This window comes from [Bacteroides] pectinophilus (genome assembly GCA_025146925.1).
Taxonomy (GTDB): Bacteria; Bacillota; Clostridia; order Lachnospirales; family Lachnospiraceae; genus Bacteroides_F; species Bacteroides_F pectinophilus.
Map to the genome: position 1 here is coordinate 361029 of CP102260.1, position 57671 is coordinate 418699.

Consider the following 57671-nt stretch of genomic DNA (forward strand, 5'->3'; position numbering starts at 1 on the left):
TGGAAGCATTGAGCAGACAGTTGACGGAATGAATGTCGGGCTTGACCAGATGGGTTCAGTCATGGATGGAATGTCAGATAAGATTGTACAGCTTGCCGGTAAGCTGAGCGATCTTACAGGGGATGACAAGTACAGGCTGCTTGCGCAGGCACTGGCACAGGATCCGGAGACATACGGCGAGTTTCTGTCATCACCTGTGCAGGTTGAGACACATCAGGTATATGCAACGGAGAATTACGGTTCTGCCGTGTCACCTTTCTATACAACACTTGCATTGTGGGTAGGAGGACTTCTCCTTACGGCACTTATAAAGGTGCATCCTGACAGCCCTGAACTTATTAACGGAGCAAAGCCGCATGAGCTTTTCTTTGGAAGATATCTGTTATTCTTCGTACTCGGTCAGGTCCAGGCAGTTATAACGGTACTTGGTGATGTGTATCTGCTTAAGATACAGTGCCTTGATAAGGGACTTTTCATGCTGGCAGCCTGCTTTACAAGCTTTGTATTTACATTGCTTATATATGCACTTACAGTGTCATTTGGCGATATTGGTAAGGCACTTGCGGTTGTAATGGTTGTTATACAGATTGCAGGTTCAAGCGGTACATACCCTATTGAGCTTCTGCCCGTATTCTTCCAGAAAGTATATATCTATTTTCCATTCCCATATGCGATTAATGCAATGAGGGAAACAATCAGCGGAAGATATGGCAGTGATTACTGGCAGTTTATGGGCGTGCTGCTGTTGTTTGTTGCGGCATCGCTTGCATTGGGGCTGTTTATAAGAAAGCCGTTTATGAAGCTTAATCATTATATGCATCATCGTATGCATGATACAGATATGATGTAAGGAGGCAGCATTTTGAGTAACGGGAATAAAGCGGATGAAGAGATATATGATAAGCTCTATGAGATGATACAGAGTGCCGTGCAAAGCGAGGTTCAGAGGACTCTTGCACAGCAGGGCAGTTCGCAGGGCAGTTCGGGAGCAGGCAATTCGGATACAGCGCATGCAGACCATGCAGACATATCGCAGCTTTCAGAGGCTGAGATAGCGGCAAGAATTGCGGCTATGGCCGAATCTTCAGATGACAGTGATGACGACAGCAATTATAGTAATGATATCGGCACAAAAGCTGTGACTGCGGTTTCACCGGTGAATACGGCGCCGGCGGATACGGTACATGAAGATGACGTGAAGAGCCGTCTCGTGGCATATTATGCGGCTATACATGAGAAGAACCGGAAGAGGATAAAGACGGGAATGATATGCATGTTTGTAATTCCGGTTGTATTTCTTATTCTGTTATTTACGATGCAGAGTTCCAAGATTGTGTATCTGGTGCTGTGGATTGCATCATTGTTTATACTGTGCGGATATCTGATAGCTGTAGAGTACAGCGATTATTCACTTCAGGAGAAGCTTGAGGCACTTGGCGTTGATGAGCATGGTGTTGACGGCTCGCTTATTGGGCCTGATGTGCTTGAGAAGGATATTCAGTCAATGAAGGAGAGGATGGGACTATGAAAAACATTTGCAATATTTTTCTGGCTGACTGGAAGAGAATCAGTAAAAATGTAGTTGCAGTCGTTGTGGTTATAGGTCTTGCTATTCTCCCGGCACTCTATGCATGGTTCAATATTCTGTCAAACTGGGATCCATACGGACAGGAGGCAACGTCCAGAATTAAGGTTGCTGTTGCATCTGCCGATAAGGGAGCAATGGTTGACGGAATCAGTATAAATATGGGGCAGAATATAATAGATGCATTACAGACGAACAACACGATAGGCTGGGTATTCGAGGATGACACAGAAGCAGCTGTTAACGGCGTATATGCCGGGGATTATTATGCGGCACTTATTATGCCGGAGGATTTCTCTGAGAAGATGACGAGCTTTCTCACTGAGGACATGAGCCACCCGCAGATTGAGTATTATACCAATCAGAAAAAGAATGCCATAGCCCCTAAGATTACGGATAAGGCTAAGACGGCCGTACAGCAGCAGGTTAATTCGACATTTATAAGTACTGTTGCCGAGAGCCTTGTCAAGGCGGCAGATGGTGTTGATGATGCGGCTAAGGAGCACGGAATTACGTCAGGTAACCAGACAGTTCTTGATGTTGTTACAACTAAGATGGAGCTTGTAAGCAGACAGCTTGAAGCATATGATACTATTCTTACGGCGCTTATAAGCGTTACGGATTCTGCTTCATCGGCGATAAATATGGCAGGTCAGGTATCGCCTGATATGTCACAGACGGTATTAGGCAATCAGAGGGCATTGGATGCAATGCAGGATATTCTTAAGATTACGTCAGCAGGCAATATAATTAACTCAGGTGTATCGGGTGACCTGGCAGACGGTCTTGGAAGAATATCAGGAACAATGGACAGCATCATAGGCATCTATGCTCAGGCTGACGGTAACATAGGCAGATTCTCATCGCTGATATCTTCAGCAAGAATTAATCTTCAGGATACGAAGAGTATTCTTAATGAACTTCAGGAAGAGATGGATGAGACGCTTACACAGCTTAATGATATAAGAGACAGCGGCAATTACGAGATGCTTTTAAGGCTTATAGGGCTTGATGCTGACAAGCTCGGCTCATTTATCTCATCACCGGTTGAGATAGAGACAGAGAAGATATATCCGGTTGAAAATTACGGCTCTGCAATGGCGTCTTTCTACACGGTACTTTCAATATGGGTAGGAGCACTTATACTTGTTGCGATTATACATGTCGGAGTCAGGCCACAGAAGGAGCATCCGCAGTTCAGCCATACGGAAGCATTTTTTGGAAGATATATAACCTTCTTCCTTATCGGTCAGGCACAGGCACTGCTGGTTACGCTCGGAGATTTGTATTACATAGGAATACAGTGCGTCAGTCCGTTTAAGTTCTGGCTTGCAGCGGCAATAACAAGCTTTGTATTCTCAATATTCATGTATTCGCTTACGGTTGCATTCGGCAATGTCGGCGAGGCACTGGCGGTTGTAATCATGGTAATACAGGTCGCAGGCGCTGGATGTACATTCCCTATAGAGGTCCTGCCGGAGGTATACCGGAAGATATACGAATATCTGCCGTTTACATATGCGATGAACGCCATGAAGGAGACGGTTGGCGGACAATATGGAATGGATTATTGGAAATATCTCGGAATACTTCTCATATTTGCAGTGATAGCAGTATTTATCGGACTGGTGGTTGCAATACCTTGCAAGAAGCTTAATGAGAAGATTGAACACAGCAAACATAAGTCTGGCGTTATGATATAACGCCGGGCTTTTTTTAATATTGCAATACAAACACAACCTTAATGATAAAAAATAGTCAATAAAGTTGTTGACAACTAATAGTAATTAGAATAAACTAACAATGCAGTAGAGATTAATGATAATCATTTACAATTAGATGTGAAGGGAGGAACATGATGATGCCCCTTACAATGGCTAACGAAGGTGAAGCTAATGTAATCAAGAGAATCGGCGGCAAGGAAGAGGTAAGATTATTCCTTGAGAAGCTCGGATTTGTTGTTGGCGGTACTGTTACAGTTGTATCCACGAATGACGGAAACATGATAGTGAATGTCAAAGATTCACGTGTTGCCATCGGTAAGGATATGGCTAACAAGATCATGGTCTAGACAGGAAGGAAAGATTATGAAGAAGCTGAATGAGATTCCGGTCGGACAGACAGTAGTTGTTAAGAAGATTACTGGTGAAGGTCCGGTCAAGAGAAGAATCATGGACATGGGAATCACAAAAGGTATCGAGATTTATGTAAGAAAAGTTGCACCTCTTGGTGATCCTATTGAGATTACAGTTCGCGGATATGAGCTGTCATTAAGAAAAGCTGACGCTACGATGATTGAAGTAGAGTAACAGCATTTTTTTTAAACTACAGGTTAGATTGGACTAATTAAATTAAGGCAAGCCCAACTTAAGGGCAGCGGAAAGGAATCAAGATGTCAATCAAAATTGCACTTGCAGGTAATCCTAACTGCGGTAAAACGACATTATTCAATGCACTGACAGGTTCTAATCAGTTCGTAGGTAACTGGCCTGGTGTTACAGTAGAAAAGAAGGAAGGTAAGCTCAAGGGACATAAGGATGTAACAATCACTGACTTACCCGGTATTTACTCACTTTCACCATATACTCTGGAGGAAGTGGTAGCAAGAAATTATCTTATAAATGAAAAGCCGGATGCAATAATTAATATTGTTGATGGTACTAATATTGAGAGAAACCTCTATCTTTCAACACAGATTATGGAACTTGGTATTCCTGTTATCATGGCTGTTAATATGACAGACCTTCTTGCTAAGAATGGAATTGAGCTTAATACTGCAAAGCTCTCAGAGAATCTCGGCTGTGAGGTTGTTGAGATATCAGCGCTTAAGGGAACAGGTATCAGGGAAGCTGCAGAAAAGGCTGTAAAGCTTGCAGAATCTAAGAAAGCTAATAAGATTGTACATAAATTTGACAGCAAGGCTGAGGCAGCTATCGAGGCTGTTGAAGCTAAGTTTGGTTCAGATGTTGCATCAGAGCAGAAGCGATTCTTCGCAATAAAGCTTCTTGAAAGCGATAACAAGATTAATCAGTTACTTACTAATGTACCTGATGTAAAGGCTGAGATTAACCAGCTTGAGAGTGACTTTGATGATGATGCAGAGAGTATCATTACTAATGAAAGATATACATACATTTCATCAATTATTGATGAGTGTGTTAAGAAGGCAAAGAGCAAGGATAAGTTAACAACATCAGATAAGATTGATAAGATTGTTACAAACAGAATTCTTGCACTTCCTATATTCGCAGTTGTAATGTTCCTTGTATATTACATTGCGATGGTAACTGTAGGTTCAGCCGCTACTGACTGGGCTAATGACGGACTCTTCGGCGATGGCTTCCATCTGTTTGGAATCGGTACTGCTGCTTATGAAGAAGTAGCTGATGAGTATGGCGATTCAGATGAGATTATTGCAGCATATGTAGAGAGCCTTGGAGACAGCGGTGAAGCAATTGCTGACGCTATTGACACAGAGGCTGATGATTATGATTCAGAAGCTGCTGTAAAGGCACTTACAACTCTCGAAGCTACTGTTAAGCCATCAACAACTGTTGATTACACAGTAGAAGACGAGGAGACACTTGAGACAACAGATGAGACAGCAGATGCAGCTGCCATTAAGGAAGCTATAGAACTTGCTATCGAGAATGGCGGTGCAGCTCCGGATCCTGCTGATTACGGTGTATGGGTTCCGGGTCTTCCTGTTCTTATCGGGGATGGACTTGATGCAATCGGATGTGCAGAATGGCTTGAAGGTCTTATTCTTGATGGTATCGTAGCCGGTGTTGGTGCAGTACTTGGTTTCGTACCTCAGATGTTAGTACTGTTCTTATTACTTGCAATCCTTGAGGCTTGCGGTTACATGGCGCGTATCGCATTCATTATGGATAGAATCTTCAGAAGATTCGGTCTTTCGGGTAAGTCATTCATCCCAATCCTTATCGGTACAGGATGTGGTGTTCCGGGTATCATGGCATCACGTACAATCGAGAACGAGAGAGACCGTCGTATGACGATTATGACAACAACATTTATCCCATGTGGTGCCAAGACACCATTCATCGCAATGATTGCAGGTGCTATCTTCGGTGGCTCGGCATGGGTTGCTACATCAGCTTACTTCATTGGTATGGCTGCAATTATTGTATCAGGTATCATTTTAAAGAAGACAAAGTTATTCATGGGAGATCCGGCACCATTCGTAATGGAGCTTCCTGCATATCATATTCCAACTGTTGGTAACGTACTCAGAAGCATGTGGGAGCGTGGCTGGTCATTCATCAAGAAGGCCGGAACAATCATTCTTCTTTCTACAATTATTGTATGGTTCACAACATACTTCGGATTTACAGATGAGGGCTTCCGTATGTTAGCTGAGGATGAGATTGACATGAGCATCCTTGCTAAGATTGGTGGAGCAGTTGCATGGATATTCACACCGCTTGGATGGGGTAACTGGCAGGCAGCCGTTGCATCAATTACAGGTCTTGTGGCTAAGGAAAATATCGTTGGTACAATGGGTATACTGTACGGCGGTGGAGACCTTTCACCATATGCAGCACTCGCACTTGCATTCTCTAAGCTGGCAGGTTTCTCATTCCTTACATTCAATCTTCTGTGCGCACCTTGCTTCGCTGCTATCGGTGCTATCAAGAGAGAGATGAACAGTGCTAAGTGGACATGGACAGCAATCGGTTACCAGTGTGGATTTGCATATGTCGTATCACTTTGTATTTATAATATCGGCATGCTTGTAACAGGCGGCGGATTCAGTTTTTGGACAATAGTTGCATTCTTACTTGTAGCAGGATTTATATATCTGTTATTCAGACCTGCCAGAAAGGGTGCACAGGCATAATTAAAGCGTAGGCTTTAGATTGGAGGCTGTTATGACTATAGGAACAATAGGTGTTTTAGCGGGACTTATAGCTGTTGTTGGCGTAATATTAGCCGGCATGATTTCAGACAGGAAGAAGGGTAAGTCATCATGTACAGGTAACTGCAGCAGCTGCGGCGGACACTGCAGCCACTGATAATGCCGGGAGTATTTTGGAGCATACACACAGAGGCGCTGTACAAAAGACGCACGGTTAATCTGTAGCTGTTATGCAGAAATGAGGAGTCACATGAAGAATAACCAGACACAGACGGAATGTCAGAATTATCACCGCACGCAGATGCAGAGGCAGATGGTAATAGACAGACTCAGAGAGAGAGGCTGCAGGATTACCAAGCAAAGGCTTCAGCTTCTTGACATAATCCTTGAGGAAGAATGCGCCTGCTGTAAGGAGATATATATTAAGGCTGCATCTGTAGACAACAGGATTGGTCTTGCTACAGTATACAGAATGATTAATCTTCTTGAAGAGATTGGAGCAATCAGCCGTAAGAACATGTATAAGATTGCATGTGAAAAGGGTGGAAGCTGTGACCGTGAGAATGTCTGTATGCTGGAGTTTGATGATGACACAAGCTGTGGGCTGTCAGCCAAGCAGTGGAACGAAGTCCTTGCAGAGGGCTTAAGAAGATGCGGTTACCTTAACGGTAAGCATATCAGAAATGTATCGGTATTTCAGTGTGAATGCTGATTATGCCGTGCCGTAAGGCAGGCAGCAGGCGTATAATGATAATGCGCCGGAATTGAATAATTGTACAGTAGAATGGGATATATTGAGTTAATAATCAGTATGTCCTATTCTTTTGATTATGGTAGTATTATAGTATGAAGCAACTGTATAAATAATGTAAGGTAAATGAGGCATAATTTTAATTTTTGTGATGAACAGGAGGAGGCGCTTATGTACCTTTTAAAAGAAGACTTCATGGAGTTCCCTATTGGAGATTTTCCATACGATAGGAATCATTCGGCAATGGGAGAATATCATTATATTAATTACCCGGGCTACAGGGGCAGGTGGCATGATCCGGTATGCAACCATACGTATAATGGACAGGGAGCATCGTGGACAATCACTGAGTATGACGGCAGACATTACATGGAGCAGCAGAGAATACGCAATGATAAGCCACACAGAACATTTCCGATGCTTACAAGTGGCGACAGATTCTGGAAGGACTACGAGCTTGAGGTGAAGCTCAGAATGTTCACAACTAAGTGGGGGAATGCAGGAATAGGCTTCTGCTGTCAGAATTCCGCCAATCTGCTTGTGCTTGTATTTGAAGAGGGCGAATTAAGACTTGAGTACAGACATAAGGAACAGGTAGAGATTATTGAGCGTGCTGCATTTGCATACAACTGCGATGACTATTATGTGATGAAAGCATCCATAAGCGGCGACCATGTGATATGCAGTGTCAACGGCAAGGCATATTTTGACGTACATACGGAATATGCATTACAGGGTGGCAAAGCGGCAATCACGGCAACGATACCGACGCAGTTTGAATATGTCAATGTTACTGTGACTGATGAGACGGCAGCACAGATTGACGCCGCAAGGAAAGCATACAGCGACTTGTGTGCGGAAGAACAGCAGAAGTACCCTAAGATGAAGCTGCTGAAGAAGATAGACTTAAGGAATTTTGGAACCGGCAGGCAGGTACGTTTTGGACATCTTCTCGGTAACGGTGAATATCAGATAGTTCTTGCCCAGTGCCAGAAGAGAGTTAACAGGGATGCGTACGGCACGATAAGCTGCCTCACGGCAATTGATCTTGACGGCAATGTCCTGTGGCGTTATGGTGAGCCGACTTCCAACACGGAGATAGGAACAATATCTGCAGATATGCCTATGCAGATTTACGATATAGACGGAGACGGATATGACGAGGTCATAACAGCCAAGAACTTTGAGATCTTTATACTTGACGGAAGAAACGGAAAGGTAAAGAAACATGCCAAAGCACCATATTCAACGGCAGAAGAAGACGGCACGATAATAGGTGTTCCTGATAAGATATATGCATTTGACAGAATTAATCCTGACGGAATAAGAATATGCAATTTCAGGGGACTTGATAAACCGCGGGATATCCTTATAAAGGACCGTTACTGCAGAGTGTATGCGCTTAATGATGACCTTGAGGTTATGTGGCATTATCAGAGCGATAAGAATACGGGACATTTTCCATTTGCAATAGATATTAACGGAGACGGACATGACGAGCTGCTTGTAGGTTATAATATGCTTGACTGCAATGGTAACAGGATATGGACGATGCCTGTAAAGGAAGACCATATCGACGAGATTGTTCCGGGAATGTTCGTGTCAGGACCTCACAAAGGGAAAAAGTATTTTGCGTGTGTTGCCGGCAAGGAAGGCTTCCTGATAAGCGACTGGGAAGGCAATCTCCTCAAAAAAGACGGAATAGGACATGCCCAGAGAGTCAGCACTGGTAACTACTGCCCTGACAAACCGGGGTACGAGATGGTTGTTGTTAACTTCTGGGGACATCAGGGAATAATATATTTTTATGACAGCGAGGGTAATCCGGTATGGGAGATGGAGAACGAGCTTAACGGCAACCTGCTTACACCGGTCAACTGGATTGGCAATGGCCGGGACTTCATTCTCCTTAATGCAGATGTAGAAAAGGGCGGTCTTATAGACGGCAACGGAGTACAGGTGGTTAAGTTCCCTGATGACGGACATCCGACGCTGTGTGCAGAGGCAATCAATATGTACGGTGATGCAAGGGATGAGATTGTTACATGGGATTACAATTCAATGTACATCTACACGCAGGATGATTCACCTGAGTTGAATGTATACGAACCGGTCAAATATCCGGATTATAATGCTTCTAACTATAGGGGCGAATATTCTTATCCTAAGGGATTCATGAAGGAACTTGGATAAGGAAGACCTGACAGTTAAGGCTGCACTGGAGCAGATGAGAGTCTGTTCCAATGCAGCTTTTTTGCATGAGAAATTTATCTTAGATACATTGAATTAATTGGTTGACAAGTCAACTAATTAAGGCTATTATATTCATGTTCTAATGATATATAGGCCATGACATGGCAGACATTGCAGCGAATAAGCAATAAATTTCACAGAGGTAATTCAGACACATGAATCAATACCGACAGAATGAAAAGGATGTCCCAAACTGCTTCAGCATAGGCAAGCTTGTGTCTGTGCTTCACAGGAGAGCGCAGGCATTTTATACAAGATATCTTAAGGAGTATGATATTTCACTTGCTGAATATCCGGTGCTTTTTATGCTGAGTACGCATGACGGCGTTACGCAGGATGAGATTGCGTGGGATCAGGGGATGGACAAGGCAGCGGTGGCGCGAGTCATAAAGTCACTGGAAGCCAAAGGAATGGTGACGAGGCGCAAGGATTCTTCTGACAGAAGATGCAATTATGTATTCCTTACAGAAAAGGGGCGCAGTACGCACGAACCGATATCGAAAGCCAAGGCATATTGGAATTCGGTAATAACAGAAGGTATGACAAAAGAAGAAAGTGACAGCCTTGCAAGGCTTCTTAAGGCAGCACTTGATAATGTATATGGGCATGAAGACGGAGAGTAGTGTGAAAAATCAGCTCTTTGTGCCTGCGGAATGGAGGATTGCTATGAATAATGAAATATCAACTAAGAACCCGCTTGGAGAAAATCCGGTTAATTCACTTTTGTATCAGTTTGCGGTTCCGAGTATAATTGCAATGCTTGTGAGTTCGCTTTATAACATAGTAGACCAGTTTTTTATTGGAAGAAGTGTGGGCGCACTCGGCAATGCGGCAACGAATATATCATTTCCGCTTTCAATATCATGTGTGGCGATTGCACTTTTGTTTGGTATAGGAGGTGCGTCTGCATTTAACATTGCAATGGGAATGGGTGAGAAAGAAAATGCGGTCAATTATCTTGCTAATTCGGCAGCCATGCTGTTCCTTGGCGGTGTGGCACTTACGGCTGTTACTCTGATATTTCTTGAGCCGCTGCTTAAGTTCTTTGGCTCGCCGGATAATGTTCTGGAATATGCCAAGGTGTACACAAGGATAGTTGCATTGGGATTTCCATTTCTTATATTCACATCAGGCGGAGGTCATCTTATAAGGGCTGACGGCAGACCGAAGATAAGCATGGTATGTAATCTCGCCGGAGCGCTTATTAATACGGTGCTTGATGCGCTGTTTGTATTTGTCCTGAATATGGGAATGGCAGGGGCTGCGTATGCCACGATTATCGGACAGATAGTGTCAGGACTGATGGCGGCGTGGTATCTTGCACATTGCAGGACGATTAAGATTAAGAAAGAAAATCTGCGTGTGCGCTGGAAATATATTTCAAGAGTGATGTCACTTGGAACTGCGCCGTGTGCTAATCAGCTTGCGATGATGGTTGTGCAGATTGTAATGAACAAATCACTCAAATACTACGGTTCGCTTTCAGTATACGGCGAATCCATACCAATCGCATGTGCGGGGATTATAACCAAGGTAAATCAGGTATTTATGTCATTTATAATAGGTATATCGCAGGGACTCCAGCCTATCACAAGCTTTAATTACGGAGCAGGCAGATATGGCAGGGTGAGGTCAGCATACCGTTCAGCAGTTGCATGCGGAGCGGTTCTTGCAGTGATAGCATTTATTCTGTTCCAGACGATACCGCATCAGATAATATCACTGTTCGGAACGGGTTCGGAAGAGTATTACAGATTTGCAGAGAATTATTTCCATATATTCCTGTTCTTTACATTTATCAACTTCATGCAGCCTATAAGCTCTAATTTCTTTACATCAATAGGCAAACCGGTAAAAGGAACATTCCTGTCGCTTACAAGGCAGATAATATTCCTTCTTCCGCTGCTTATTATAATTCCGCTGTTCATGGGAATAGACGGAATTATGTATTCGGGACCTGTTGCCGACGGGCTTGCAGGAGTTATCTCAATAGTAATGGTGTGTCTGGAATTCAGGAAGATGCCGGCCTGATGAATTGTTTAAAGCAAATAATTTATAGATGTAGTTTGGAGAATGAATAATGCTTACATATGTATTTGATGAATCTGGAGTACCACTTTATGAGCAGGCATACAGATGTATTAAAAATGATATTATCAGCGGAAATCTGCGCTCCGGAGAGAAGCTCCCGTCCAAGAGAACATTTGCGGATAATAACGGCATTAGCACCATCACGATTCAGAATGCTTATGACCAGCTTATAAGCGAAGGGTATGTATACACAATCCCAAAGAAGGGCTATTACGTTGCGGATATCGGTGCGCTGGCAAGAGGAATGGCAGCCGGTACAGGTGAACTGATAAATAATACATCACGAAGCACGTCCCGGAATACATTTCAGAATTCGGAAGCTAAAACACCGGATATCAGGATGCCAAAGCGTGATACCGGTTACCGCATAGATCTGTCGAGTAACAGAATGGGGGCTGACAGCTTTCCGTTTACTGTGTGGGCAAAGCTTTCAAGAGAGACGATATCGGCAAGGAGCAGGGAGCTTATGAAGGTGCCGCCAACATGCGGAATACATGAGCTTCGTGCTGCTATTGCGGCACATCTGCGGTCATTCCGCGGAATGGTTGTAGACCCGGATCAGATTATCGTAGGTGCCGGAACGGAGTATCTGTACGGACTTCTTGTGCAGCTTCTCGGAGCCGATAAGGGGTATTGTATAGAGAATCCCGGATACAAGAAGCTTGCAAAGATATATAAGCAGTACAATATCGAATGCAGATATGCGAGCATGGATGATAAGGGAATTACGGTTGAGGAGCTTACCAAGACAGGCGCTGACATAGCACATATATGTCCTAATCATCATTTCCCTACGGGGATTACAATGCCTGCCAGCAGGAGATATGAGATACTTGCCTGGGCTAATGATAAAAACGGACGTTATATAATAGAAGATGATTATGACAGCGAATTCAGGACGAATGGAAGACCTCTGCCAACGCTGTTCAGCATTGATGCCTGTGAAAAGGTAATCTACATGAATACATTTTCCAAGTCACTTACTCCGACAATCCGAATCAGTTATATGATACTTCCGCCTCATCTTGCCAATCGTTTCTACAGTGAGCTGTCTTTCTACGCCTGTACGGTCTCAACCTTTGAGCAGTATACACTTGCGGCATTTATAAGCAGAGGATATTTTGAAAAGCATATTAACAGAATGAGGCTTTATTACAGCAGACAGCGCAAACGACTGCTTGACAGCCTCCAGAATAGCCGCCTTAGCAGGATATGCAGTGTGAATGAAAATGAATCCGGGCTGCATTTCCTTATAAGACTTAACACAGCCATGCCGGAGCAGGAGATTGCACGCCGGCTGAAGAAGGCAGGCATACACCTCCAGTCCCTGTCGGAATACTTTCTGGTGCCGGATAAGAGTAAGGAGTACTATTACATTATAAGCTACTCGGATGTTGATGTGGACGACGTGCAGGAGGCATTTGATGAGATATACAGGTGTGTGGAGGAAGCGGATTAGCTGCAATAGGAGATTAGAAGGAGCTTAGACTGAAAAACAGCCTGCGTTTTGGGGGAACGTGATGTCCGCCCGGACAGCAGGCTGTTATTGTGTTTGTCATTATTCTTAGTAAAAATATCAGAAGCCTGATTACTGCACTCCGGCATTCTCCTGTGTGGCAAGCTTCTTCTCAACATATGAACGGATGTACTCATTATCATCAGGCATCTGGCATCCGATAATATATACACCATCATTGTTGGAACAACGGATTATGCGGCCGTCAAGCTCAGCATGGTCAGGCATGTCGAAGTTATGAATTGTAACTGCAATATCCTTACCTTTGCAACCGGCGAAGAATGCATCCTTGGCGAGAAGGGCAAAGCCGTTGGCACTGAGATTATCAAGCCTTCCGGTGAAGGTCTCGCCTGTGTCCTTAATCTTGATTGTGCAGATGTTGGAAATATCAATTCTCGGATACTTACGACGGTTAATAATATGTGGAGCAGAACTGATATGTATCGTATATGTTCCGCCGGTACGGTCTGAAACAATCTCAGCTGCATCCCAGCAATAGAGGACATTGCCTACGGTAACCTGCGCTGAACATTCAGCCTTAGCGTTAAGTGTAAGCTGCTCATCAAGAGTTATCTTAAGTGTGTCATCATCACGGCTTACAAGACTTCCGTGATATTCAGATGAAGCATCTGAGCCGGAACTCTTTGTATTAACGAGAATCTTCATTCCCGGCTGTACATCGCCGATTCCCATAAAGCCGCCTATTCCGAGCTCACACATAAGACCCTGGATAACATTCTCAATATTATTAATGTTACCGGCACTCTCGTCATACTTACTTACCATACGCTTGCTGATATCATCAGAATCGTTAATGCAGTTAGTCATTGTATCGACAATCTCAGATACATGCTGCATATTCTCAACAAGCTGGCCGTTGGAGGCCTCCACACCCTTGATCGCCGTATCAATAACCTGGATATGTTCACCAAGCTTTGAGGAGTCAGCAGTAATCTTGCGGACATTGTCGCCTGTCTGGGTGACTTTCTCAAGTGTAATCTGGATAAGTTTAAGCGTCTCTTCAATGGATCCGGTCATCTTGGCGGATATCTCATCAAGCCTTGTAAGGGCTTCCTGAATCTGGCCGGACGAATCCTTAGTCTCTGTACTGAGTGTTCGTATCTGCTCAGCTACAACGGCGAATCCACGGCCTGCTTCACCGGCACGTGCAGCCTCAATTGATGCATTAAGGGCAAGAAGATTAGTCTGGCTTGAGATGCTGTCGATAGTTCCCGTCTCCTGCTTAACCTTTTCAAATTCAGATGTAAATTCAGTAAGTACAGTCTCCACTTCGCTGGAAAGCCTGGACATTGTATTGGCAGTGCTGACAAGGCTCTCAAGGTCTGACGAACTTGTCCCGGCATGTTCGATAGATTCATTGGTAAGCGATACCATCTCATTAATCATGGTTACAACATTCTCAACCTGGGAATTAATATCAGTTGTCATATCCATTGAAGATGACGTACGGTCCTGCAGCTTTGAATTATTATCGGTAAGCTCGTTCATTCCGAGGAGAACGATATCAGAGCCGTGCTTATTCTCAGTCGCAAGCTCACGTACTACAGTGATTCCGTCCATGATTGTGTTACTTGCAGTCTTAACCTTCTCAACTGTTGTGATAACTCGGTTAAGATCTGCCTTGATGCTGTCTGTGAGGGCACCGTCTGATTCATTAAGGTGCTTTATTGACATTACATAACAGATGTAGCAGAGCACAATACATGATACCTGTAACTGATAATTCTTCATATCCGTGGCAGAATTGAATCCAAGTATAAGCCCCCTGTATATGGCACCTCCAATTATGCATAATGTATTGGCAATCCCGCAATGTATCATGAACTTACGGTCTTTATATAATACAAGAAGACTCGTAACAGGGAGAATATATGTAAATGCAATCGGTGACTCAGTAGTACACAGAACAAATGTATAAAATATTCCGTATCCGATTACTATATCACGTCTGTAAATGTCGGTTGCCTTGCCTTTTACCTTAAGAAGGACTTCTCCCGCAAAAAAAGGAATCCAGCATAGAAGAACAAATATCAGGTAATAATTGGCGGGATACAGTCCGCCGGCTGCATCGGAACCGTAATTGGCTGTGAGCAGAAGTGCAAATACAAGCCATATCCTCCGGGCTTTTATATTGGCTTTTGCTTTGAAAACATTCTCATCGTAGTTCATATGAATCACTCCTCTTGTCTTAGTAATGACTGAAAAATTCGGTCATTGAATGTATAACTTCAAAACTCTCATCCATAAAAGGTTCAAATACGCTGAATGCATGAGTAAGCTTTTGTTTTTTGGATAATTATCAAGTTTGTGTCTGATGCCGCCTTTTGTAAGGGCTTTTTCATAATCAAGAGTGTACTTCTGGAGATAGTCATTATGACTTGTAACCATATAGCACGGTGGCAGAGTCTTAATGATGTCATTATTCCCAGGGTTAACATAAGGTGCAAATCTGTTCTTCTTATAACCGCGGCCATACAGATAGTTAGGAAGAAACAGACCAATCTTATCAAATCTGTCAGTATAGAACATGCCGCTTATAAATCCGATTGCATTGAACTTAATTCCGGAAGGACGTACATGTGCGGCTCTTGCAATGTCACGTGAACCGTTGACGGCTGTTGCATATGTAAGAAGACAGGCACCGCCGCTGTCTGCGGAAGCATATATATGCTTACTGTCTCCGTTATCGGATTCGATTCTTGCGCTGATATAGTCAAATGCACGTTCAACGTCATCAAGCTGATTAAAAAAATTGCAGTCAGGAATAAGACGGTATTCAATGCTGTACACAATGTATCCCAATGCGGCAATATTAGCACAGAAACATCTGTTGAATTCCTTGCTGCCAAGCAGCAGTCCGCCGCCATGAATATTAATCATGACAGGAAGCACATCGTTATCTCTTCCGGCCGGGCGGTATATGTCAAGCCTGTGAGCACTGATGCCATCATTAATATACGGAATATCGGATTTGACTGTAATTCCGTCAGGCAGGGTGAGATTACGGTCACGCTCGATGCATGATCTGGCAAAATCATCACGCTGTTTGTAAAATATTTTTGTTATAAACTGGCTCATATGGACCTCTTTTTATAAGTGTAAATATGAAATATGCAAAAAATAGTACCCTTGCCCTATATAGTCTAATATTAGAATATTTTGTCGACGTTTTCAAGCAATATATATTTTTTTTAACAACAAAATAAACAATTAAATAAATGTATGTAAACGGATTTTTAGGTAATAATACCATAGTAAATAAAATAAACACATGCATGTATGGCAGAAAGGAATCGGACATGGTATTACAGGAAAAGGAACGTACGGTTATTCAGGATCTTCAGACACAGGAGCAGTGCTGCATTGAGAAGTACGGCAAGTATGCGCAGCAGGCAAAGGACCCGGAGCTGAAGGCACTGTTTCTGGAGCTTCAGGGCAAGGAACAGGAGCATTATGATTCACTTACACAGGTGCTTAACGGCAACGTGCCTGAGTGTGACTGCAATGATACAGCCGGAAGGGATTATCTTCCAAAGGCAGCATATACAGAAGATGATAATTCTGAGGATAAGAAAAATGATGCATTTCTTGCAACTGACTGCATAGCAACGGAAAAGCTTGTGTCAGGCGAATATAATACGGATGTGTTTGCATTCGGACAAAGCGGCGTTCGTAAGCTTCTTGCAGACATACAGATTGAGGAGCAGAATCACGCAGAGATGCTTTACAAATATAAGACAGTCAATAAGATGTCATAATATAGTAATCAGAGAGAAATCAGGCATCAATAAACAGATTCTGCTTATTGATGCCTGATTTTTTGGACGAATTTATATTTTATATGGGGGTTACAGAAACAGAAAGCGGCAGGGGCAATACATTGCAGAAGCAGGCGAAAAAGCAATATAAAAAGTATGCGTAATTTGTTGATATTTCTATTGATTTGTGTACACGTTTTTGATATTAATTAATAAGTACGGTTTTGATAAAAAAATGTGTTTAGCGGGAGGCGGCAATGGCAGATAAATCGCAGAATATTATAGAGCTTAAGCATATAAGCAAGATATATGATGATAATGGATTTAAGGCGGTGGATGATTTTAATCTTGAGGTGAAGAGAGGAGAGTTCGTGACATTTCTCGGGCCGTCAGGATGCGGTAAGACGACAACGCTCAGAATGATAGCAGGCTTTGAACTTCCATCAGACGGTGAGATTCTTCTGAATGGCGAGGATATATCGAAGCTTCCTGCCAACAAAAGACCTATTAATACGGTTTTCCAGAGATATGCGTTGTTTCCTCATATGAATATATATGACAATATCGCATTCGGACTTAAGCTTAAGAAGCTGCCTAAGGACGAGATACGAAAGAAGGTAAGACATGTCCTTGATATGGTTGACCTTGAAGGCTTTGAGAACCGAAAGATATCAACACTTTCCGGCGGACAGCAGCAGCGGATTGCGATTGCAAGGGCGCTTGTCAATGAGCCGGAGATTCTTATGCTTGATGAGCCTCTTGGAGCGCTTGACCTTAAGATGCGTCAGGAGATGCAGCTTGAGCTTAAGAATATGCATGACCAGCTCGGAATTACATTTATATATGTAACACATGACCAGGAAGAGGCACTTACGATGTCTGATAAGATTGTTGTAATGTCTGAGGGAATAATACAGCAGGTAGGTACACCGGAGGATATATATAATGAGCCGCAGAATGCATTTGTTGCGGACTTTATCGGCGAGAGTAACATTTTCAAGGGAATCATGACAAGTGATATGAAGGTAAGATTCTGTGGCGGAGAGTTCAAGGGCATGGATGATGTGCCTGAGGGAACGCTCGTTGATGTTGTTGTAAGACCTGAGGATGTTATAATCACGAAGCCTGAGGACGGAACTGTTGCCGGAGAGATTACTTCTGTGATATTCAAGGGTATGCACTATGAGGTTACCGTTGAGTCAGGAAAATATGAGATAGTTATAAGAACTACGAAGTGCTACTCGGCAGGTGAAAAGATAGGCATGTGCCTTGAGCCTGACGGAATACATGTAATGATAGCCGAGGATCACACAACAAGCTTTGAAACCATTATAAACAGCGATTATACGCTGAACTTTAATGATAAGCTTATAAGCTGTGATATAACAAAGATAATTCCTAAGACCTCGATGAAGGAGGGCATCCTTACTGACGAGAACGGCGAGACCGTGGATGTGTCGAATCTAAGGGTAATAGTGTCAATACAGCCGTATGATATTGAGATGAGTGATGATGCCGATGCGGGACTTGTATCCGGCAGGATTATCGACCTTATTTACAAGGGCGACCACTACAGCTATGTTGTAAGGACTGAGTACGGACATGACCTTATTGTTGATGACGAATATCTCTGGAATATGGGCGACCAGGTAGGACTTATAATGCCTGAGGATAAGATGAAGTTCCAGCTTAAGAAGTAGATAAATGTCTGTTGAATGGAGATGAAGAGATGAAAAATGTATTATCCAGAAGGAGTCTTGGAATTCCTTATGGCATATTCCTGCTGATATTTGTTGCGGCACCGCTTCTGGTGCTTGTGTATTATGCATTTACGGACGGCACGGGGCAGTTTACAATGGCTAATCTGCTTAACTTTTTTACTGACCCCAATACGCTTGGAACGCTGTGCTACAGCTTTGTGCTTGCGATAGTAACGACACTTGTGTGCCTGCTTATAGCTTATCCGGCTGCCTACATACTTACACAGAGCCACTTCAGGAGAACCGGTGTAATAATTATGTTATTTGTGCTTCCGATGTGGATTAACTTTACATTGAGAATAACCGCACTCAAAGAGATACTTTCGCTGGTTGAAGGCAATCTCGCATTCTATCCGTTCCTTAATACGGTAATAGGAATGACATATGATTTTCTGCCGTTTATGATACTGCCGCTGTATACAACACTGTCCAGGCTTGACAGAAATGTCATAGAGGCGGCATCAGACCTTGGTGCGGACAACTTCCAGACATTTACAAGGGTAATACTTCCGTTGTCGGTGCCGGGAATAGTCAGCGGTGTTTCGATGGTATTTCTTCCGGCAATGACGAATTATGTTGTGCTTGATATGCTCTACAACAGCACTTACATCATGGGCAGCCTTATCGGAAGCTACTTCGCGGCATATGACTGGCATAACGGATCAATGATAGCGCTTATACTTCTTATAATTATCTGTGTTGTCACGATTATTTCGGGTGACAGGGATACGGAAGGAAAGGACAGAGGAGGTGCAATCTTATGATTAAAAAGGGAATCAGCTCGGCGTTTATTGCGCTTGTACTTCTTTTTATGTATTTTCCGATTCTTATAATAGCAGTGTACAGCTTTACGGATGCAGCCAATATCGGGACGATAAGCTCATTCTCACTTCAGAATTATATTACGCTCTTTACGACTGAAGAGCTGAAAGATATGATACTTGGTTCGCTTCTGCTTGCAGTAGGAAGTGCGGCACTGGCAACGATACTTGGAACACTCGGAGCAATAGGGTCATTCTATTCAAAGAAGAGAACAAGAACAGCGATGTCGGTACTTAACCAGGTACCTGTTGTAAATGCTGACGTTGTTACGGGATTTTCACTGTGCATACTGCTCGTTGTAGTTCTCGGCGTGAGCAAGGATACATATGTGCCGCTCGTTGCAGGGCATGTGGTCTTAAGTGCTCCGTTTGTATATCTTGCTGTTATACCGAAGCTTAAGCAGATGGATCAGAGCCTGTATGAGGCGGCGCTTGACCTCGGTGCTTCTCCGGCATATGCATTGTGGCATGTAATAATTCCGCAGGCTGCATCGGGTATTGTGTCAGGCTTTGTAATGGCAATAACGCTTTCGCTGGATGATTATTTTGTTGCCACTTATACCAAACCGGCAACATTTGATACGATAAGCACGTATGTAGTCAATGCGACCAAGGGCTCACAGACACAGATAAAGACAGCACTCTGGGCGTTGTCTACGATTATTTTTATACTTGTTGTCATTCTTGAGGCTGCCGTGAACTTCGCACCTTCAGGAAACGGCAGAAGAGGCGGGGCAGGAGAGGAGACGGCAATCGATGAATAGAATGTTAAGGAAATGTGCATCGGTAATCCTTTCGACGGCATTTGCAGTGACTGCACTGGCAGGCACGGCACAGATGTGCCTTACACAGGCGCAGGCGGCGGATGATACTATAACGCTGCGTGTGTGCAATTGGGAAGAATATATTGATGAAGGCAGCTGGGATGAGACGATTGACCTTGAAAGCGGTGATATTAAGGGCGAGAATCCGATTGTAAAGGATTTTGAGGATTGGTATTACAGAACCTATGGTAAGAAGGTAAAGGTCGAATACAGCTGTGCGGGAACGAATGAGGAGCTGTACAATATGCTTACACTTGGCGACGAGTATGACCTTATCTGCCCGTCGGAATATATGATTATGAAGCTTATGGCAGAAGGCTGGCTTGAGCCGTTCTCAGATGATTTTTACGATAAGAATATTAAGGAGAATTATTATGCACGCGGAGTGTCGCCGTTTATCGAAGAGGTATTCAATGAGAATAAGATAGACGGAGAATCATGGAGCAGATATGCAGCCGGCTACATGTGGGGGATTACCGGCATTGTATATAATCCAAAGCTGGTTACACGTGATGAAGCTTCAACATGGCACATTATCGATAATGAAAAGTTCAGAAGACAGATTACCATTAAGGATAACGTAAGGGATACGATGTTTGCGGCGCTTGGTGCGCTTAAGTCAGACATCCTTACATCACCGCAGTTTGTGAATGCATCTGATTACAGTGAAAAGCTTGCAGAGGAGATGAATGACACTTCGGAGGAGACACTTCAGCAGGTGCAGGACTATCTCCAGCAGGTTAAGGATAATGTATATTCATTTGAGACTGACAGCGGTAAGTCAGACATGATAACAGGCAAAGTTGTTGCCGGATATCAGTGGTCAGGCGATGCCGTCTATACCATGCAGCAGGCAGCAGAGGATGGTGTGGAGCTTGATTTTGCCGCACCTGAGGAGTGTACGAATATGTATTTTGACGGCTGGGTAATGCTTAAGTCAGGAATTAAAGGCAATGCAGACAGAAAGCATGCGGCACAGAGCTTTATTAATTACATGTCGATGCCTGAAAGTGCAGTACGCAATATGTATTATATTGGATATACATCCGTTATATCGGGCGGTGACAGCAATATAGTGTACGATTATCTTAAGTGGAATTATGAGGCAGAGGATGGAGAAGAGGACACAATAGAATATCCGCTGGGATATTTTTTCTCAGGCAGCAATGCCGATACTGACTATATTCTCACAGTTCCGGCATCTCAGATAACGGGGGAGCTTTCAGCACAGTATCCGTCGCAGGAGGTCATGGACAGAAGTGCGGTAATGCAGTACTTTGACAGTGAACAGAATTCCCGTATAAACAGGATGTGGATAAATGTGCGCTGCTACAACATCAAAAATGTGCCGGGATGGGCATGGATACTGGCGGCAGCGGCTGTTGCAGTGCTGATTGCAATGTATGTCAGAAAAAAGCTTTCAAACCGTAATATTTAAAAATATTAATTTTTTGAAATTTATTATTGACATAATTAGGCGTTAGTGTTATTGTAAGGTTGTTCAAAATAATAGACATTGATAAGAGCAAAGAAGCTCACCGATTGGTGGTTCTTTGCTCTTTTTGTTTTCCATTATTTTGGATAAAATTCAAAACCGGTTTGTACATTTTTTAAGAATCAAAGGAATCAAAAAATCTAAAATGAGGTTGTGGCAGCGAAGAACGCATGCACAGGAATGGAGGACATTATGAGACTTAAGGATACAGGATTAACAGCACAGGATATTAAGGACAAAGTAAATAAGTACATGATTGAAACATATGAGAGATTTGATTTTCTTGCAGAGACAGCAAGCGGCATGTATATGTATGATGAAAACGGAACCCCATACCTTGACTTTTATGCAGGTATTGCCGTAAACAATGCAGGAAGCTGTAATCCTAAGGTTGTGGCAGCAGTTAAGGATCAGGTCGGAGACATAATGCATACATTTAACTATCCTTACACAATTCCGCAGGCACTTCTGGCTGAGAAGGTATGTACAACAATCGGAATGGATAAGATATTCTACCAGAACTCAGGTACAGAAGCCAACGAGGCAATGATTAAGATGGCAAGAAAGTATGGCGTTGAAAAGTATGGCCCTAAGAGATTCAATATCGTAACTGCAAAGATGGGCTTCCACGGAAGAACATTCGGTGCTATGTCAGCAACAGGCCAGCCTGACAACGGATGCCAGATTGGCTTTGGACCTATGACAGACGGCTTTACATATGCTGAATACAACAACCTCCAGTCATTTATTGATGCATGTACAGAGGATACAATAGCAATCATGGTCGAGCCTGTTCAGGGTGAGGGCGGCGTACATCCTGCAACAATGGAATTCATGACAGGTCTCAGAAAGTACTGCGATGAGCATGAGATGCTCCTCCTTATTGATGAGGTTCAGACAGGCTGGTGCAGGACAGGTGCCGTAATGTCATACATGAACTATGGCATCAAGCCTGATATCGTATCTATGGCAAAGGGACTTGGCGGCGGAATGCCAATCGGTGCTATCTGTGCAACTGCTGAGGTTGCCAAGGCATTTACACCGGGTTCACACGGAACAACATTCGGTGGTCATCCTGTAAGCTGTGCGGCAGCTCTTGCAGAGGTTAATGAGCTTATCGACAGAGACCTTGCAGGTAATGCCAAGAAGGTTGGTGATTACTTTGCAGGGAAGCTTGAGGAACTCCCACATGTTAAGGAAGTAAGACATCAGGGACTTCTCGTAGGTGTTGAGTTCGACGATACAATCTCAGGAGTTGAAGTTAAGCACGGATGCCTTGACAGAAAGCTTCTTATCACAGCAATCGGAGCGCATATAATCCGTATGATTCCACCACTTATTGTTAACGAGGAGCAGTGTGATCAGGCAGTTGCAATAATTAAGGAAACAGTAGAAGCATTATCAAAATAATAATGTATCTTATGTAACAGACAAGGGCGTCACTGAATAGATTCTGTTTGGTGCGCCCTTTTATTTACAGGAATGGAGAAGGTTATGGCACATCTTGTTATTACTATAGGATGCGAATATGGCGCGAAGGGTAATCAGATTGGCAGGAAGGTGGCAGATGACCTTGGAATCAGGTTCTACGACAGGGAAATGGTAGATGAGATTATCAGGGAAGTCGGAATACCCAAGGAGATAATGGAAAAGGTTGAAGAGGGTGTTACGATCGCCGGAAAAGGTGCTGAAGGTGATGTGAGGGGATCATTTTCAAAATATGCGGATCTGACAGAACGGGCAATTCATGTCCAGAAAACAATAATCAGAAAATTATCGGCACGTGAATCGTGCGTTATCATAGGACGTTCTGCTGACTACATTTTAAAGGAGCAGAAGCCGATATTAAGAATATTTATATATGCGCCGAATGATGTGCGCGTGAAGAATGTCATGGAGAGTCATAATCTCTCGGAAGACGATGCGAAGCTTCTTATACTTGAGAAGGATAAAAGATATCATAAGAGACATATGGCACTTACGGGAAGCAACCGTGGTGACAGACATAACAGGGATATTCTGATAAACAGTGACCTTCTTGGCGTTGACAAAACGGCACAGCTGATAGAAGAAGTGGCAAGGAAGGTATTTGAAAAGGATGCGCCGGAAAAGTAGAGCCACACACATGACAGATATGCAGAGATGCAGATATGCGCAGAATATGCGCAGAACAGGAGGCATTTATGAATCAGAAAAAATCAGAATTTGATAAAGTATTCAGCGCATGGGACATCCTTGTTATTGCATTCGGTGCCATGATCGGATGGGGCTGGGTAGTATCATCCGGAGGCTGGATTCAGAAAGGCGGAGTTATCGGTGCCGCACTTGGTTTTGCAATCGGCGGAATTATGATATTTTTTGTAGGACTTACATATGCGGAGCTTACGGCAGCAATGCCACAGTGCGGCGGCGAGCATGTATTCAGCTACAGGGCGATGGGGTCGACAGGGTCATTTATATGTACATGGGCCATAGTCCTTGGATATGTCGGAGTTGCATGCTTTGAAGCCTGCGCACTTCCTACAATACTTACATATCTGTGGCCGGGATTCCTCAAGGGATATCTGTATACGATAGCAGGCTTTGATGTATACGCATCATGGCTTATAGTCGGAATTGCTGTCGCATTTGTGATAATGCTCATTAATATTATGGGAGCCAAGACAGCGGCAATATTACAGACGATATTAACATGTATCATCGGAGGTTCGGGAATTCTGTTGATAGCTGCTTCTGTAATCAATGGTTCAGTGGATAACTTAAACGGCCAGATGTTCATCGGGAGCAATGCTTCTGCAAGCATAAAAGCAGTAATCGGTGTAGCGGTACTATCCCCATTCTACTTAATCGGCTTTGATGTTATCCCGCAGGCTGCTGAGGAGATTAACGTACCGCCTAAGAAGATTGGTAAAATGATGATTCTCTCAGTAGTGCTTGCAGTAGTTTTCTATGCATTTGTAATTGTTGCAGTCGGTCTTGTACTTGATGCCGACGCAATTAAGGCATCACAGGCAGGCTCGGGACTGGTTACGGCAGACGCAATGGCAGTTGCATTCAAGACACCAGTGATGGCAAAGGTAATAATTGTCGGTGGCATGTGCGGAATCGTAACTTCATGGAATTCATTCATGCTCGGAGGTTCAAGGGCAATGTACTCTATGGCTGAGTCTTATATGATTCCAAAGGTATTTGCAAAGCTTCATCCAAAGCACAAGACACCTGTTAACTCACTTATTCTTATCGGTGTGATTACAATGGCTGCACCGTTTGCAGGACGTGAGATGATGGTGTGGATATGTGATGCCGGCAATTTCGGATGCTGCCTGGCATACTGTATGGTTTCGATATCATTTCTCATTCTTCGTAAGAAGGAGCCGGATATGCCAAGACCATATAAGGTTCCTGCATACAAGTTTGTCGGAGGAATGGCAGTGCTGATGTCGGGACTTATGGTGCTTATGTATTGCATACCGGGAACAGGCGGAAGCCTTATACTTCCTGAGTGGGCAATGGTCGGTACATGGAGCGTTCTCGGAGTTGTATTTTTTGTAATATGTAAGAATAAATATAAGGATTCATTCGGTACTCTTGTCGAGCTTATATCTGATGAGGATGCTGCAACGCTCATGCCTGAATTTGACGAGCCTGAGCTTGATAAGGTAATTGATGAGGCTATAGACAGGGTGCTTGCAAGAAAATGTGCCTGAGAAATGGAGACTAATGTGAAAAATCAGAGATTTTTCACATAGCTATTTGTGCCGCAGGCGCCACAAATAGCATTTATCGCAGAGCCAAATCTGACATTTGGCTCGCGATTCCTCCGGCACTTTGTGCCTGCGGAATGGAGAATATTATGAACGAATTTGGATTTTCAATACCACAGAATATAACAGTAGGAAGAGGAACTCTCGGTAAGCTTGGAGAGGCGGCGAAGAAGCTTGGCGGCACGCATGCATTTATAATATCAGGCCCGCATCTTGATAAGATGGGACTTGTAGCCAGAGCAGAAGGGTATCTTGAGGATGCCGGTATTAAGGCGGATGCGTACACGGATATAGAGGCTAATCCGTCAGTGACAACAGTAGAAAAGGCAACAGAAGCTTTCAGGGCTTCAGGCGCAGACTTTATCGTGGCATTCGGGGGAGGCTCACCTATGGATGTAGCCAAGGCAGTCGGAGTTGTTGCAAAGTATGGCGGAAGCATCACTGATTATGAAGGTGCCCACAAGGTTCCGGGAAAGATTGTTCCGCTCATAGCGATTCCGACAACTGCGGGTACAGGCTCAGAGGTTACGGCATTCTCGGTAATAACCGACCACAGCAGGGATTATAAGCTTACGGTGTTCAGCTATGAACTCCTTCCGGCATATGCCATACTTGATGCACAGCTTCTTACAACGGCACCGGCAGGTGTAGCGGCTGCATGCGGAATAGATGCTTTCATACATGCGGAGGAGGCATACATATCAACTGCAGCATCGCCATTCTCAGATGCAATGGCAGAGAAGGCGATGGAGCTTATCGGCGGCAATATAAGACGTTTTGTTGCGAACAGGACTGATATAGAGGCAGCAGAGGCTATGCTTACCGGATCACTGTTTGCGGGAATTGCATTTTCATATGCGAGACTTGGCAACGTACATGCCATGAGCCATCCGGTAAGTGCTTTCTTTGATGTCCCGCACGGAGTAGCCAATGCGGTACTGCTTCCTGTGATTGCAGAGTATAATGCACTTGCAGATCACGGAAAATATATTAAAATATATAATTATATAAGTAAGATTCCGGCGTATGCGGATGAATTTGAGCCGGAGATGTTAGCAGATGCGATAAGAGAACTCTGTGCTTCGATAGGAATTCCTAAGAACCTTACGGAAGCTGTCAATAATGCATGTAAGAATGGCGAAATAAGCCGTGAGCAGATTGAGGAGAAGATTCCGGCGATGGCAGCGGATGCCATGAAAAGCGGCAATATTGCAGTCAATCCGAGAGCATCACGCCAGAGTGATATTGAGGCTTTATATATGAAAGCATTGTGATTGCATATTAAGTACCAGACAAGGAGGATTTGCGATGGATTATCTGTCACATAATGTATCAGTCAATTTGAAAAGAATACGTCAGTCCAAGGGTATGAGCCTTGATCAGGTGGCTGAGCAGACAGGTGTAAGCAAGAGTATGCTTGCACAGATTGAGAAGGGGACAGCTAATCCGTCGCTTGGTGTCCTCGGCAAGATAACGAGCGGACTCAGAATAGAATTCCAGGAGCTGATAGACCCGCCGAGGATAGACAACTGCCTTGTGTCTCCTGAGGAGATAATCCCGACCAAGGAGATGCTGGGACAGTATAAGGTGTGGACATGCTTCCCGTATGAGGACTCCCAGTCTGTCGAGGTGTACAGAATAGATGTCGAGCCGGGCGGAACATATACAAGCGGAAGCCATGGTGAGAAGACAAGGGAATACATAGCCGTTACGGACGGAGTTATTACGATAGAGTGCAACGGACATACCGAGCAGGTAAGCAAGGGACAGGTATATAAGTTTGAGACAGATCAGGCGCATGTATACCGCAATGACGGAGATAAGCCGGTAAGCTGTATGTGTTTTTTCCTTGATTACAGTAATATAAGATAAAACGCACAGCCATGATGCCTGCATCGGGGCAGATAAAAAGGTCTTTCACCCAGTTATGAGTAAACTCATGTGGGTGAAAGACCTTTTTGACCCCGGCATTATTTTAAATATTCATAAAGCGAATTGGAAAGCTGTTTTATATTCTTACCGCTGGTGTTGATTAACAGGTCATAATAGCTTTTATCGCCCCACTTCTGCTGGCTGCAGAATTCACAATACTGCGCACGTGAGCGGTCAACATCCTTCATCTTCTTACGGAGTTCTTTTTCAGTGAGGTGTTCGCCGGGTTCACTTCTTTCCATACATCTCTTAAGCTTGCTTTCAGTATCGGCATATACAAATATACGGAAAGGATTCATCTCACGCAGCACATAGTCTGCACAGCGTCCGACGATGATGCAGTCTGACTTCTCGGCAAGTTCGGTAAGAAGCTTGTACTGCTCAGAAAGAACTGACATATTCTGCTGGAATACAGGGTCAGGAGTAACAAGAAGACTCTGGCCTACATGGATTGGAAATGATATAAGAGGGCGCTTCTCAGATACCTGATGCACATACTCTTCAGATAACTGTGTTCGCTTGGAAATCTCAGTTATAATCTCCTTATCATAGTAAGCAATTCCTAATTTCTCTGAAAGGCGGCGGCCAAGTTCACGTCCTCCGCTTCCAAATTCACGTCCGATAGTAATAATACGATTCATCCATGGCTCCTTTCAAGGCTGGAGGATTACGCATGCTTAAAATGTCCCGTCACATACGTCACAGCTTTTCTTACATAATACACCATAAAGACAAGACTTTCCATAATTATCATGTATTTGATTACAAACTGCATGGCAGTCTTCTTAATACAAATTTAATACCGGACACAAGACATTAATGCACATTTTATGCTGTATATGTAATAATAGATGAAGTTTATGAAAGAGAGGCACTGTTATATGCGTCATTTGACAAAGCATTTTTCATCAGCGCAGATTATAATCATAGGGTTTGCAGGAGTTATTCTTCTTGGAAGTCTGCTGCTTATGCTGCCGTTTGCAACAAGGGACGGGCAGGGAGCCGGTTTTGCGGATGCACTGTTTACGGCAACTTCGGCAGTATGTGTTACGGGACTTATAGTCAGGGATACGGCAACTTACTGGTCAGAGTTCGGACAGGCGGTAATACTTGCGCTTATACAGATAGGAGGAATGGGAGTTATAACGGTAGCTGTCGCAGTTACTCTTATATCAGGAAAAAGGATAAGTCTTAAGCAGAGGAGTACAATGCAGGACGCAATATCGGCACCGCAGGTCGGAGGTATTGTGCGGCTTACCGGATTTATTGTAAAGGCTTCGGCCGCAATAGAGATTATAGCTGCATTGATTATGACACCATGTTTTGTCAGGGAATTTGGAATGGCAAAAGGCTTATGGTATGGTATATTCCATTCGGTATCAGCTTTCTGCAATGCGGGGTTTGACCTTATGGGAGTGCGGGAACAGTTCTCGTCGATAACGTATTATGTGGATAATCCGATAGTTAATATAACAGTGATACTGCTGATAATCGTCGGAGGTATAGGCTTTATTACGTGGGAAGATATAAAGAATAACAGACTGCATTTTGCATCATACAGGATGCAGAGCAAGGTCATACTTGTGGCAACGGCGTTATTGATTTTTATTCCGTCAGTATATTTCTTCTTTTGCGAATTCACGGACGGCTCAGTATGGCATCGTGTAATAAGTTCTGTTTTTCAGTCTGTGACGACAAGAACTGCAGGATTTAATACAGTAGATCTTACATCACTTAGTGATGATGGAGTGGCAGTGATGATCATACTCATGCTGACAGGGGGAGCACCGGGATCTACGGCCGGAGGCATGAAGATAACAACGCTTGCTGTTCTTGCAGGCACTATGATTTCCGTATTTGCAAGAAGAGAACACACACATTTCTTTGCCAGAAGGATTGATTCTGATATAATAAGAAATGCGGTGGCGGTATTTATGATGTACATAATATTATTTCTGCTTGGGGGACTTATAATAAGCAGAGTTGAAGCAATACCGCTTCTGACGTGCCTGTTTGAGACTGCGTCAGCGGTTGGAACGGTAGGACTTACGCTTGGCATCACGCCGGGGCTTGGGATGCTTTCAAGAACGATACTTGTGCTGCTTATGTATATCGGACGCGTCGGAGGGCTTACGCTTATCTTTGCAGCGGTTTCACCGAGAAAAGGAAATACGGCGAGACTTCCACAGGAAAAAATGACAGTAGGTTAAGGAGGCAGAATATGAAATCGGTATTATTGATAGGATTGGGAAGATTTGGAAGACACATTGCAAAAAAGCTTAATGAGATGGATCATCAGGTGATGGCAGTAGACAGTGACGAGGAGAGGGTGAATGACGTAATCTCATATGTTACTAATGCACAGATTGGCGACAGCACAAATGAGCAGTTTTTATCATCACTCGGAATACGTAATTTTGATACATGCATAGTAGCAATCGGAGATGATTTCCAGAGTTCGCTGGAGACAGCATCACTTCTTAAAGAACTTGGGGCAAAAAAGGTAATTGCAAGGGCAGCAACGGATGTGCAGGAAAAGTTTCTGCTCCGTAATGGGGCAGATGAGGTTGTATATCCCGAGAAACAGCTTGCATCATGGACTGCAATACGATGTACATCTGATATGATACTTGATTATACGGAGCTTGATGACGGATATTCTATATTTGAAATAGAAACACCTGAGAGCTGGATAAATAAGACTATAGTTGAAATTAATATCCGCAGGAAATACAATATAAATGTTCTTGCAATACGTGGAAACGGAAAACTTAATATGAATATTAATCCGGATACGCGTTTTATGGAAGGAAATTCAGTGCTTATACTGGGACAGCAGAAAGATGTTCAGAAATGTTTAAAAATATAATAAAAAGCATAGCAATACTTGCCGGGGCAACAGCTCTGGGAATGGTATTTTACAGAATCGGATTTTCAAGTGCCAATATAATCATGGTATACATACTGGGTGTGCTTATCACTTCTATAGCAACATCACACAGAGTTTACAGCCTTATATCTTCAATAGCCAGTGTATTTGTATTTAACTATCTTTTTACAGCACCGCGGTTCTCGCTGTCGGCATATGAGACAGGTTATCCGGTAACGTTTGTTGTAATGTTTATTACGGCATATGTCTCCGGAACATTCTCATTAAGGTACAAAGAGCAGGCCAGACAATCTGAGAAGCTTGCAGATACTACACGTATACTGTTTGATACTGATAAGCTGCTTACGGCTGCAAAGGGCAGGGATGCAATAATAAAAGCGGCTGCCGGGCAGATAAGCAGGCTGCTTGAAAGGAACATAGTAATTTATCTTAATGTTGACGGAAAGCTTTCAGAACCATACATGCTTAATGTATCGGACAGCAGCTGTGCCGGTAATGCCGGAGTGATGGATGAGAAAAATGTGGCCGAGTGGGTTCTTGCTAATAACCATTATGCCGGAGCTTCGACAGACAGATTTGCAGATTCTGTGTATGTATATTATGCGGTGAGGGTTAATGACAGAGTATATGGAGTTATAGGCATAGAGGCAAAGGACAAAATACTCGACAGTTCTTCACAGAGCATATTGTTATCAATCCTTGGTGAGTGCGCACTTGCACTTGAAAATGAGAAAAACCAGAGAGATAAGGAAGAAGCGGCAATCCTTGCAGAGAGCGAGCAGCTCAGGGCAAACCTGCTCAGATCGATATCACATGACCTGAGGACGCCGCTGACAACTATAGCCGGCAATGCCAGCAGCCTTTTAAGTAACGGAAAAAGCTTTGATGAACAGACAAGATATCAGATATATCAGGATATTTATAATGATTCCGTGTGGCTTAATAATCTCGTTGAGAATCTGCTTTATGCAACAAGGATAGAAGAAGGAAGAATGGTACTTAATACATCAACGGAGCTTCTCGCAGATGTTATTGATGACGCAGTAAGACATGTGAAGCAGCATTCCGGTGAGCACAGTATTTTTGTTGAGAGCGATGATGAGTACATACTTGTGACAGCCGATGCAAGACTTATTGTTCAGGTAATAATTAATATAGTTGATAATGCGGTAAGGTATACACCGCCGGGTTCTCATATAACGATACGTTCCTGCAGTGAGAATAATATGGCTGTGGTGTACATTGAGGACAATGGCAATGGTATATCTGATGAAGATAAAGAGCATGTTTTTGACAAGTTTTACAGTGGAACAAACAGGATTGCAGACAATCGCAGAAGTATAGGATTGGGATTGTATTTGTGCAAAGCGATTATTGAGGCACATGGAGGAACAATAACGGTAAGGGATAATAATCCTGCCGGTGCGGTGTTTGTATTTACATTGCCACTTGCTGACAATGCGTTTTAAAAGGCTGTTATTACATTTTAGAGGAATTCGGAGGAAACAATTATGAGCAGAGCCAACATAATGGTTGCAGAGGATGACGGACCTGTAAGAAATCTTATAACCGTGACGCTTAAAGCGCATGATTACGGCTATGTAACAGCCACTACCGGGGAAGGTGCAATAAATACTGCCGCATCTGTCAATCCTGATATTATTCTTCTTGATCTGGGGCTTCCCGATATAGATGGTGTTGAAGTTATAGAGCGTATAAGAACCTGGTCTAACGTGCCGATTATAGTTGTAAGTGCAAGAAGTGAGGATAGTGACAAGATAGACGCGCTTGATGCGGGTGCAGATGATTATCTGACAAAGCCGTTTTCTGTTGAGGAACTGCTTGCCAGACTGCGGGTTGTCGAAAGAAGGCTGGCACTTATGCAGAGCAGTTCGCTTACAGGAGCTGTATATGAGAATGGCGGGCTTGTGATTAATTATGCACAGCAGTGCGCATATCTTAACGATACAGAGCTGCATCTTACACCAATAGAGTATAAATTGTTGTGTCTTCTCGCACATAATACAGGAAAAGTCCTGACCCATAAATATATACTTCAGAACGTCTGGGGGAGCAATCTTGAGAGCGACATGGGCTCTCTGCGGGTATTTATGGCAATGCTCCGTAAAAAACTGAATTCGGGTCAGAACTCTCCTCAATATATACAGACACATGTGGGTATAGGATACAGAATGCAGAAGGTTGACTAAAGCTGCATGTCTGTAAGCCTGTAAGCCGTATCGTACTATACCATCACCCGATTCCGCCAAGCAGTATTCCGAGTATAAGAACGAGTATGCATACCGGGCAGTAGATATATCTGCATACCGGAAGGAATGCCTTTGTGAATGTCTGGCTGCGGCCTGTATTTATCTGTGATTCAACATATTGCTTACTGCATACCCAGAAGAACATGATTCCGGCAAGACCTGCACCCAGAGGGCAGATGTAGATTGAGAGAACATCCATCCAGTCAGATACTATGCCCTGAATACATATTGATACGATAAGAGCTATTACAGCTATGATACCACAGGAGGCCTTGCGTCCGAGGTGAAGCTTTTCCTGAATTGTCGCAATCGGTGCTTCGTATAAATTGATTAACGAAGACAGACCGGCTGAGAAGACGGCAACAAAGAAAATTACTGCTATGATATATCCGCCCGGCATTGACTTGAATAATGCGGGAAGATATATGAACATAAGTCCGGGACCGCCCTGATTAAGCTGTGCTCCGGTTGTAGCCATTGCAGGGATTATTACAAGTGCTGCAAGGAGCGCTGCAATTGTATCAAACAATGCAACTCTTCCGGCAGCGGCAGGTATATCATCATTGTCGGGAAGGTATGAGCCGTATATCAGCGTGCCGTTACCTGCGACCGACAGTGAGAAGAACGCCTGACCAAGAGCAAATATCCAGGTTGATGGGTCAGCCAGAGCCTTAGGGTCAACACGGAATATGTATCTGTAGCCGTCTATGGCACCCGGCTGGAATGCAACATATATGCCGAGAATTGCAAAAAGTATAAAGAATACCGGCATCATCACTTTGTTGGCTTTTTCAATGCCGCGCCCTATTCCGAACATAAGGATTACAATTCCGATTACAAGAGCGGCAATCTGCCATGTATTGTTGCCAAAGGCGCTTGCCATTGAACCGAAACGTGCACTGAATTCTCCGGCATCTGAAGGCGCGAGAGCGGTACCTGTGAATGCACCGACCATATATTTGAGAATCCAGCCCATGACGACAGTATATCCGATTGCCATGGCAAGAGCACCCGCTACAGGTATGTAGCCGAGCAGTTCACCAAGCTTCTTTCTGCCTTTTGTGCCGCATGCATATCCAAATGCGTCAACAGGACCCGACCTCGTGGCACGTCCGAAGCTCATCTCGCCGATTACGCCGGTGAAGCCTATAAGTGCAACAAATATAAAATACGGAATCAGATATGAGCCGCCGCCGTAAATGGATACTCTTGTCGGAAACATCCATATATTGCCCATTCCGACTGCTGAGCCGATACATGCGAGGATAAAGCCCCACCTGTTATTAAAAGAATCGCGCTTGTTCATTGTAAAATCCCCCGATATCCTGCCGGAGCATTGCATGACAGCTCCGGAACAATCTGTAGGCATCAAAGCCGGGTGGCTTTTGCCCCAACATTAATATACATGAATATTATTCTTATGTAAACGATTTAATATTGATGATATTGTAAATGTATGGCATAATTACAAAAAACAATCACAAAAAGCAGGAGGACATAATAATGTCAGAGATTCACAGCATAGATGCAGAAGATGATCAGTTTGCATACCGTTACGACACACAGCTTTTGATTGACCGCCGCGATGAGGATCTTGATGAGGATGCAATAGCTGACTATATAACAGAGCATTTTGAAGGCAACAGCCTTATAGCAGCAGGAGACGAGGATCTCGTCAAGATTCATTTCCATACCAACGAACCTTGGAAGATTCTTGAATACTGCAATACTGTAGGCGAGATATATGACATTGTTGTTGAGGATATGATTCGTCAGTCAGCAGGAATGCAGGGCTGATTGCCGGCAAGAGCACATACGGAAAAAATTGTCGAAATAATTAATTATTTGTGATAATGTAGTGAGCAGATGGTAATTAGCATCTGCTCATTTTTTATATGCAGGATTTGTGCCTGCGCACAAACCTGGGATGCCCTGAAAAACGGGCAGGAATGGAGACTGATATGGTTTATTTTGTTGGGGCGGGAAGCGGAGCTGTGGACCTGATTACTGTACGCGGAATGCGGCTTCTGCAGAAAGCGGATGTAATAATATATGCGGGCTCGCTTGTGAATCCGGAACTTCTTGAGTATGCTGACGGTAATTGCAGAATATATGACAGTGCGAAGATGACGCTGGATGAAGTGATAGAAGTTATTGAGGGTGCAGAATGTGAGGGGCTTATGACAGTACGTCTGCATACGGGGGAACCGAGCATATATGGCGCGGTGCGTGAGCAGATGGATATTCTGGATGAAAAAGGCATAAGCTACGAAAGCTGTCCCGGAGTAAGTGCGTGCTTTGGTGCAGCATCATCGCTCAATATGGAGTATACGCTGCCCGGAGTGTCACAGTCTCTTATCATAACGAGAATGGCGGGGAGAACCGGAGGCGTACCGGAGACGGAGAGTATTGAGAGTTTTGCGGCGCATAAGGCATCAATGGCAATATATCTTAGCACGGGAATGCTGGATGAACTGACAGAGAGACTTATAACAGGAGGATATACGTCTGATACGCCGGCGGCTCTTGTGTATAAGGCAACATGGAAAGATGAACAGGCATATGTATGCACGCTTGGAAGTCTCGCTGATACGGCAGGAAAATACAATATAACGAAGACAGCACTTGTTATTGTCGGTGAAGCTGTTACACACCGTAATTACATGAAGTCAAGGCTCTATGCACCTGATTTTGAGACGGAGTTCAGAAAAGCAAAAATGCATCGGGAGACAGAATAATGATAGCTTATGTGACATGGTTTACAGAGCAGGGAAGGCAGATTGCTGATAAAATATCAGGAATGCCATTACACATAACATATGGACAGTGCTGTGAAAGCTATGGCGGGCGTATTGTGCCAGGCAGACTTGCAATAAGGGCGCGAGAAGGGCGCACAATGCACGAATGGCTTTCGGAGGCATTTGCAAAGGGGCTTCCTGTAATAATCATAGGTGCCGCAGGGATTGCGGTGCGCACAATAGCACCGTTTGTGACAAACAAGATTGCGGACAGTCCTGTCATAGTAATAGATGATGCGGGAAGATACGTGATTCCGGTGCTTGCCGGACATCTTGGAGGTGCCAATGAGCTGGCTTCCAATATTGCAGCCCGGCTCACAGATACAGACTGCAAAGCACAGCCTGTAATTACAACATCAACAGATGTTAATAATGCATTTGCAATAGATGTATTTGCAAGACGTAACGGCCTGAGAGTATGCAATGCGGACGGAATACGAAAGGTATCCGGAAGGGCTGTCAGCGGCAGTACTATAATAATAGCAATTGACAGACAAAGTGGTGGATGCATGGAAGAGTGTACTATTGAGGATAGTGCAGAAAACGGCGGCGCAGTTATTCCGGACATGGTCAGGATTACAGACTGGGAGAAAGGAAGCTCTGCCGGTCATGTGGATGTCCTGATTACCAATGATGCAGATGAGGAAAAGGTCAGCCTGTATAAGCAGAAAGCCGGCCTGATACTTGCACCTAAGACAGATGTGCTTGGAATCGGATGTAAGAAGAACAAAGAATATGATGACATACGGCGCAGAATTGAAGAAGCCTGTGCTGTGGGGCTTATCAGAGAGGATAACATCTGTGCACTGGCTTCTATAGATATAAAAGCTGATGAAGCCGGGCTGCTGGAGGCTGCGCAGGTAATGAGGGTGCCTTTTGTTGTATTTACGGCGGAAGAACTCAGAAAAGTGCCGGGAGATTACACTCCGTCGCAATTCGTTGAGAATACCACGGGGGTTGATAATGTGTGTGAGCGTGCTGCAGTTGCCGCATCAGGCGGAGGCAGGCTGGCAGTAAGGAAACAGGCCGGGAATGGCATTACACTGGCAGTGGCAAAAAGAAGAAGCATTAAGCTGGTGTTCTGAGATTTGTGCCTGCAGAATGGAGTATAGTGTGAAAAATCTCTGATTTTTCACACGCAAGATTTGTGCTTACGCACAAACTTGATATGCGCAAAATTCAGCGCGGGAATGGAGTATATTATGAATAATATATATGTTGTCGGGATGGGACCCGGAGAAGAATCAATGATGACACAACAGGCGATAGATGCGCTTGAGGCAAGCGATGTTATTATAGGATATACTGTATATCTTAATCTGCTGGGAGAGCGCTTTGCGGATAAAGAGCTGCTCTCAACACCTATGAAAAAGGAACGTGAGCGCTGCATCATGTGCTTTGAAAAGGCTCACGAAGGGAAAAAAGTTGCAATGATATGCAGCGGTGATGCAGGGGTATATGGGATGGCATCACTTATGCTTGAGCTTGGAAAGAATTATCCTGACTGTGATATAACGGTAATACCCGGAATTACGGCAGCAAGCAGCGGGGCAGCCGTACTTGGCGCACCGATTAACCACGATTTCTGTGTGATAAGCTTAAGTGATCTGCTCACCCCGTGGGAGCTCATAGAGAGGCGGCTTGCGGCTGCGGCAAGAGGAGACTTTGCAATAGTGCTGTATAATCCTTCAAGCCGCAAACGTGCGGATTATCTCAAACGCGCCTGCACAATCCTGATGGAACATGGAGTGACGGCTGACAGGGCATGCGGCTATGTGGAGAATATAGGACGGGAGAACACAAAAGCCGTGACACTTACGCTCGGAGAGCTTATGAATACATCTGTAAATATGTTCACAACTGTATTTATCGGCAACTCGCAGTCAGAGATAATTGACGGCAGGCTGGTAACAAAAAGAGGCTACGACATAGAAGGCATACATAATAATATCAGCAGTGATAAGCAGCAGTAAGGGGATTGATAATGGCTAAGGTTTTGATATATTCAGGAACAACGGAAGGACGCATGCTTGCACAGCAGTTGGCACAGGCAGGCATAGAATGTGATGTACATGTGGCAACTGAGTACGGACAGATAGTAATGCCGCAGCTTGATAGGGTTAATGTGCATGTTGGAAGACTTGATGCCAATGAGATGTATGAGGCGGCACGCAATGGTTATGCAGCAGTTGTTGATGCCACACATCCGTTTGCAACAGAAGTATCTGCCAATATACGCAAAAGCCTTGAGACGCTGGATGTACCGTATATAAGGCTTGCAAGAAAAATGAACATCGTTACGGATACGACGCAGGAGAATGAAGGCGGTAATACAGGCAATCGTAACAGCGGTAACGGCCATGTCAGATATTTTGCGGATTATGAAAGCTGTGCCGCTGCGCTTGAGTCCACAGATGGCAATATCCTTCTGACAACTGGAAGCAAGGAGCTTGGGATATTCTGTAATGACGGAAAGCTTTGTGAGAGGCTCTATGTGCGTGTGCTTCCGGGACAGGACAATATTGCGCTCTGCGAGGCGGCGGGAATAAGGGGAAAGCAGATAATTGCAATGCAGGGACCGTTTTCTACGGAGATGAATACTGCTCTGATTAACCAGTTTTCAATAAAGTACATCGTTACAAAGGCAAGCGGCGAACACAGTGGTTTTGCAGAGAAGCTTGAGGCGGCTCGCAATTGCGGAATTGAAGCATTTGTTATAGGAATGCAGGCAGAGGATAAGGGGTTATCTTATGATGAGGTGCTTAAGCGTATCTTGAGAATATGCAATGCTAAGATAAAGTCAGACGAGACAGTAAGGATATCGCTGATTGGAATTGGCGTGAGTGGGAGAACGCTCACCGGGGAGGCACAAGAAGCACTTAACAATGCAGGACTGGTATTCGGTGCCGGCCGCATGCTTGACAGTGCATCTGCATATATCGGAAGAGGTGCGGCATGTTATCCGTATTATATGGCAAAGGATATCATTCCGGTGATAAAAAGATATGAAAATGATACGGCTGGCATGCTTACGGCAGGAGGCGATATGTCCGGAAGCCTTAATGCGGCGGTACTGTTTTCCGGAGATACAGGCTTTTACAGTGGGGCTGCCAAGCTTAAGGAAGCATTGGAAGCGGAAGGCTACACACGGGTGACGATATATCCGGGCATCTCATCGGTTTCATATCTGGCAGCAGCAACGGGTAATGCATGGCAGAACGCAAAGCTCTTAAGCATACACGGCATGAGTGATAAACGAAGGGCAGAGGCACTTGTAAAGGATGCGGTGCGCTGCAATGAAAGGACATTTGTGCTTGTGTCGGGAAGGGATGATGTGCAGAGAGTCAGTGCGTGGGTGAGTGATATTAAAGCCGGATGTTCGGGAGATTCCGTGATGGGTTCCATCCGCATAATTGCCGGATATAATCTGGGATATGATGACGAGAAGATAACGGAGCCTGCAACAAGCGGGGATATCGCAGGGCAGAACGGACTGTATACATTGCTGATACTTAATGACAGGCCTGAGAGGAAAAGGCTTGTGCCGGGAATATGTGATGAGGAATTCAGGCGTGATATGAAAGTGCCGATGACAAAAAAAGAAATCAGAGTGGCGGCAATAAGCAGCCTTGAGATAAGAAGCGGCGCGGTTGTATATGATATCGGAAGCGGAACCGGTTCAATTGCGGTTGAGTGTGCGATGCTCTCTCCTGATATAAAGGTATACGCATTTGAATGCAATGAAAAGGCACAGAAGCTTCTGCGGGAGAATATAGAGAGGTTTGGAACTGCCAATGTATATCCTGTTGACGGTATGGCACCTGAAGTGCTTGATACAGAAGGTCTTGAACCGCCTACGAATGTATTTATCGGGGGAAGCAAAGGGCAGCTTGAGGCTATTGTAGAGAAGGTATGGAAGCTGAATCCTGAAGCTGTGATAGTGATAAGCGCGGTAACTCTTGAGACACTTGCACGTATTACGGGGCTTGCCGAAAAGAGTACTGATGACGGGCACAATGTACGGTGCGAAGTAGTACAGATGCAGGTTAATCAGGTAAGGCAGGCAGGAAGCTATCATATGATGCAGGGAACCAATCCGGTATTCCTGTGTGTATTGAAAAGAGTATAAGAGAGGAAAACATAAAGACATGCGGCAGGGAATTGTTATAGTAAGCTTTGGAACTACATATTCGGGAACCAGGCATAAGAATATTGAGGCCATAACGCGTCAGGTAAGAGCTGTATATCCTGATGCGGTTATTGCAGAGGCAGTTTCAAGTACAATAGTAAGAAAAGCTATGAAGCAGAGGGAGTGTATTGACGCACTTGGCACGAAGGACGCACTTGAGTATATGAAATCTCAGGGGGTTACACATGTTGCCGTGCTTCCGACACATGTACTTGACGGCATAGAGAACAACCGCATGAAGGAGAATATCGCAAAATACGAATCTGAGTTTGAGTCGGTTAAGGCAGCAGATGCACTTCTTGCACGCGATGAGGATTATGTGAATATTGCAAAAGCATTGTGGGAATCCCTCAAGGATGAAGTGGGCAGCAGGACTCTTGTGCTTATGGGACATGGAACTGAACATGCAGCGGATTCGGATTATGCACGCATAGAAAATGTGCTCCGCGAATATTCGCACCATAATATATATATAGCTACTGTGGAAGGAAGCGTGACTATTGAAGATGTAATTGCGCGCATGAATGCGGATAAGGCGGATAAACATGTGGTTGTGACGCCGTTTATGCTGGTAGCGGGTGACCATGCCAATAACGATATGGCAGGAGAGGAGGATTCATTTGCAAGTAAGCTTACTGATACAGGATATGATGTAGAGTGCATTATAAGAGGAATAGGGGAATATCCGGCAGTACGCGAGGTATATATGGAGCATCTGCGCAGGGTAACAGAGAAGCTGTTTGCTGCCGGAAACGGCGAAGCGAAGAGAAACGGAACCCTGTATGGCATAGGCGTTGGACCGGGTAATCCACAGCTTATGACGCTTGAAGCACTTAATATAATGAAAATGTGCGATATCATAATACTTCCTGCGGTCTCGGCAGATGAATGCCATGCATACCGTATAGTCGAGCAGGTATATGATAATATTAAAAATAAGCCGCTTGTATGTATGCCGTTTCCGATGATAAAGGACGAAAAAAAGCTTGAGCATGCACACATGCGCATTTATGAGACGATAAAGGATTATCTTGCACATGGAAAAAATGTAGGTATGCTTACAATTGGAGACCCGGGAATATATTCGACATATATGTACATGCATAGACGTGCAGCTGAGGACGACTACAATGCACATATTATAAGCGGAGTTCCATCATTCTGTGCTGTTGCGGCAAGACTGGGAATGGCGCTCGGAGAGAAGAATCAGGAGATTCATATTATCCCTGCATCATATGATGTAAAAGAGTCATTGCAGTACAGCGGAACCTGCGTATACATGAAGTCGGGCAGAATACTTAAGGAGCTTACGGATGCACTTGCAGAGCAGAAGGCAGGCGGAAGAGCTTTTGAGGTGTGTGCCGTGTCTGACTGCGGCATGCCGTCAGAGAAGATATACAGAGGGCTGGAAGAAGCGATGCGTGCAGAAGGTTACCTTACAACGGTAATCGTGAAATATTCGGATTGAGATTATGTATGGCGATATGCATACGGCGGGCGTCTATCCGTTCCCTTATTGGAAAAGGATAGACGCCCGCTGATTTGCTAAGGCAGGAAGTTATATCATTTATTACAGATAAATCCAGAAGCGTTTAACAGTAACATCTTCGTAAGGGGCATATGCATCCCTCGCTCTAAAGAGCTCAGTCAATTCCAGTTTGCCGAAATATATTTCTAACTTTCCCTATTTTACAGGCTTTCCAGCCTGTGCACTAGCGAAACGATATGTATTTTCCCTTATTTTTGCCCTTATGAGATAATCGTAAGGGAAATAAGGGAAAGTTTTATTTAGTCATTGCCTGCCACTTTATCAAGTAACCTTGCAGATTCCCGCTTGGCTTTTCTTGTAGAGTGTGCATAGACATTCATGGTGGTACTGACATCTGAGTGCCCTAACAGTTCCTGCACATCCTTTGGTGCTGCTCCATTTGCCAGAAGGTTGCTTGTGTAGGTGTGTCGCAACTGGTGAAAATGAAATCCTTCAAATCCATCCAGTTTCTGAGCAATCTTCCTGCAAACAATTCCTAACGTGCTTGGCAGTTCCAAACTTCCATCCGGTCTTAAGCAGACAAAGGATATTTCCTTATAATCTTCTGGAACATTCTCTGTTCCGTCCAGATGATAGAACTCATAGTAAACTCTGTTTTTGTCTTTTACTTCTCTGTAGTAGTTTTTATGGTAAAGTTCTCCGTACTGCATTCGGTTTTTAAGTTGTTCCTTTCGGGCATTGCGAAGAATCTCTGCCAGTGTATCTCCAAAATCAACAATCCTTACCTTTTTTCGTTTGGTTGGTCCGATGATATTCTTGTGCCTTGAACCATCATATCGGATACTGCGTCTGATTGTAAGGCACTGTTCTTCAAGATTCACATCCTGCCATGCCAGACCACAGGCTTCACCGATACGAAGTCCTGCATAATAAGCTATCTGGATTGGAAGTATTGCCGGTGGATTGTAATTCTGTAGAAATTCAATCAGTCTTTCATAATCCTCTCGTGGAATTGGCTGTATATCGCCATCCATGTCATCATCGGAAAACAGGTCAACCTCATCCGTCTGGTATTTCAGCTTAATATACTGCATCGGATTGAAAGTGATATATTGCTTTGGTGATACTGCAAATCGGAATGACTGCTGTAATACTGCCGAGAAAGAACGAATGTAATCTTTGCTATAACCTTTTCTTTCTGAACCATCTGGATAAGTGCCACCAAAGGAAAGCAGATCGAAGAAGGCTTGTAAATGCTCAGATGTTACATTTTTCAACTTTCTCTCTGAAATTGGATGCTTCTTGATGTTGGTAATGGCACCGAGGTAATTCTGGACTGTCCCATTACTGAGCGTACCGGTCTTTAATTCTTCCTCTGCCCATATATCAAGTAATTCTCCAATTGTAATATTTTCCGACTTTGCAATGAATTTCTTGCTTTCGTAATCGTCCATTGCCTGACGGAGCAGTTTTTCCGTTTCACTTTTACTTTCTGTTCCAGCGTATTCTTTCTGAACCAGATTGCCGCTTGCATCTTCTACATAGAAGCGGTAGTACCATTTCTTTCCTTTTTTTCTTACAGATCCTTTTGCCATAATCGTGTGTCTCCTTTCGATATCAGACAATCGGAACTGATGAAATGCTTCTTGCGTGTAAGTATATCATAACTCCGGTTGTCGTTCTATACCGAATCGGAATCCTCATACAAAACTTCTGATAAAAGATTTTCAAGCCTTTGTTCTGCCATTTCCGGTTTCTTGGAATAAAGCCTTACGATATCTGCCATGTCGTTAAAGGCATTAACAGTGTGGGTGATCTCCCGGAGAAACATAATCTCGTTATATTCATCATTCGATTCAAACCCCATTACTTTTGCAATATCAGCTTCATTCGTGTTGCCCTTGTAATTCTTGCAGGCAAACTGGAATGATTCCAGAAACAGGTTATATTGCTTTAACATCAACAGCAGTAAATCTTTGGAAAAATAGGCTGCTTTTTTCTGTTGAGTAAGAAGTATCTTTTAATTCATATTTAGGTGGTTTGTCAATAGCAATAATATTTAATGCATAATCTGATTTAAGAGTGAATTTCAAATTTTAGATTTTCAATAATCATGGGATAAAAATAACAGGGAGGATTATAGTTTTCGGAATAAAGCCGATATATAATATTAGAAACAATAAATAATAAAGAACGGATTCAGAGAAGGAGGACAAAGGATATGTCAATGAATGTGAATACAACGGGTACTGTTTATGGAAGTTATCAGAATACCTACAAGGCAGGTACAGTAGATAAGAAAAAAGAAACAGCGAAAACAACAGAAAATGATAAGGTCAAGAAAAATGTGACAGAAAGTATAGCCGAAAAAAATCTAAGTAAAGAGGCACAAAAAATGCTTAAAGATATGCGTGGCTCAAGAACAGATATGGACTTTATGGTTGCAGATTTTGAAAATGGTGATAATGCTAAAGATATTTTAGCACAAAGTGATAAAGAGTTTACGGTTATTTTCTCAAAGGAAGAAATGGAGAAGATGGCATCCGATCCCAAATATTATGCTGAAAAGATGCATAGTATTGAAGGTGCTTTGCGTATGTCGGATGAAATCAATGCTCAGTTTGGATTTGAAAGAGCATTTGGTAAGACAAACGGAATAGAAAACAGTGCAGATACTGATACAAAAATAACAAAGTTTGGTATTTCTTTTAATAGTGATGGAACTACAACATTCTTTGCTCAATTAGAAAAAACATCAGCTAGTCAGAAAGAATATCTTGAAAAAATTCAGGAAAAGAAAGCTGCGGAGAAGAAAGAGGCGAAGAAAAAGGAACAATTAAAGCAAATTGAAGTAAAAAAAGCTACTGTTCAAGCAAATTCAAAAGATGAACTTTTGGATAAAATTAAAAATATTGAATGGAATTCTATCAAACCAGAGGATAATAAAATCGGTGGAAGATTTGATTTTTCAATTTAGTATATTTAGATGGGGATGATTACATAAAGTATGGAGGTAGATTCATTATGAGAAAACGTTTTTTTTCTATTATTGTATGTGTTGTCATGCTTTTTACAATGAATGTCACAGCTTTTGCGGCAGAAACTCAGGAAAATTATTCGGAGACGGAGAAAACAATGACATTTGAAATAACTCCGACAGCATTAACTTCTGGATCATCACGACATTCTGTTGGAATGTTAAATTCCTTTTTTGGAACAAATGATACAGTGGCAACTTCCGCTCTTGGTTCTTTTACAATCAGCAGCACATCTGTTCCGTCAGGCTCCACAATCAGTAAAATAGTGGTTACATCCACAAAAAGTAGTGGAAGTAGTGGAAACATCGAATTATTTGTTGCTAAAGATGAGGATAATGGAGATGGCACATTTGACAGATATACAGACAGCAAAAGTTGGAATAGTTCTCTTACTTTTGCAGATTTTGGCAATTATAATTTAAGCCCTGTTGGAAATTATTATGTTCAATTTGAATCTACAAGGTATTCAACGGGAACTGTTGCAGCAGCAACATTAAAAAATATTTATGTCACAGTATACTATCATTAAAATTTTATAATCCCCATTCTAAACAAGCAAAGATGTTGTTATTCAGTTAGCAGCATCTTTGCTTTTAATTGTATAATTGATATGACTATTGAGTTAGAATGACATTGATAGCGATAGAAAGCTATATATTACAGAAGCAGACTTTGATAAAAAAGCATTTGAGAGATTATATAAATTGAATATTATATAATCAGAGGTATATAGAACATGCACAGAGACACTATATTTCAATATGAAACAATGGTGCCTGACACAATAAAAACGCATAGCCAAACTTCGCTCGGTATAACTGCCTGATTGTGTCGAAATTCGTATTTTATCAATTATATCTGATAAAACTGGATTTGCGGTATTGAAAATCAGTTATAGCCGTGGTACCATATAGACAGTTTCAGAAGGGAGGCTGGTCTACATGATTAAACGAGAAATTTATATGAGCCGTATCCGTCCTTTTATCGGAAATGAGCTGATAAAGGTTCTGACAGGGATTCGCCGTAGTGGAAAATCTGTCATGCTGAGCCTGATCCAAGAGGAACTTGCCCAAAACGGGGTCCAACCAGAACAGTTTATTTCCCTGAATTTTGAGAACATGAGCAATGCACACCTTTGTACGGCTGTTGCATTGCATGATGAAATCCTTCGCAGAACAAAAGAAATCAGCGGCAAGGTTTATCTGTTCTTCGACGAAATCCAAGAGGTGGCTGATTGGGAAAAATGTATCAACTCTTTCCGGGTGGAGCTGGATTGTGATATATACATTACCGGTTCCAACGCCAAGCTGCTTTCCGGTGAGCTTGCCACTTATCTTGCCGGACGGTATGTGGAGTTCGTGATTTACCCGTTTTCATTCAGAGAGTTTATGGAGCTGTATCACACCGTTTACGAAGGTGCAGACGAAAGACAATGCTTTACAAAATATCTGACGCTGGGAGGAATGCCCTATTTGAGCAACCTTCGCTACGACGATGCCGCCAGTCGTCAGTATTTGCGGGACTTGTTCAACTCCGTAGAGCTGAAAGATATTATCAAGCGAAACAATATCCGTGATGTGGATATGCTGGAGAGAATTATTGCTTATATAACTTCCAACATCGGCACTACCTTTTCTTCCACAGCCATTTCCAAGTATCTGAAAAGTGAAGGGCGCTCCGTTTCACCAGAAACGGTACTGAACTACATCAAAGCCTGCACGGACGCATTCCTGTTTTATCAGGTGAAGCGCCAAGACCTCCAGGGAAAGAAAATCCTGACCGTCAACGAGAAATACTATGTTGCAGATCATGGTGTCCGGGAAGCCGTGTACGGTGGCAACATGAAGGACATTAACCTTGTCCTTGAAAATGTTGTCTACATGGAGCTGCTGCGCCGTGGTTATTCTGTGACTGTTGGGAAAGTCTCTGACAAGGAGATTGACTTCGTATGTGAAGATCATGGGAAAAAGCTGTATGTTCAGGTTTCCTATCTACTTGCCTCGGAGGAAACCATCCAGCGTGAGTTTGGGGCGTTTGCCGGTGTTCGTGACAATTTCCCGAAATACGTTGTAACGATGGACGAACTGGATATGAGCCGAGATGGAATCAAACACCGCAATATTCGTGACTTCCTGCTGGCAGAGGAATGGAACTGAAATGTTCTTCTTTCACCAGAAGATATGCAGAAGTTCTTCCAATGCCGAGAATGAAAAAACAATGGTGCCTGACACAATAAATATTATGATATGTCTGTATTTAACCGCTGTATAGAAACCGGGAATGTTCTCTTAATACTGGAATGTTGGCAGGATGTCCACCCGGCGCTTGTCAGTATCCCAGTGAAATGGGAATACAGCTCGCCGTATGGACTTTTGTATGCTCTGAATCCGCCGGATGATGTTATGCAGTTTGAAAACAATGGTGCCTGACACAATAAATATTGTATAAATGTCAATGCTGTTGTGGTACATGTTGTATTCTGCGTAAATGGTATTCATGTTGTGTCTCCTTTAAACCAATAAAAATATAGAAGCATTTCAATCAGTTCACAATGTCACTTTTATTTTGTGTTATACTGTTTTATATAATTTTCTTGCCCTTGTTTTTGCCCTTATCAGAGTTCGTAAACACTGGTGGGACGATATAACGCAAGGGAAACAATAAGGGAAAGCTCACCTGCGATAAACTTTGTGTTTTCAAGGGATTGAGAGATATTTGATAATAAAATATAACAGTTATTAAATCCCTTGGAATATATGAAATCTCAATTCCAGTTTTTAGAATTGATATAGCTTTGATATAGCTTTGATATGAAAGGAAATCCTATGAGTGATGCAATAAAAAAGGCTTTGGGAAATTTGGAAGAAATAGTGCCGACTGGTGCTGATGGTTCTTATTATCAGGGACAGGAATTGGCTGAAAAAAAGTGTCAGGAAGTAGCTGCATTTCCCGGAATTGATACATTATATAAGTTGTATGCAGTGTTGAGAAAAACGTGGACAGCAGAGACGGCATATCCGTCATGTCAAGCAGAATGGGTTTCAACCGATCCTTCATATGGGCAATGTGCTATTACAGCAATGCTTGTTTATGATATGTTTGGAGGAAGTATTCATCGCATCAGAGTGAACGGAGGAGGAACACATTATTTCAACAAAATTGATGGATGTTATGTCGATCTTACCCGTGAGCAATTTGATTTATACGATATTCCGATAGCATACGAACCTAATGAGCAAATGAAAAGAGAGTATTGCGGAAAGAATCCTGACACTAAAAAGCGATACCATCAGTTACAGAAAAATATTATTCGTTATTTGAAGAACGAATGAAACACCCTCCAGTTTGCAAAGCTATCGCTAATTGAATATCTGATTCGGTTGTGCATCCTTTAATCCGCAGATTGCCGCCATCACAGCCATGTGCAGCTGTGCCGGAGTTGCTGGAACTTTATTCTGTGTGCTGACTTTCAAACGGCGATCTTTTGCATTGAAATAAGCACGATAATTCTTGACCTGTTTTCGCATGACCGGATTCGATGTAGGCCACATCTCATCCATCCAAATGGAAATTAGGTCTGTTCGGAACTCCTCGCTGTAAAGTTCTATATCCAAAAGTCAGTTATCATCCGGGTGATTATAAACACACGGACTGTAAACCGGATAATTCGTGGTCAAATCATTCACAGTAAGCAGCTTCTTCACAGAAAACGGATTGTTCCCGGTCAGTGCAATCACTTTTGAATTCCGGCACCTTTCAGTGTTATCCAGCATTTTATTGTCGTTATCCGGCATAATCGAGGTCATTGAGGTCATAATCGAGGTCAACGAGGTCATGATCTCAATCAATATGGACATACAAATCAACTTCACCACTATATGCCCCGATTACTAATTTTTCGCCTGATATTCCAGCTCCAGTTCATCCGCCAAATATGCGTCACTCATGCAGTGCATATCTGATACACCGTCCCGTATCAGCTGATAAACCTCGGAATGATAGAAAAAGTCCAACGCCGCATCCAGTGAAAGTCCCTGCTGTTTTGCAAAGCACTCAATCACACGGCTATATTTTTTCTGAAGTAAAATCGGATTTGCGGTCATAGTCTTTAACTCCCTTCAAAATGCAGCAAAGACAGTGCTTTTTCTGTACGGAAACAGATTTGCATGTTCGGCTTTTCATAACGTAACCGATTGATTGCTTCTGCTTTATCAATCAGTCCGTCAAAGAACAGCTCCACAGTATTAAACACCTTGTCATTGGCAACACCGCCAAGTACAAGATCGTAATCTGTCATATCTTTTCCACTACGGCAATTCAAAATAAAGTCAAGCCATTCCTCGGAATAAGAATCGAATTTCAAAACTTTCAATTCCGTTTCCCGGCTCTCATCATATTCATATTTTGAAATAATACCGTCTTTCCCTCGGCGTTTGAATTTCCCACACCACTTCGCAGCCTGCTCATACAGCGGCGTGACATAAAAGCCACGCCCGAAGTCTACGTTGGGGCGGGAATGAACCAAATCCGGCTGTGCAATATCTAAAAAAGAGCCATGATAGAGAATCATACTTCCACACCCCTTTCTTTCATCACATCAAGGAGGTCATCTACGATATATTCCCGGCTCTGAGTGTGCAGCACTTCATATTCCGGCACAATATAGCCGTTCAGAATATCACTCTTTTCGGTAAATGCCTGATAGACACGTTCTGCATCCACACCCAGCTTTGCCGCAACATTTTCAATGCAAAATACGGCAAACTCAAGCTCATTGGAATTTTTAATCTTATCATCTGCCATCAGCAAGCCCTCCTTTACTTTATTTTAGCCAAAACATCCCGGAAAATTGCATAATTCTTTTTCGCGCCGTCGTCCAGGTCGATGTCAGTCTGCTTTTTGTCCAGCTTCACACGCTCGCCGGTGGAAGCATTGGCAATCGCTTCATCGGAAAGTCCTTCGCTCATCAGCTTTGCGGTAGAACGCATCTCGTAGAAAAGGAACGGTTCTCTGATTAAAGACGCAATATAAGGATAAGAATGATCCATGATGCCGTACCTCCTTACTGTTCCTCTTTTTTATCAGGAACGAACTCCATGATGTCTCCAACATCGCAATTTAACACTGTACAAATCTTTTCTATAATATCCATGCTGACATTTTCATCTTTCGACAGTTTCGACATTGTTGATGTACTTAAACCAGTCTGCAAACGTAAGTCTTTTTTAATCATGTCTTTATCAATCAGCATTTTCCACAGCTTTTTGTAGCATACTGCCATATTGTCACCTCTCACCATTATTCCTGCTCAAAGCTGAGTATTCTCGTTGCTTTCTCTATCATAGCACAGAAGTGCGAGTAGTACAACCGAGATAATAAAATTACAGATTTCTATTCTGCAAGCTCGAACTTGAAATTCGTTTTTGTAATTCAAGCCGCATCCAGGTCAGAAACATAGAACAATAATCGAATAATTCTGTATGTTTTTCCACATACTAACTCCAAAGTTAATATATAGAAGAAAATTGGAGGAAGATTATGAAGGCAACAGGAATCGTACGTCGTATAGATGACCTCGGAAGAATAGTCATACCTAAGGAAATCAGAAGAACACTCAGGTTCCGGGAAGCTGACCCGGTTGAGATATTCACGGGAACGGACGGAGAGATTATTCTTAAAAAATATTCACCTGTAGGTGAACTTGGTGAATTTGCAAGACAGTATGCTGATGCATTGGCACAGACATCAGGACATATAGTATGTATAACTGACAGGGACAGAGTTATTGCAGTGTCGGGAGGTGACCGCAAGAGCCTCCTTGGAAAAGAAGTAAGCAGAGGACTTCAGAATGTAATCGAAGACAGGATGAATCTCTGTACACAGCGCTCCGACAAGGAGTATGTGGACATTACGGCAGGGCAGACGGACAATCAGGAAGATTATGCATGGCAGGCAGTCAGCCCGATTCTTTGTGAGGGCGATGCCATAGGTGCAGTCATAATCACAAGCAGGGATGCAGGAAGCAGATGTACTGAGACGGAGAGCAAGCTTGCACATTCCGCAGCGGCATTTCTTGGCAAACAGATGGAATCGTAGTACAATATAATAATACTACCGGAAATGAGGATAAGTAATGAATGAACAGTATATAAAAGAACACTATGGCTTTGAGGATGTAAGAAATGTCGTAGCTAAGTTACGGGACAAGGACGGCTGTCCGTGGGACCGCGAGCAGACACATGAGAGCATAACAGGGTGTCTGCGTGATGAGAGTGAAGAGGTAATTGAAGCAATAGAGAACAGGGATTATCTTAATCTCCGGGAGGAGCTGGGAGACCTGCTGCTTCAGGTGCTTCTGCATGCAAGAATAGCTGAAGAAAATGGAGAATTTACACTTGAAGATGTGATAGACGAGCTGGGACATAAGCTTGTCAGACGCCATCCGCATGTATTTGGCGATGAAGGGCAGCTTAACGATGCCAAAGCAGGACATACAAGGTGGAATGATGTTAAGAAGAAGGAGAAGCTTGACCGCATAAGTGAGTATGAGCAGTGGATATCCGATGGCAGGCTTGAGCCGCAGGTGCTTGACAGATATAAGAAGATGCTTACGGACAAAGGCCTGTTATAAATCTATACCGCCGGCACTTATATAATATGTTGAAAAAAGCGTAAAATGCGCGGTTAAGTATTGACAAAAATGTCAAATCTTCTTGACAAAAGGGGCTTAAATAGTATAATTAAGCTAGTTGGGCGTGTATCAACAAATAATAACTATAATCCGAATGAGGAGGAGTTCACTAAGATGAATAAGACAGAGTTAGTTGCAGCAATGTCAGAGAAGTCAGAATTGACAAAGAAGGACAGCGAGAAGGCATTAAAGGCATTCATGGATGTCGTTGCAGAAGAGCTTAAGAAGGATGAGAAGATCCAGCTTGTAGGCTTCGGTACATTCGAGGTTGCCAAGAGAGCAGCAAGAACAGGTAAGAACCCACAGACAGGCAAGGCTATTAAGATTCCTGCTACAAAGGCTCCTAAGTTCAAGGCTGGTAAGGCACTTAAGGATACTGTTAATAAGTAATTCATCAGAATTAGTTATAGTTTATGAAAGATGCGCCGGGACACCTGTTCCGGCGCATCTTATGTTATTACAATTATTGAATGGACAGGAACGGAGTAAGTATGAGACTTGACAAATATTTAAAAGTATCACGGCTTATCAAACGCCGTACGGTTGCTAATGATGCATGTGATGCAGGACGTGTTATTGTCAATGACAAGGTCGTAAAAGCATCATATGATGTTAAAGAAGGCGATGTGATTGAGATTCAGTTCGGCAATAAGTCGGTAAAGGTCCGTGTTACGGATATAAGAGACACAACTAAAAAAGAAGAAGCCAAGGATATGTTTGAATATATCTGATAATTATTCATAATCCCGGAAGGACAGGTATATATTTATAGTAAGATGTTGGTCCGGAGGGATTATGATGGATGAGAAGCCAAAGCTTGCAAGAAAGCATTCACTTGATATGGAGAACAGGGAGAAGGCAAGGATAACCGGTGTTAATGACGTTATCTCATTTGACCTTGAGAATGTTCTCCTTGAGACGGATTACGGCATGATGACAATACATGGTGATGACCTTCATGTAAGGCGTCTGTCGGTGGAAAAAGGCGAAGTGGATGTTGACGGGCGTATAGATGCAATTCAGTATTCGGATGTCAAAAGCTATGCTAAGAAGGGCAGTTCTGTGATGTCGAGGCTGTTCGGGTGAGCACGCTGATAACGTGGGAGTGGGGATATCTGCTTGCTTCCATGATGTGGGGGATGGTGCTTGCGGGATGCTATGACATTATAAGGGTATTCAGAAGGGTTGTTGTCCACAGGGGCGTCCGGTGGATTTTTGCAGAAGATATGGTATACTGGATGTGCAGCGGATTTGTGATATTTCACGTTACATTTCTTATAAATGACGGAATTATAAGAAGTTTTTCGATTGCAGGATTTGCGATGGGAGCCGCGATATACAGGGTGGCAACACATAACTGGCTTGTTGACATGCTTGCGGCATGTATTAATTTTTTGCTGATTCCATTGAAAATGTTAATAAGATATTTTAAAATGTTATTAAGTTGGATTTTTAAAGTGAAGGTGACATTGGATGAGAAAGTTCGAGACAAAACAGGGAAGACAGGCGAGACTGAAGAGACAGAGACGCTCTAACATACTGGCTATGGCAGCAGCAATTGTGGTTGTGCTGGTGCTGAGTATTGTTGTGTTTACCGGCAAGAGATCGCTTGATGCCAAAGGAAGAGAATATAATTCGCGGCGTGAAGAACTGTCACAGCAGATTGCCGAGGAAGAGTCCAGAAGCCAGTCACTTGAGGAATACAAAAAATATGTCAAAACCAAGAAGTTTGTTGAAGAGATTGCCAAGAATAAGTTTGGACTGTTATATCCTGATGAGATAATCTTCAGGTCTGAAGGTTCGGGCAGATAATTGAAGCGCATTACAGGACGCAGCCGCATGGCTGCGTTTTTTGTCGACCAAATGTAAAGGCAGCACAAGTCATTTTGACAAAACATGCAGTCGCTTAACTGTATAATGTCATGAAGAAAACGGCGGAATACATACGCCGGTAAGACTATAAGCGACTATAAGCAGACTGGAGTTTGACAGATGGAGACATATGACATTAAGATTGCATACTCAAAGGGAAAGCTGGAAGAATCAGCAAGAACATTCAGAAGGTTAAGTGAATCATGTGCCGATTGCGAGATAGCCAATGAACTTTCGGTAATGGCGGAAGTGATTGAACACTGCCTTGATGCAGGGGAAGAGCTTAAGGAGCCGGCTCCGCAGGTAAGGGGGAGTATAGAAAAAAGGCTTGCAAGAAGGGGAATCCGTGTGAAAAATATGTGTGTCCTGGCAGCCAATGACAGGCCGATAGAGATAATAATGCAGGCAAGAACTGCCAGAAAAGGCAATATAAGTGCTAAGGAGATATGCAAATGTCTGGAGAATATTCTTGGAATTGATTTTGAACCGTCAGAGGTGAACAGAAGGCTTGTCAATGAGACATATCATGATTATATATTTGTGCAGAGTCCAAGGTATCAGACGATAGTCGGCAAATGTTTTGTTACTTCTGATATGGACGGTGTATCAGGGGATAACTATTCGGTTGAATATCTTAGCGGTGGAAAACTTGCGGTTACGATTGCGGACGGAATGGGCAGCGGTGCAAGGGCAAGGAGTGAAAGCGGCGTTGTTATAGAACTGCTTGAGCAGAGCCTTGATGCGGGCTTTGATGCAAGGGCTGCGATAGAGCTTATAAATGCTGCAATATCGGCAGGAAGGCGCGAATGCCATCCGGTGACTGTTGATAACTGCCTTATAGACAGATATTCGGGAATAGCGGAATTTATAAAGCTTGGTGCGGCGTCAACATTTATAAAAAGAGACGGATGGGTTGAGATAATCCGTTCCACAACATTGCCTATAGGAGTGCTTGAAAGGATGGACTACGACGGAACATCCAAAAAGCTGTATGATGGAGATTATATAATAATGGTCAGCGATGGTGTCATAGAGGCTCTTGACGGAGATGACAAGGAAGAACAGATGGTGAGGATTATACAGAATATAGATGTGCGCGTGCCGGATGTGATTGCAAGTGACATAATAGAGGCGGCAATACAGGGAAAGACTGGGATAACGGATGATATGAGTGTGATAGTCACAGGGATATTTGACACACAAATTAATCTGTAATAATATGTTGCAGTAATATGTTTGCAGTGAGTGTGGATACGCAGCGATTAGGTACAGCAGAATGGGGATTGACGTGGATTTTACGGATAAAGTTTGCAGATACATAAAAGAAAATAAGATGATTAGTGCAGGAGACTGCGTGGTTGTCGGACTGTCCGGCGGAGCTGATTCAGTGAGCCTGCTTATGGTGCTTGGCAGCCTAAAGGAGAGGATGGCGTTTGAACTTAGGGCACTTCATGTTAATCATGGCATACGCGGTGAAGAGGCAATGCATGACGAGCTTTTTACGAAAGCACTCTGCGACAGGCTTGGAATCAGGCTTAAGACGGTTCATATAGATGTCCCGGCACTTGTGCAGGAGACACATATGTCATCTGAGGAAGCAGGAAGGCATGCGCGTCAGGACGAATTTGCAAGGCTGTGTGCCGAGATAGAAAAAGAAAAGACTGTGGACCGGGAATCAGGACAGATACCGGGACAGACAGGCAGGCGTGTGGTAGTTGCGCTTGCGCATCACATGGATGACCAGGCAGAGACGGTTCTTCATAATCTTGTGCGCGGAAGTGCGCTTAAGGGGCTTGCGGGAATGTCACCTGTGAATGTTATGTATGGCACCTGTGATGGCGTAAGAACAGGGTATACAATAATAAGACCGCTGCTTTGTGTGAGGCGCGCGGCAATAGAAGAGTGGCTTCGCGGGCATAATCAGGAATATTGCACGGACAGTACCAATCTTGGCAATGATTATACCAGAAACCGCCTGCGCAATACGATTATTCCAATGCTTAATGACATGGTGAATGCCAATGCGGTAAGCAATATAGCGTCTGCGGCAGCATTTGCGAAAGAAGCGCAGGATTATATAAACAGGCAGGCCGAGGCTGCATTTGCCCAATGCGCAGATGTGCGTGAGCGTGAGACTGTAATAGATGCAGTAAGGCTTTCACAATATGACAGGATTATAAGAAAATATGTAGTGCACATGGCTATAGCATCAGAAGCTAAAGCGGCCAAGGATATATGCGCGGTTCATGTGGAAAGTGTTGAAGCGCTTATCGAGGCCGGAACCGGAAGCAGTGTGGATATTCCGTATGGCCTTAAGGCAAGGCGCAGGTATTCTGAAATAGTAATACAAAAAGCTGATATGAAGTGCGATGGGCAAAACGGCGGCGTGGATGAACATGATGGCCGCTGGTACTCAAAAAACGGATGGTATGCGGCTGATCGTATTAATTTGCAAAAAAATGCACATTCATTCCAACAAAATGACTATACGAAATTAATTGATTATGATAAAATAAAATTTAATCTGCAATTAAGAACAAGACAGGAAGAGGACTTTATCTGCGTGTACAGTGATGGACGGAGCAAGAAGCTTGGCAGGTTCATGATTGAACAGAAGATACCCGCAGAATACAGAGACAGGGTGCTTGTTGTGGCAGACGGCAATGAAATCGTATGGATAGTCGGATTCAGAATGAGTGAGCGTTATAAAGCGCAGGATACGACAATAAATACAGCAATGATAAGTGTCGGGAATGAATCAGGAGGAGACGATGGAGAAGATATCAGAATTAATCAGCCAGAAGGCGGTGGAGACAAGAATAGCAGAGATAGCAGAGCAGATTAATAAGGAATATGAAGGCCGTGACGTGCATCTTATATGTATACTCAAGGGAAGCCTGTTCTTCACATGTGAACTTGCCAAGAGACTTACGATGCCGGTAACGATAGACTTTATCCAGGTCTCAAGCTATGGCTCAGGTACGGTCTCAAGCGGCAATATTAAGATAAAAAAAGAACTTGATGAGAGTATTGAAGGAAGAGATGTAATTGTAATCGAAGATATAATTGATTCGGGTAATACATTGTCCAGACTCGTACCTTATCTTCAGAAGATGGGACCGGCATCACTTAAAATCTGTACACTGCTTGATAAGCCGGACAGGCGTGAGGCAGATGTGAATGTTGATTATAACGGGTTTGACATACCCGATAAGTTTGTAGTGGGATATGGACTTGACTATGATCAGAAATACAGAAATCTTCCGTACATAGGTGTAATTGAGTTCGTTGATTAAGATATGCCGTATATAGAAATGTCAGATAGAGGAGAATCAGATGAATAATAACAGATTTAATGGCATGTGGCTGTATCTCGTGATACTTCTTATAGCTGCATGTGCAGTATTCTCATTACGCGGGGCCAGGTCGGATGAGCGTACGCAGTATTCGTATCAGCAGCTGACTGAGGATATTGAAGATGATAATATAAACAACATAATTATTCAGCAGAATGAGCAGGTCCCTACGGGAAAGCTTACGGTAACTCTTAAGTCATCATCAGATGGTGCTGACAGAGTCATGTATGTGTCAGATGTCAATGCAATACAGGAATTGCTTAATTCCAATGGGGTTAGTTACCAGATGAGGGATGTCAAGGTTGAGAACTCATGGCTTTCAATTCTTCTGCCATGTGCAATGTCACTTATTGTGGTGATATTCCTGTTCTTTATGATGACAAGGCAGGCATCAGGCGGAAGCAATGCCAAGATGATGAATTTTGGAAAGAGCCGTGCCAAGATGATTATTAATCCTGACAAGCTTGTTAAGTTCAGCGATGTTGCCGGACTTGATGAGGAAAAGGAAGAACTGGAGGAGATAGTTGATTTCCTTAAGGATCCGCAGAAGTATACTAATCTTGGAGCAAGAATACCTAAGGGTGTAATACTTACAGGTGCTCCGGGTACAGGTAAGACAATGCTTGCCAAGGCAGTAGCGGGAGAGGCGGGAGTGCCGTTCTTTAGTATATCCGGTTCTGATTTTGTTGAGATGTTTGTTGGTGTAGGTGCATCAAGAGTCAGGGATCTCTTTGACGATGCCAAGCATAACGCTCCGTGTATAGTATTTATCGATGAGATAGATGCGGTCGCAAGAAGGCGTGGAACCGGAATGGGCGGCGGACACGATGAGAGGGAGCAGACACTCAACCAGATGCTTGTTGAGATGGACGGATTCGGCGTTAATGAAGGCATTATCGTAATGGCAGCAACCAACCGTGTTGATATCCTTGATCCTGCAATCTTACGTCCGGGACGTTTTGACCGTAAGATTGTCGTGGGAAGACCTGATGTTAAGGGCAGGCTTGAGATACTTAAGGTTCACGCACGTAAGAAGCCGCTTGGAGATGATGTTGATCTTGACAGTCTTTCGAGAACAACAGCAGGCTTTACCGGAGCAGATCTGGAGAATCTGCTTAATGAGGCTGCAATATATGCAGCTAGGAACGGTCGCAGATATATAAGTAATTCAGATGTTAATTATGCATTTGTCAAGGTTGGCATCGGTGTTGAGAAGAAGAGCAGAATTATATCGGAAAAAGAGAAGAAGATTACGGCTTACCATGAGGCCGGACATGCAATACTGTTCCATGTTCTGCCTGATGTCGGCCCTGTCCATACAATATCAATCATACCTACAGGACTTGGGGCAGCAGGATATACAATGCCGCTCCCTGAAAAAGATGAGATGTTCAACACTAAGGGCAAGATGATTCAGAATATAATTGTAAGCCTTGGCGGACGTGTCGCTGAAGAGCTTGTGTTTGATGATATCACAACAGGAGCTTCACAGGATATTAAGCAGGCGACACAGACTGCACGTTCAATGGTGACCAGGTATGGATTCTCCAAGGAACTTGGACTTATTAATTATGATGATGACAGTGATGAGGTATTCATCGGAAGAGACCTTGCACATGCAAGACCTT

At 43.4% G+C, this 57671-nt stretch carries 58 protein-coding genes and 1 pseudogene (2 of these 59 cut by a window edge); 47 read left to right on the forward strand and 12 right to left on the reverse strand.

Going from position 1 to position 57671, the window contains the following annotated elements; translation table 11 throughout:
- From NQ488_01625 to NQ488_01680, 12 genes are all read left to right on the forward strand, one after another.
- Positions 1–850, forward strand: partial view of a YhgE/Pip domain-containing protein gene (locus NQ488_01625; protein ID UWN96037.1) — the 3' end only. The gene continues 1292 nt to the left of window position 1, outside the view; 850 of the gene's 2142 nt are visible here — the last part of the coding sequence; its start codon lies off the left edge, out of view; it ends in the stop codon at positions 848–850.
- A gap of 12 nt (positions 851–862) precedes the next feature.
- On the forward strand, positions 863–1528 hold the full coding sequence (locus NQ488_01630) for a hypothetical protein (GenBank protein ID UWN96038.1): 666 nt from the start codon (positions 863–865) through the stop codon (positions 1526–1528).
- On the forward strand, positions 1525–3288 hold the full coding sequence (locus tag NQ488_01635) for a YhgE/Pip domain-containing protein (protein ID UWN96039.1): 1764 nt from the start codon (positions 1525–1527) through the stop codon (positions 3286–3288). The genes NQ488_01630 and NQ488_01635 overlap by 4 nt, the downstream gene beginning before the upstream one ends.
- Before the next feature lie 155 nt (positions 3289–3443).
- Positions 3444–3656, forward strand: coding sequence for a ferrous iron transport protein A (locus NQ488_01640; protein ID UWN97078.1), 213 nt, complete (start codon positions 3444–3446; stop codon positions 3654–3656).
- 16 nt (positions 3657–3672) lie between these two features.
- Positions 3673–3894 carry a ferrous iron transport protein A gene (locus tag NQ488_01645; GenBank protein ID UWN96040.1) on the forward strand — a complete coding sequence of 74 codons (222 nt, stop codon included), beginning with the start codon at positions 3673–3675 and terminating at the stop codon, positions 3892–3894.
- 83 nt (positions 3895–3977) lie between these two features.
- Positions 3978–6446, forward strand: coding sequence for a ferrous iron transporter B (locus tag NQ488_01650; protein ID UWN96041.1), 2469 nt, complete (start codon positions 3978–3980; stop codon positions 6444–6446).
- Positions 6447–6477: 31 nt separating this feature from the next.
- Positions 6478–6621 (forward strand): FeoB-associated Cys-rich membrane protein, encoded by a 144-nt coding sequence (locus tag NQ488_01655; protein ID UWN96042.1) that lies wholly within the window; start codon positions 6478–6480, stop codon positions 6619–6621.
- 93 nt (positions 6622–6714) lie between these two features.
- Positions 6715–7176, forward strand: a complete 462-nt coding sequence (locus NQ488_01660) for a transcriptional repressor (GenBank protein UWN96043.1) — start codon at positions 6715–6717, stop codon at positions 7174–7176.
- Positions 7177–7386: 210 nt separating this feature from the next.
- Entirely contained in the window at positions 7387–9408 is a 2022-nt protein-coding gene (locus tag NQ488_01665; GenBank protein UWN96044.1) for a hypothetical protein, read from the forward strand.
- Positions 9409–9623: 215 nt separating this feature from the next.
- Positions 9624–10091 (forward strand): MarR family transcriptional regulator, encoded by a 468-nt coding sequence (locus tag NQ488_01670; GenBank protein UWN96045.1) that lies wholly within the window; start codon positions 9624–9626, stop codon positions 10089–10091.
- A gap of 43 nt (positions 10092–10134) precedes the next feature.
- Entirely contained in the window at positions 10135–11499 is a 1365-nt protein-coding gene (locus NQ488_01675) for an MATE family efflux transporter (protein UWN96046.1), read from the forward strand.
- Positions 11500–11548: 49 nt separating this feature from the next.
- Positions 11549–13018: a PLP-dependent aminotransferase family protein gene (locus NQ488_01680; GenBank protein UWN96047.1), complete on the forward strand. Its 1470-nt coding sequence runs from the start codon at positions 11549–11551 to the stop codon at positions 13016–13018.
- 129 nt (positions 13019–13147) lie between these two features.
- On the opposite strand, the gene NQ488_01685 is transcribed toward NQ488_01680, so the two are convergent.
- Positions 13148–15265, reverse strand: a complete 2118-nt coding sequence (locus NQ488_01685) for a methyl-accepting chemotaxis protein (GenBank protein ID UWN96048.1) — start codon at positions 15263–15265, stop codon at positions 13148–13150.
- 42 nt (positions 15266–15307) lie between these two features.
- Positions 15308–16174: an alpha/beta hydrolase gene (locus NQ488_01690; protein ID UWN96049.1), complete on the reverse strand. Its 867-nt coding sequence runs from the start codon at positions 16172–16174 to the stop codon at positions 15308–15310.
- 221 nt (positions 16175–16395) lie between these two features.
- On the opposite strand from NQ488_01690, the gene NQ488_01695 reads away from it, so the two are divergent.
- From NQ488_01695 to NQ488_01740, 10 genes are all read left to right on the forward strand, one after another.
- On the forward strand, positions 16396–16854 hold the full coding sequence (locus NQ488_01695) for a ferritin-like domain-containing protein (protein ID UWN96050.1): 459 nt from the start codon (positions 16396–16398) through the stop codon (positions 16852–16854).
- A 257-nt stretch (positions 16855–17111) separates the two neighbouring features.
- Positions 17112–18554, forward strand: coding sequence for a polyamine ABC transporter ATP-binding protein (gene potA / locus NQ488_01700; GenBank protein ID UWN96051.1), 1443 nt, complete (start codon positions 17112–17114; stop codon positions 18552–18554).
- A gap of 29 nt (positions 18555–18583) precedes the next feature.
- Positions 18584–19378: an ABC transporter permease gene (locus NQ488_01705; GenBank protein ID UWN96052.1), complete on the forward strand. Its 795-nt coding sequence runs from the start codon at positions 18584–18586 to the stop codon at positions 19376–19378.
- Positions 19375–20199 carry an ABC transporter permease gene (locus NQ488_01710; GenBank protein ID UWN96053.1) on the forward strand — a complete coding sequence of 275 codons (825 nt, stop codon included), beginning with the start codon at positions 19375–19377 and terminating at the stop codon, positions 20197–20199. Before NQ488_01705 ends, NQ488_01710 begins: the two co-directional genes overlap by 4 nt.
- Entirely contained in the window at positions 20192–21697 is a 1506-nt protein-coding gene (locus tag NQ488_01715; GenBank protein UWN96054.1) for an extracellular solute-binding protein, read from the forward strand. Before NQ488_01710 ends, NQ488_01715 begins: the two co-directional genes overlap by 8 nt.
- A 249-nt stretch (positions 21698–21946) precedes the next feature.
- On the forward strand, positions 21947–23164 hold the full coding sequence (locus tag NQ488_01720) for an acetylornithine/succinylornithine family transaminase (protein UWN96055.1): 1218 nt from the start codon (positions 21947–21949) through the stop codon (positions 23162–23164).
- A gap of 84 nt (positions 23165–23248) precedes the next feature.
- Positions 23249–23869, forward strand: coding sequence for a cytidylate kinase-like family protein (locus NQ488_01725; GenBank protein UWN96056.1), 621 nt, complete (start codon positions 23249–23251; stop codon positions 23867–23869).
- Between the two features lie 68 nt (positions 23870–23937).
- Entirely contained in the window at positions 23938–25461 is a 1524-nt protein-coding gene (locus NQ488_01730; GenBank protein UWN96057.1) for an APC family permease, read from the forward strand.
- Positions 25462–25607: 146 nt separating this feature from the next.
- Entirely contained in the window at positions 25608–26792 is a 1185-nt protein-coding gene (locus tag NQ488_01735) for an iron-containing alcohol dehydrogenase (GenBank protein UWN96058.1), read from the forward strand.
- Positions 26793–26826: 34 nt separating this feature from the next.
- Positions 26827–27390 carry a helix-turn-helix domain-containing protein gene (locus NQ488_01740; protein UWN96059.1) on the forward strand — a complete coding sequence of 188 codons (564 nt, stop codon included), beginning with the start codon at positions 26827–26829 and terminating at the stop codon, positions 27388–27390.
- Between the two features lie 98 nt (positions 27391–27488).
- Here NQ488_01740 and NQ488_01745 read toward each other — a convergent pair whose 3' ends face one another.
- Positions 27489–28091 (reverse strand): cytidylate kinase-like family protein, encoded by a 603-nt coding sequence (locus NQ488_01745; GenBank protein UWN96060.1) that lies wholly within the window; start codon positions 28089–28091, stop codon positions 27489–27491.
- 327 nt (positions 28092–28418) lie between these two features.
- Here NQ488_01745 and NQ488_01750 point away from each other — a divergent pair, with 327 nt between their 5' ends.
- Genes NQ488_01750 through NQ488_01765 form a run of 4 tightly spaced genes read left to right on the forward strand, consistent with a single transcriptional unit; the run spans position 28419 to position 32550 of the window.
- A complete protein-coding gene (locus NQ488_01750; protein ID UWN97079.1) occupies positions 28419–29660 on the forward strand; it encodes a Trk family potassium uptake protein in 1242 nt (413 codons plus the stop codon).
- 11 nt (positions 29661–29671) lie between these two features.
- On the forward strand, positions 29672–30319 hold the full coding sequence (locus NQ488_01755) for a TrkA family potassium uptake protein (protein ID UWN96061.1): 648 nt from the start codon (positions 29672–29674) through the stop codon (positions 30317–30319).
- Complete coding sequence (locus NQ488_01760) at positions 30304–31809, forward strand: DUF4118 domain-containing protein (protein UWN96062.1); 1506 nt, start codon at positions 30304–30306, stop codon at positions 31807–31809. The genes NQ488_01755 and NQ488_01760 overlap by 16 nt, the downstream gene beginning before the upstream one ends.
- Positions 31810–31851: 42 nt before the next feature.
- On the forward strand, positions 31852–32550 hold the full coding sequence (locus NQ488_01765; protein ID UWN96063.1) for a response regulator transcription factor: 699 nt from the start codon (positions 31852–31854) through the stop codon (positions 32548–32550).
- A gap of 43 nt (positions 32551–32593) precedes the next feature.
- Here NQ488_01765 and NQ488_01770 read toward each other — a convergent pair whose 3' ends face one another.
- Entirely contained in the window at positions 32594–33916 is a 1323-nt protein-coding gene (locus NQ488_01770; protein ID UWN96064.1) for a sodium-dependent transporter, read from the reverse strand.
- Between the two features lie 197 nt (positions 33917–34113).
- On the opposite strand from NQ488_01770, the gene NQ488_01775 reads away from it, so the two are divergent.
- The 6 genes from NQ488_01775 to cobI all read left to right on the forward strand — a co-directional run bounded on the left by NQ488_01775 (position 34114) and on the right by cobI (position 41065).
- Positions 34114–34407, forward strand: coding sequence for a hypothetical protein (locus NQ488_01775; GenBank protein UWN96065.1), 294 nt, complete (start codon positions 34114–34116; stop codon positions 34405–34407).
- Between the two features lie 164 nt (positions 34408–34571).
- On the forward strand, positions 34572–35348 hold the full coding sequence (cobM, locus tag NQ488_01780) for a precorrin-4 C(11)-methyltransferase (GenBank protein ID UWN96066.1): 777 nt from the start codon (positions 34572–34574) through the stop codon (positions 35346–35348).
- On the forward strand, positions 35348–36493 hold the full coding sequence (locus NQ488_01785; GenBank protein UWN96067.1) for a cobalamin biosynthesis protein: 1146 nt from the start codon (positions 35348–35350) through the stop codon (positions 36491–36493). The genes cobM and NQ488_01785 overlap by 1 nt, the downstream gene beginning before the upstream one ends.
- A 114-nt stretch (positions 36494–36607) precedes the next feature.
- Positions 36608–37381 carry a precorrin-3B C(17)-methyltransferase gene (gene cobJ / locus NQ488_01790; GenBank protein UWN97080.1) on the forward strand — a complete coding sequence of 258 codons (774 nt, stop codon included), beginning with the start codon at positions 36608–36610 and terminating at the stop codon, positions 37379–37381.
- Between the two features lie 11 nt (positions 37382–37392).
- The gene (gene cobK / locus NQ488_01795) at positions 37393–39537 is read left to right on the forward strand and encodes a precorrin-6A reductase (protein ID UWN96068.1); all 2145 of its coding nucleotides are present in this window, start codon (positions 37393–37395) and stop codon (positions 39535–39537) included.
- A 19-nt stretch (positions 39538–39556) separates the two neighbouring features.
- On the forward strand, positions 39557–41065 hold the full coding sequence (cobI, locus tag NQ488_01800; GenBank protein UWN96069.1) for a precorrin-2 C(20)-methyltransferase: 1509 nt from the start codon (positions 39557–39559) through the stop codon (positions 41063–41065).
- Positions 41066–41385: 320 nt separating this feature from the next.
- Here cobI and NQ488_01805 read toward each other — a convergent pair whose 3' ends face one another.
- Together NQ488_01805 and NQ488_01810 are read right to left on the reverse strand one after the other, a co-directional pair.
- Complete coding sequence (locus NQ488_01805; protein ID UWN96070.1) at positions 41386–42681, reverse strand: site-specific integrase; 1296 nt, start codon at positions 42679–42681, stop codon at positions 41386–41388.
- A gap of 86 nt (positions 42682–42767) precedes the next feature.
- Positions 42768–43070: pseudogene (locus tag NQ488_01810) on the reverse strand (transcriptional regulator).
- A gap of 237 nt (positions 43071–43307) precedes the next feature.
- Between NQ488_01810 and NQ488_01815 the strand changes: the two are divergent.
- The 4 genes from NQ488_01815 (at position 43308) to NQ488_01830 (ending at position 47456) form a co-directional block, all read left to right on the forward strand.
- Positions 43308–44063, forward strand: coding sequence for a DUF6033 family protein (locus tag NQ488_01815; protein UWN96071.1), 756 nt, complete (start codon positions 43308–43310; stop codon positions 44061–44063).
- Between the two features lie 47 nt (positions 44064–44110).
- Entirely contained in the window at positions 44111–44653 is a 543-nt protein-coding gene (locus tag NQ488_01820; GenBank protein UWN96072.1) for a hypothetical protein, read from the forward strand.
- A 412-nt stretch (positions 44654–45065) separates the two neighbouring features.
- On the forward strand, positions 45066–46280 hold the full coding sequence (locus tag NQ488_01825) for an ATP-binding protein (protein UWN96073.1): 1215 nt from the start codon (positions 45066–45068) through the stop codon (positions 46278–46280).
- Between the two features lie 669 nt (positions 46281–46949).
- Entirely contained in the window at positions 46950–47456 is a 507-nt protein-coding gene (locus tag NQ488_01830) for a hypothetical protein (GenBank protein ID UWN96074.1), read from the forward strand.
- A gap of 27 nt (positions 47457–47483) precedes the next feature.
- On the opposite strand, the gene NQ488_01835 is transcribed toward NQ488_01830, so the two are convergent.
- From NQ488_01835 to NQ488_01860, 6 genes are all read right to left on the reverse strand, one after another.
- Entirely contained in the window at positions 47484–47738 is a 255-nt protein-coding gene (locus NQ488_01835) for a hypothetical protein (protein UWN96075.1), read from the reverse strand.
- 276 nt (positions 47739–48014) lie between these two features.
- Positions 48015–48227 (reverse strand): DUF3791 domain-containing protein, encoded by a 213-nt coding sequence (locus tag NQ488_01840; GenBank protein UWN96076.1) that lies wholly within the window; start codon positions 48225–48227, stop codon positions 48015–48017.
- Between the two features lie 5 nt (positions 48228–48232).
- Positions 48233–48694 carry a DUF3990 domain-containing protein gene (locus NQ488_01845; GenBank protein ID UWN96077.1) on the reverse strand — a complete coding sequence of 154 codons (462 nt, stop codon included), beginning with the start codon at positions 48692–48694 and terminating at the stop codon, positions 48233–48235.
- Positions 48691–48930 (reverse strand): DUF3791 domain-containing protein, encoded by a 240-nt coding sequence (locus NQ488_01850; GenBank protein UWN97081.1) that lies wholly within the window; start codon positions 48928–48930, stop codon positions 48691–48693. Before NQ488_01850 ends, NQ488_01845 begins: the two co-directional genes overlap by 4 nt.
- Positions 48931–48941: 11 nt before the next feature.
- Positions 48942–49172, reverse strand: coding sequence for a DUF1819 family protein (locus NQ488_01855; protein UWN96078.1), 231 nt, complete (start codon positions 49170–49172; stop codon positions 48942–48944).
- A gap of 14 nt (positions 49173–49186) precedes the next feature.
- Complete coding sequence (locus NQ488_01860; protein ID UWN96079.1) at positions 49187–49405, reverse strand: helix-turn-helix transcriptional regulator; 219 nt, start codon at positions 49403–49405, stop codon at positions 49187–49189.
- Positions 49406–49662: 257 nt separating this feature from the next.
- Here NQ488_01860 and spoVT point away from each other — a divergent pair, with 257 nt between their 5' ends.
- The 11 genes from spoVT to ftsH form a co-directional block, all read left to right on the forward strand.
- On the forward strand, positions 49663–50220 hold the full coding sequence (spoVT, locus tag NQ488_01865; protein UWN96080.1) for a stage V sporulation protein T: 558 nt from the start codon (positions 49663–49665) through the stop codon (positions 50218–50220).
- Between the two features lie 37 nt (positions 50221–50257).
- Positions 50258–50755, forward strand: coding sequence for a nucleotide pyrophosphohydrolase (locus NQ488_01870; protein ID UWN96081.1), 498 nt, complete (start codon positions 50258–50260; stop codon positions 50753–50755).
- A 174-nt stretch (positions 50756–50929) separates the two neighbouring features.
- Positions 50930–51205 carry an HU family DNA-binding protein gene (locus NQ488_01875; protein ID UWN96082.1) on the forward strand — a complete coding sequence of 92 codons (276 nt, stop codon included), beginning with the start codon at positions 50930–50932 and terminating at the stop codon, positions 51203–51205.
- A 101-nt stretch (positions 51206–51306) separates the two neighbouring features.
- Positions 51307–51546 (forward strand): RNA-binding S4 domain-containing protein, encoded by a 240-nt coding sequence (locus NQ488_01880; protein UWN96083.1) that lies wholly within the window; start codon positions 51307–51309, stop codon positions 51544–51546.
- Between the two features lie 67 nt (positions 51547–51613).
- Entirely contained in the window at positions 51614–51901 is a 288-nt protein-coding gene (gene yabP, locus NQ488_01885) for a sporulation protein YabP (protein UWN97082.1), read from the forward strand.
- Complete coding sequence (locus NQ488_01890) at positions 51898–52350, forward strand: spore cortex biosynthesis protein YabQ (GenBank protein UWN96084.1); 453 nt, start codon at positions 51898–51900, stop codon at positions 52348–52350. Before yabP ends, NQ488_01890 begins: the two co-directional genes overlap by 4 nt.
- Positions 52289–52627, forward strand: coding sequence for a septum formation initiator family protein (locus NQ488_01895; GenBank protein ID UWN96085.1), 339 nt, complete (start codon positions 52289–52291; stop codon positions 52625–52627). Before NQ488_01890 ends, NQ488_01895 begins: the two co-directional genes overlap by 62 nt.
- 180 nt (positions 52628–52807) lie before the next feature.
- Positions 52808–53902 (forward strand): SpoIIE family protein phosphatase, encoded by a 1095-nt coding sequence (locus tag NQ488_01900; protein UWN96086.1) that lies wholly within the window; start codon positions 52808–52810, stop codon positions 53900–53902.
- 73 nt (positions 53903–53975) lie between these two features.
- Entirely contained in the window at positions 53976–55532 is a 1557-nt protein-coding gene (gene tilS / locus NQ488_01905) for a tRNA lysidine(34) synthetase TilS (protein ID UWN96087.1), read from the forward strand.
- Positions 55459–55983, forward strand: coding sequence for a hypoxanthine phosphoribosyltransferase (hpt, locus tag NQ488_01910; GenBank protein ID UWN96088.1), 525 nt, complete (start codon positions 55459–55461; stop codon positions 55981–55983). The genes tilS and hpt overlap by 74 nt, the downstream gene beginning before the upstream one ends.
- Before the next feature lie 40 nt (positions 55984–56023).
- On the forward strand, positions 56024–57671 hold the 5' portion of the coding sequence (gene ftsH, locus NQ488_01915; protein UWN96089.1) for an ATP-dependent zinc metalloprotease FtsH. Its footprint extends 173 nt past the window's final position; only the first 1648 of its 1821 coding nucleotides appear in the window; it begins with the start codon at positions 56024–56026; the stop codon falls past the right edge of the window.

Excerpts from the sequence above, each read along its gene's own strand:
- NQ488_01635 (UWN96039.1), top strand. The coding sequence starts at position 1,525 with ATGAAAAACATTTGCAATATTTTTCTGGCTGACTGGAAGAGAATCAGT.
- NQ488_01640 (UWN97078.1), top strand. The coding sequence starts at position 3,444 with ATGATGCCCCTTACAATGGCTAACGAAGGTGAAGCTAATGTAATCAAG.
- NQ488_01645 (UWN96040.1), top strand. The coding sequence starts at position 3,673 with ATGAAGAAGCTGAATGAGATTCCGGTCGGACAGACAGTAGTTGTTAAG.
- NQ488_01650 (UWN96041.1), top strand. The coding sequence starts at position 3,978 with ATGTCAATCAAAATTGCACTTGCAGGTAATCCTAACTGCGGTAAAACG.
- NQ488_01655 (UWN96042.1), top strand. The coding sequence starts at position 6,478 with ATGACTATAGGAACAATAGGTGTTTTAGCGGGACTTATAGCTGTTGTT.
- NQ488_01660 (UWN96043.1), top strand. The coding sequence starts at position 6,715 with ATGAAGAATAACCAGACACAGACGGAATGTCAGAATTATCACCGCACG.
- NQ488_01665 (UWN96044.1), top strand. The coding sequence starts at position 7,387 with ATGTACCTTTTAAAAGAAGACTTCATGGAGTTCCCTATTGGAGATTTT.
- NQ488_01670 (UWN96045.1), top strand. The coding sequence starts at position 9,624 with ATGAATCAATACCGACAGAATGAAAAGGATGTCCCAAACTGCTTCAGC.
- NQ488_01675 (UWN96046.1), top strand. The coding sequence starts at position 10,135 with ATGAATAATGAAATATCAACTAAGAACCCGCTTGGAGAAAATCCGGTT.
- NQ488_01680 (UWN96047.1), top strand. The coding sequence starts at position 11,549 with ATGCTTACATATGTATTTGATGAATCTGGAGTACCACTTTATGAGCAG.
- NQ488_01685 (UWN96048.1), bottom strand. The coding sequence starts at position 15,265 with ATGAACTACGATGAGAATGTTTTCAAAGCAAAAGCCAATATAAAAGCC.
- NQ488_01690 (UWN96049.1), bottom strand. The coding sequence starts at position 16,174 with ATGAGCCAGTTTATAACAAAAATATTTTACAAACAGCGTGATGATTTT.
- NQ488_01695 (UWN96050.1), top strand. The coding sequence starts at position 16,396 with ATGGTATTACAGGAAAAGGAACGTACGGTTATTCAGGATCTTCAGACA.
- potA (UWN96051.1), top strand. The coding sequence starts at position 17,112 with ATGGCAGATAAATCGCAGAATATTATAGAGCTTAAGCATATAAGCAAG.
- NQ488_01705 (UWN96052.1), top strand. The coding sequence starts at position 18,584 with ATGAAAAATGTATTATCCAGAAGGAGTCTTGGAATTCCTTATGGCATA.
- NQ488_01710 (UWN96053.1), top strand. The coding sequence starts at position 19,375 with ATGATTAAAAAGGGAATCAGCTCGGCGTTTATTGCGCTTGTACTTCTT.
- NQ488_01715 (UWN96054.1), top strand. The coding sequence starts at position 20,192 with ATGAATAGAATGTTAAGGAAATGTGCATCGGTAATCCTTTCGACGGCA.
- NQ488_01720 (UWN96055.1), top strand. The coding sequence starts at position 21,947 with ATGAGACTTAAGGATACAGGATTAACAGCACAGGATATTAAGGACAAA.
- NQ488_01725 (UWN96056.1), top strand. The coding sequence starts at position 23,249 with ATGGCACATCTTGTTATTACTATAGGATGCGAATATGGCGCGAAGGGT.
- NQ488_01730 (UWN96057.1), top strand. The coding sequence starts at position 23,938 with ATGAATCAGAAAAAATCAGAATTTGATAAAGTATTCAGCGCATGGGAC.
- NQ488_01735 (UWN96058.1), top strand. The coding sequence starts at position 25,608 with ATGAACGAATTTGGATTTTCAATACCACAGAATATAACAGTAGGAAGA.
- NQ488_01740 (UWN96059.1), top strand. The coding sequence starts at position 26,827 with ATGGATTATCTGTCACATAATGTATCAGTCAATTTGAAAAGAATACGT.
- NQ488_01745 (UWN96060.1), bottom strand. The coding sequence starts at position 28,091 with ATGAATCGTATTATTACTATCGGACGTGAATTTGGAAGCGGAGGACGT.
- NQ488_01750 (UWN97079.1), top strand. The coding sequence starts at position 28,419 with ATGCTGCCGTTTGCAACAAGGGACGGGCAGGGAGCCGGTTTTGCGGAT.
- NQ488_01755 (UWN96061.1), top strand. The coding sequence starts at position 29,672 with ATGAAATCGGTATTATTGATAGGATTGGGAAGATTTGGAAGACACATT.
- NQ488_01760 (UWN96062.1), top strand. The coding sequence starts at position 30,304 with ATGTTTAAAAATATAATAAAAAGCATAGCAATACTTGCCGGGGCAACA.
- NQ488_01765 (UWN96063.1), top strand. The coding sequence starts at position 31,852 with ATGAGCAGAGCCAACATAATGGTTGCAGAGGATGACGGACCTGTAAGA.
- NQ488_01770 (UWN96064.1), bottom strand. The coding sequence starts at position 33,916 with ATGAACAAGCGCGATTCTTTTAATAACAGGTGGGGCTTTATCCTCGCA.
- NQ488_01775 (UWN96065.1), top strand. The coding sequence starts at position 34,114 with ATGTCAGAGATTCACAGCATAGATGCAGAAGATGATCAGTTTGCATAC.
- cobM (UWN96066.1), top strand. The coding sequence starts at position 34,572 with ATGGTTTATTTTGTTGGGGCGGGAAGCGGAGCTGTGGACCTGATTACT.
- NQ488_01785 (UWN96067.1), top strand. The coding sequence starts at position 35,348 with ATGATAGCTTATGTGACATGGTTTACAGAGCAGGGAAGGCAGATTGCT.
- cobK (UWN96068.1), top strand. The coding sequence starts at position 37,393 with ATGGCTAAGGTTTTGATATATTCAGGAACAACGGAAGGACGCATGCTT.
- cobI (UWN96069.1), top strand. The coding sequence starts at position 39,557 with ATGCGGCAGGGAATTGTTATAGTAAGCTTTGGAACTACATATTCGGGA.
- NQ488_01805 (UWN96070.1), bottom strand. The coding sequence starts at position 42,681 with ATGGCAAAAGGATCTGTAAGAAAAAAAGGAAAGAAATGGTACTACCGC.
- NQ488_01815 (UWN96071.1), top strand. The coding sequence starts at position 43,308 with ATGTCAATGAATGTGAATACAACGGGTACTGTTTATGGAAGTTATCAG.
- NQ488_01820 (UWN96072.1), top strand. The coding sequence starts at position 44,111 with ATGAGAAAACGTTTTTTTTCTATTATTGTATGTGTTGTCATGCTTTTT.
- NQ488_01825 (UWN96073.1), top strand. The coding sequence starts at position 45,066 with ATGATTAAACGAGAAATTTATATGAGCCGTATCCGTCCTTTTATCGGA.
- NQ488_01830 (UWN96074.1), top strand. The coding sequence starts at position 46,950 with ATGAGTGATGCAATAAAAAAGGCTTTGGGAAATTTGGAAGAAATAGTG.
- NQ488_01840 (UWN96076.1), bottom strand. The coding sequence starts at position 48,227 with ATGACCGCAAATCCGATTTTACTTCAGAAAAAATATAGCCGTGTGATT.
- NQ488_01845 (UWN96077.1), bottom strand. The coding sequence starts at position 48,694 with ATGATTCTCTATCATGGCTCTTTTTTAGATATTGCACAGCCGGATTTG.
- NQ488_01855 (UWN96078.1), bottom strand. The coding sequence starts at position 49,172 with ATGGATCATTCTTATCCTTATATTGCGTCTTTAATCAGAGAACCGTTC.
- NQ488_01860 (UWN96079.1), bottom strand. The coding sequence starts at position 49,405 with ATGGCAGTATGCTACAAAAAGCTGTGGAAAATGCTGATTGATAAAGAC.
- spoVT (UWN96080.1), top strand. The coding sequence starts at position 49,663 with ATGAAGGCAACAGGAATCGTACGTCGTATAGATGACCTCGGAAGAATA.
- NQ488_01870 (UWN96081.1), top strand. The coding sequence starts at position 50,258 with ATGAATGAACAGTATATAAAAGAACACTATGGCTTTGAGGATGTAAGA.
- NQ488_01875 (UWN96082.1), top strand. The coding sequence starts at position 50,930 with ATGAATAAGACAGAGTTAGTTGCAGCAATGTCAGAGAAGTCAGAATTG.
- NQ488_01880 (UWN96083.1), top strand. The coding sequence starts at position 51,307 with ATGAGACTTGACAAATATTTAAAAGTATCACGGCTTATCAAACGCCGT.
- yabP (UWN97082.1), top strand. The coding sequence starts at position 51,614 with ATGGATGAGAAGCCAAAGCTTGCAAGAAAGCATTCACTTGATATGGAG.
- NQ488_01895 (UWN96085.1), top strand. The coding sequence starts at position 52,289 with ATGAGAAAGTTCGAGACAAAACAGGGAAGACAGGCGAGACTGAAGAGA.
- NQ488_01900 (UWN96086.1), top strand. The coding sequence starts at position 52,808 with ATGGAGACATATGACATTAAGATTGCATACTCAAAGGGAAAGCTGGAA.
- hpt (UWN96088.1), top strand. The coding sequence starts at position 55,459 with ATGGAGAAGATATCAGAATTAATCAGCCAGAAGGCGGTGGAGACAAGA.